The sequence below is a fragment of the Streptomyces sp. NPDC006879 genome, from assembly GCF_042869595.1.
Taxonomy (GTDB): Bacteria; Actinomycetota; Actinomycetes; order Streptomycetales; family Streptomycetaceae; genus Streptomyces.
The window spans coordinates 110,963-168,633 of the sequence record NZ_JBIAGC010000007.1 but is presented as its reverse complement, the minus strand read 5'-3'; the positions used below and the strand labels follow the sequence as shown (position 1 = coordinate 168,633).

Here is a 57,671-nt window from a genome sequence, read left to right as displayed (position 1 = left end):
GGCCCGACGGTAGGCCCGGGGAGTGGCAAGGAGGCCGGTCCCCGTTCGGTGTTCATCACGGGGGGATAGACCGGCCGGACCACGGAAACTCATCGACGCACGGGGCGCCGGGAGATCATGCGATGCGGTCGAGGACGATCGGGGCGGCCTTGAAGTCCGTACCGGCGGGTGCGATGTCCCAGGCCCCGTCCAGGGCCTCCATGGCGTAGCCGAACTTCTCGGGGGTGTCGGTGTGCAGGGTCATCAGGGGCTGTCCGGCGGTGACGCTCTCACCGGGCTTGGCGTGCAGCTCGACGCCCGCGCCGAACTGCACCGGGTCCTCCTTGCGGGCCCGCCCGGCGCCCAGGCGCCACGCCGCGACGCCGACGCCGTAGGCGTCCAGCCGGGTCAGCACGCCCGATTCCGTGGCGGTGATCACGTGCTCCTCCCGGGCGACCGGGAGGGTCGCGTCCGGGTCGCCGCCCTGGGCAGCGATCATGCGGCGCCAGACGTCCATCGCGGAGCCGTCGGCCAGCGCCTTGGCCGGGTCGGCGTCCCGTACTCCGGCCGCTTCGAGCATTTCGCGGGCCAGGGCGATGGTCAGCTCCACCACGTCGGCGGGACCGCCTCCGGCCAGCACCTCCACGGACTCGCGGACCTCAAGGGCGTTGCCGGCGGTCAGTCCGAGCGGGGTGGACATGTCGGTGAGCAGGGCGACGGTCTTGACCCCGTGGTCGGTGCCCAGGCCCACCATGGTGGAGGCGAGCTCCCGGGCGTCCTCGATGTTCTTCATGAAGGCCCCGGAGCCGACCTTGACGTCCAGGACCAGTGAGCCGGTGCCCTCAGCGATCTTCTTCGACATGATCGAGGAGGCGATGAGCGGAATGGCCTCGACGGTGCCGGTCACGTCGCGCAGCGCGTAGAGCTTCTTGTCGGCGGGTGCCAGTCCGTCGCCGGCCGCGCAGATGACCGCGCCGGTGGTGTCGAGGACGTTCAGCATCTCCTCGTTGGACAACAGGGCACGCCAGCCGGGAACGGACTCCAGCTTGTCCAGGGTGCCGCCGGTGTGGCCCAGGCCGCGGCCGGAGAGCTGCGGCACGGCGGCACCGCAAGCGGCGACCAGCGGGGCGAGCGGCAGGGTGATCTTGTCTCCGACGCCGCCGGTGGAGTGCTTGTCGGCAGTGGGTCGCGACAGCGAGGAGAAGTCCATGCGCTCGCCCGAGGCGATCATCGCGGCGGTCCAGCGGGCGATCTCGGCACGGTTCATGCCGTTGAGCAGGATCGCCATGGCGAGGGCGGACATCTGCTCGTCGGCCACCACACCACGGGTGTAGGCGTCGATGACCCAGTCGATCTGTTCGGGGCTCAGCTCACCGCGGTCGCGCTTGGTGCGGATGACGGAGATGACGTCCATCTGAACTTCCTTCCGGCGGTGCCGTATGTCGTGCGTGTGCGCGACTCTACGCGCATAGAGAGAGTGAAGGGGGACGGCCCCTCCACACCACTGGGGTGCACAGGGGCCGTCCTTCGACTATCTGAGGTGGTCCGGCCCGAAGGCCTGCGGGAGCATCGCCGAGAGCGGCAGGATTCCCTCGGGGGTCTCCAGCAACAGGTCCGGCCCGCCGAACTCGAAGAGCAACTGCCGACAACGACCGCACGGGACCAGGGGAGCGCCCCGGCCGTCCACGCAGACGAAGTGGGTCAGCCGTCCACCGCCGGTGAGCTGGAGCTGGGAGACCAGGCCGCACTCGGCGCACAGCCCCAGTCCGTAGCTCGCGTTCTCCACGTTGCAACCGGTGACGGTGCGCCCGTCGTCCACTCGCGCCGCCACGCCGACCGGGAAGCCGGAGTACGGGGCGTAGGCACGGGACATCGCGTCCCGGGCCGCGACCCGCAGGGCCTCCCAGTCGACCACCGGCGCGGTGTCGGCCGTCGTCACTTGCCCTGGCCCTTGCGGTAGCGCATACCGTCCGCCTTGGGCATGCGTAGCCGCTGCGCGGAGAGCGCGAGGACCAGCAGGGTGACCACGTACGGAGTGGCGGAGACGAACTCGATCGAGACCGACTCGGTGGCCAGGTACCAGACCAGCGCCACCACGGCCAGGACTGCACTGGCGGAAGCCTGGAGCCAGGACTTCTTGTAGGCCTTCCACAGCGCCAGAGCGATGAGCAGGATGACGAGCAGCAAGAGCAGCGCGTGCACGGACTTGCCGCCGTTGCGGAGCTGGAGCGCGTCGGTGAAGCCGAACAGGCCGGCGCCGAGGGCGGTACCGCCCGGACGCCAGTTACCGAAGATCATCGCAGCGAGACCGATGTAGCCGCGCCCGCCGGTCTGGCCCTCGTTGTAGATGTGCGAGGTCACCAGGGACAGGAAGGCACCGCCGAGACCGGCCAGACCACCGGAGACGAGTACCGCGACGTACTTGTAGTAGTACACGTTGACGCCGAGGGACTCGGCGGCGATCGGGTTCTCGCCACAGGAACGCAGGCGCAGTCCGAAGGAGGTCTTCCAGAGCACCAGGAAGGTGGCGACGAAGAGCAGCGCGGCGACGACCGTCAGGTAGGACAGGTTGGTGACCAGCCCGCCGAAGATGCCCGCCAGGTCGGAAACGAGGAACCAGTGGTGCTTCTCGATGTCGATCAGCCAGTCCGAGAGTCCGGGGATGGTGATCGTGTCGATGGACTCGGCAGGCGGGGACTGCTTGGGGCTTCCGCCCTTGGCCGCGGCCTCGCCGGAGTTGAACCACAGCTTGGCGAAGTAGGTGGTGGCACCCAGCGCCAGGATGTTGATCGCGATACCGGAGATGATGTGGTCGACACCGAAGCTGACGGTGGCGATGGCGTGCAGCAGGCCGCCGAACATGCCGCCGAGGACACCGGCGAGGACACCGATCCACGGATTGGTCTGCCAGCCGGCCCAGGCACCGAAGAAGGTGCCGAGGATCATCATGCCTTCGAGACCGATGTTGACCACGCCGGCCCGCTCCGCCCACAGACCGCCGAGACCGGCCATGCCGATGGGAACGGCGAAGGAGAGCGCAGCCGCGATCTGGCCGGATCCGGTGAGGTCCTGCGCACCGGTCAGTGCGCGCACCGCGGAGAGTGCGACGATGCCGCCCGCGATGATCAGCAGGACGATGGGGAGGGAGAGCCGCTTGCGGCCGCCCTTGCCGCCGGCCACCTTGGGGGCTGCGGGCGGCGGAGTGGAAGTCGCCGTGGCGCTCACTGCGACACCTCCTGCTTCGATTCACGGGCCTGGGCGGCGAGCTTCTCGCCAACCTGCCGCTGCTGGCGCTTGAGACCGAAGCGGCGGACCACTTCGTACGCGATCACGACACACAGGACGATGACGCCCTGGATGATGCCGACGATCTCCTTGTCGTAGCCCTCGAATTCGAGCTTGCCGGAGCCGCGCTCCAGGAAGGCCCACAGCAGCGCGCCGAGCGCGATGCCGACGGGGTGGTTGCGGCCGAGCAGCGCGATGGCGATGCCCGTGAAGCCGATGCCGACGGGGAAGTCGCCGCCGTACTCGAAGGAGTCGTTGAGCAGGGTCGGCATTCCGATGAGGCCGGCCATGGCGCCGGAGATCAGCATCGAGGTGACGACCATGCGCTTGACGTTCACACCACTGGCCTCGGCTGCGGTGCCGGACTGGCCGACGGTGCGCAGGTCGAAGCCGAAGCGGGTGCGGGAGAGGGTGAACCAGAACCACACACCGGCGAGCGCCGCGACCACGACGAAGCCCCAGACGGGCTCCGGGGTCGTCGGGAACTCGAAGAAGTGGGCGGACTCCGGCAGCGGGGTGGTGGACACCTTGGTGCCGGCGGCATCGAGGTGTCCGAGGCGGCCGGGCTGGAGCAGGTAGCCGATGATCGCGGTCGCGATCATGTTCAGCATGATCGTCGAGACGACCTCGCTGACGCCGCGGGTGACCTTGAGGACACCGGCGATGCCGGCCCACATGGCGCCCACGAGCATCGAGGCGATGATGATCATGGGAATCTGCAGGAAGGCCGGGAGCGTCAGCGCACCACCGAGCGCGGCGGCGAAGAACGCCCCGAGCCGGTACTGACCGTCCACGCCGATGTTGAACAAGTTCATCCGGAAGCCGACGGCCACCGCGAGACCCGCGAGGTAGTAGGTCGTTCCCTTGTTCAGGATGTAGACCTGGCTGTCCGACTTCATGCCGTACTCGAACATGATGCCGAAGGCGCTGAAGGGCTCCTTGCCGGTGGCGAGCAGCACCAGGGCGGTCACCACGAAGGCGGCGACGATCGCGAGCAGTGGGGCCGCGATCCCCAGGAACACCTTCTCCTTGTCGATCTTCTTCATCGGTCCTCTCCCCCGTCCTGGGGGTGGTCGAGGTGGCCGGAGGCAGCGCCGGTCATGGCGGAGCCCAGCTCCTCTGGGGTGATGGCGGCGGGGTCGGCATCGGCGACCAGCCGGCCTCGGTACATGACCCGCAGGGAGTCGGACAGGCCGATCAGCTCGTCCAGGTCCGCGGAGATCAGCAGCACGGCCAGGCCCTCGCGGCGGGCGGAGCGGATCTGGTCCCAGATCTGTGCCTGCGCGCCGACATCCACACCGCGGGTGGGGTGGGCGGCGATCAGCAGCCGGGGCTTGTGGCTCATTTCGCGACCGACGATCAGCTTCTGCTGGTTACCGCCGGACAGGGAGCCCGCGGTGACCTCGATGCCGGGGGTGCGCACGTCGTACTCACGAACGATGCGCTCGGTGTCCCGCCGGGCGGACTTGATGTCCAGCAGCTGCCCCCGGGAGTTGGGCCGTTCGGTGACGTGGCCGAGGATACGGTTCTCCCACAGCGGGGCCTCCAGTAGCAGGCCGTGCCGGTGTCGGTCCTCGGGGATGACGCCCATGCCGTCCTCACGGCGCTTGCGCGTGGGGGCCTTGGAGATGTCCTCGTCGCCGAGCTTGACCACACCGGCGTCGAGGTGGCGCATGCCCATGATGGCTTCGACCAACTCCGACTGACCGTTGCCCTCAACACCGGCGATGCCCAGCACCTCGCCCTTGTGGATGGTGAAGCCCACGCCGTCGAGCACGGCACGGACCACTCCGTCCGGGTCGGTGGCGGTCAGCGTCAGGCCCTCGACGGTCAGCATCGGGACGTCGGTCACCGTCGACTCGCGGGTCTCCGGGGAGGGCAGCTCGCTACCGACCATCAGCTCGGCGAGCTGCTTGGCGGTGGTGGTGCGCGGGTCGGCGGTGCCCACGGTGGTACCACGGCGGATGACGGTGATGTCATCGGCGACGGAGAGCACCTCGCCCAGCTTGTGCGAGATGAAGATGACCGTCAGGCCCTCGGCCTTGAGTTCGCGCAGGTTGTCGAAGAGCGCGTCGACCTCCTGCGGGACGAGCACGGCGGTCGGCTCGTCGAGGATCAGCGTGCGGGCACCGCGGAAGAGGACCTTGAGGATCTCCACGCGCTGGCGGTCGGCCACCCCGAGGTCCTCCACGAGGACGTCGGGGCGGATGTTCAGACCGTAGGCGTCGGAGATCTCCTTGATCTTGGCGCGAGCCGCGTCTCCGATGCCGTAGAGCTTCTCTGCGCCGAGGACGACGTTTTCGAGCACCGTGAGGTAGTCGGCCAGCATGAAGTGCTGGTGCACCATGCCGATCCCGCGCGCGATGGCGTCCGCGGGGCTGTGGAAGGAGACCTGTTCGCCGTCGATGGCGATGGTGCCCTCGTCCGGCTTCTGCATGCCGTAGAGGATCTTCATCAGGGTCGACTTGCCGGCGCCGTTCTCACCCATGAGGGCGTGCACGGTGCCGCGGCGCACATTGATGTCGATGTCGTGGTTGGCCACGACACCGGGAAATCGCTTGGTGATGCCCCGGAGCTCTACGGCGTGGGGACTGCTGGACGCGTTGATGACGCACTCTCCTAAGCAGGAGCGGAGGAGCGGAGGCAGACTCGCGAAGGGGTTGGTCGCGAAAAATACCGCCTACGGGCGCACGCTACGCGCGTAGCGCCGGCAACAAGTTGAACTTCCGGAGGCGGTACGAGAATCGGGGCCCGGTGTGGCGGCCTGAGCCGCTCCACCGGGCCCCGCTTCGGCAGTCGATCAGCCGTTGGTCGGCGTGGTGTTCACCTTGATGGTGCCGTCCACGATCTTCTGCTTGGCCTCTTCGAGCTGGGCCTGGATGTCCTTGAGGTGGTCACCCGTGGTGGTCAGGCTGACGCCGTCCTTGGCCAGCGAGTACTGCTGCTCACCGGTCAGCGGCTCGCCGTCCTTGACGGACTTGACCAGGTCGTAGACACCGCCGTCGACGTTCTTGACGACCGAGGTCAGGATCGAGGAGGCGTACTTCGACAGGGCCGGGTCCTTGGCCTGGTCGGAGTCGACACCGATGGCCCAGGCGCCGTTCTTGGCCGAGACGGCCTCGATCGCGCCGGCACCCGAGCCGCCCGCGGCGGCGAAGATGACGTCGGTGTTCTTGTCGAGCATGCCCTTGGCGGCGGCCTTGCCCTTGTCCGGGGAGCCGAAGCCGGAGAAGTCCGTACCCGTGGTCAGGTACTGGATCTGCACCTCGGCCTTCGGGTTGGTGTCCTTGGCGCCCTGCTGGAAACCAGCGGCGAACTTCTTGATCAGCGGGATGTCCACGCCGCCGATGAAGCCGACCTTGCCGGTCTTGGACTTCAGGGCCGCGGCCTTGCCCGCCAGGTAGGAGCCCTGCTCCTCGGTGAAGACGATCGAGTCGACGTTCTTCTCCTCGGAGATGGAGTCGACCAGGCCGAACGTCGTCTTCGGGAACTTCTTCGCGACCGCGTCGATGGCGTCCTTGTAGGCGAAGCCGACACCGATGACGGGGTTGTAGCCGCTCTCGGCCAGCGCGGCGAGACGGGTCTCGCGGTCGGCCGGGGTCTCACCGGTCTTGGCGGTGAGCTCCTTGGTCTCGGCACCGAACTCGGCCTTGGCCTTGTCGAGGCCGCGAGCCGCGGAGTCATTGAACGAGTTGTCGCCACGGCCACCTACGTCGTAGGCCATGCCGATCTTCAGCGTGCCGTCCGAGCTGCTGGACTCGGTGGACGACTCACCACACGCGGTGGCGGTGAAAGCAAGGGCCGCGGTGGCGATGCACGCGGCGCTGAGCTTGGTTACCCGGCGCAAGGGGAGGCTCCTTCAACCTGACCGAAGCGCCACTACCGGCGCTGGTTTCGCCGCGATCGTAACGCGCGTAGATGTCAGTTAAGAGCCCGTTCAGGAGTCGTTATCGGATCGACGCGTACTACACATCCCCCCGGGGGTAACCCGGGGGGATCGCCGAGGACCGTCCGAAAACCACTCGGAAAGCGGCCTGAAACGGTCTGGAACGAACCCAGAACGGTCCAACTGGACCGCTGGGCGGGGCCGCCAGGGCGCGCGCCCTGGCGGAGGTACCCCCCTCAACGCCTTGACCCCAGCCTTCGAAGAGGCCGCCTTCAGGGGGCGCGCCGTCAGCCGTCACGCCGCTAAACCGCCTCCGGTCCCCTCCCGTCCAGCAGCGCCGCCGCGGTGAACAGCTCCACACCCACTTCGATGGCGCGCTCGTCCACATCGAAATCGCCTCGGTGCAGATCCCGCTTGATCGGGTCACCGGGGGTGCGCACGCCGAGGCGGGCCATGGCCCCGGGCACGTGCTCCAGGTACCAGGAGAAGTCCTCGCCGCCCAGGCTCTGCTCGGTGTCCTCCACCGCATGGGCGCCTCGGCGGGCCCCCATGGCGTCACGCAGCAGCTCGGTCATCACCGGGTCATTGACCACCGGCGGCACCCCGCGCACGTAGGTGATCTCGGACTTGGCCCCGTGCAAGGTCGCCACCTCGTCGATCGCCGCGTGCACCTGGTCCGGCGCCTCGTGCCAGGCGGCGAGTTCCAGACAGCGGACCGTGCCGGCGAGCTCCGCCTCCATGGGGATCACGTTCGGCGCGTGGCCGGACTCGATCCGCCCCCAGGTCAGCGAGAGCCCGGAGCGCGCGTCCATACGGCGGCTGAGCAGCGCGGGCACCTCCGTGACCACCTTGGCGGCGGCGGTGACCAGGTCGGTGGTCAGGTGCGGGCGGGCGGTGTGCCCCCCGGCGCCGCTGAGGGTCACCTCCAGCCGATCGCAGGCCGAGGTGATCGGACCGGGCCGGACACCGATCCGACCCACGTCGACCCTGGGGTCGCAGTGCACGGCGAGGATCCGCCCCACGCCGTCGAGGACGCCCGCGGCCACCGCGTCGGTGGCGCCCCCGGGCAGCACCTCCTCGGCGGGCTGGAAGAGCAGGCGCACGGGCCGGGGGAGCAGCCCCCGGCGTTCAAGGTCCGCGAGCACCAGGCCGGCGCCCAGCACCACCGCCGTGTGGACGTCGTGGCCGCAGGCGTGCGCCCGGTCGGGCACGGTGGAGCGGTAAGGGGAGAGGGACTTGGCATCGGGGATCGGCAGGGCGTCGATGTCCGCACGGAAGGCCAGCATCGGCCGTCGGCCATCCCACTCGCCGATATCGCAGATCAGACCGGTACCCGTGGGCAGCTGGCGAGGCCGTAGCCCGGCTTTCTCCAGTCTGGCCTTGATCGCGGAGGTGGTGCGGAACTCCTGGTGGCCCAGCTCGGGATGCATGTGCAAGTCCCGGCGGAACGCGATGAGTTCAGCTCGCAGGCTCTCCGGAAGCCTGCCCTGGAGAGCAGGTTCCACCGGTTCCCCGGGATGGTCAGCATGGGACTCGCGGGACATCAATCGGTTCACCCGTTGAAGGGTATGCGCACCGGTGGGTCAACTGGCTGGCGATCTCAAAAAGTTCAGCCCGTTAGGGGAAGAAAATCTGACCTCCTGGCGCATGCCCGCCCATCGCGATGGGTAAACTCCATCGCTCATCCGGCGGCGATGGCGAGTCGGCGCACATCCCGAGCCGTGTCGGTGACACCGGCCAGAAAGCTCTGGGCCCGCGGAGAAGCCGAACCGGTCAGCCACCGCGGATCGATGTCGCAGACCGCGACCGTCACGCCCGTGCCCTGGAGCGCGTACGGCAGGGTGTGCACGACGGTGGACGGGAAACTGACGATCGTCCGGCCTACCGGCCCGCGCCGGGCGATCAGTTCCAGCGGCAGGTCCGGGCGGACGATCTCCAGGCCGGTCACCTCACTCAGCCTGCGCAGCTTCTCCGCGCTCTCCCGACGGTGCGCGAAGTACCGGGTGGCGCCGTGGGCGCGGCACAGGCGCACCACCGCGTCCTGGTAGCGGTCGGCGTCCACCACTCCGGTCTCCACCAAGGACGTACCGACCAGGTCAGTGCCCTTGGTCAGTCGAGGCGGCCCGAATCGCGCCCGGGTCCAGCCGAAGTCGTTGACCCGCAGGGTCATGCCGGGCAGCGCGGCGACGGGCATCGAGGTGAACACCTCCACACGCCCCTCCCCGCGGGGGGTCAGACGGCGCCGGGCGTTCCCGGAAACCGGCGCGAACAACAGTTCCCGAGCCCGCCCCAGGCCGCCGGCCGCGCTGCGGTGCCAGCGCCGCAGCCGCTCACCGCGGCCGAGCTGCGCGATGAACTCCATGGTGGCCGTGCCGTCGTCCACCACCACCAGGTCCTTCGCGCCGGCGCGGAGCAGCAGCAGCTGTACGAACCGCGAGAAGGGGTCCCCTATGACGATTCGCCGGGCGCGCCGGACCTGTCCGAGGAGGGAGGCCAGGGCCTTCAGCGGGGCGAGGGAGCCGCCCCGCGCCTCCCGCCAGCACACGGTGAACCCCTCGTCCCGGGCGATCGCGGCCACCCGGCGCAGCTGACCACGGGACATCGGGTCGGTGGGCGGCAGGATCACGATGCTCAGCCCACCGAACGGTACGGGGTCGCTCCCCTCGTCGCCGGGACCGCGCCCCGCAGGTGGCTGGCCCGGCACTCCGTCCAGCAGCACCTCGGCGGGGCCGGCGGTGTCCGGCCGGATCCCTTGGGCGTGCGCCCACTCCAGAACGTTCAGCAACTGGACGGGGCTCTCGACGAAAGCCAGGGTGGAGGCAGGAGAGGTCACCACGTACTCCTCGTCGTGGGCGGCGATGCGCCGGGGCCGGCGGGCCGGGCGGCCGTCGCCGGGAAAGGTGGCGTCCAAGAAGTCGGGCCGGCCGCTGCCGGGGCCCGAGGGGTGCCGAAGGCGGCCCTGACGGGCGGGCACGCTTCGGGGGTGACGGGGTCGGACTCCCGCCGCGCCCCCGAGGCGTCCCGCCGTCGAGGCCGCTACGCGGGCCGGCCCGCGTAGCTGGTGGGCTCAGACCGCGGCGGCCGGCTCGGGCTGGGTCTCGGCGATGACACCCGGGACCCGGCGCAGCTTCTTCATGGGGCCGAGCTCGCTCTCGTACACCTTCTTGACGCCGTCTCCGAGGGCGGTCTCGATGGTGCGGATGTCACGGACCAGCCGCTGTAGGCCACCCGGCTCCACGGACGCGGCCTGGTCGGAGCCCCACATGGCGCGGTCGAGGGTGATGTGGCGCTCGACGAAGGCGGCACCGAGCGCGACGGCGGCCAAGGTGGTCTGCAGGCCGGTCTCGTGGCCGCTGTAGCCGATCGGGACGTTCGGGAACTCGTCCTGCAGGGTGTTGATCACCCTGAGGTTGAGCTCCTCCGCCCGGGCCGGGTAGGTGGAGGTCGCGTGGCAGAGCAGGATGTTGTCACTGCCCAGCACCTCCACCGCGTGCCGGATCTGCCTGGGGGTCGACATGCCGGTGGACAGGATGACCGTCTTGCCGGTGGCCCGCAGGGCGCGCAGCAACTCGTCGTCGGTGAGCGAGGCCGAGGCGACCTTGTGGGCCGGCACGTCGAACTTCTCCAGGAAGGCGACGGCCTCGGTGTCCCACGGAGAGGCGAACCAGTCGATGCCGCGCTCGGTGCAGTGCTCGTCGATGGCGCGGTACTCGTCCTCGCCGAACTCCACACGGTGGCGGTAGTCGATGTACGTCATCCGGCCCCAGGGGGTGTCCCGCTCGATGCCCCACTGGTCACGCGGGGTGCAGATCTCCGGGGTGCGCTTTTGGAACTTGACCGCGTCGCAGCCGGCCTCGGCGGCGGCGTCGATGAGCGCGAAGGCATTCTGCAGGTCGCCGTTGTGGTTGATGCCGATCTCGCCGACGACGTAGACGGGCTGGCCGGGGCCGGCCGTGCGGGCGCCGAGGGTGCGAAGGCGGGGGGACGTCGGGGTGGCAGTCATGGCAGGAGAGGTCCTTCGATGGGTGTCTGGGGCGGTGGTGCGGTGGGCCGTCAAATCGGCGGTGTCGGGGTGTTCCGGGGCCGCGGTGAGCTCGGTCGGGTCGGTGGTCTGTGCGCTCGGGGTGGCCGGGGACGGGAGGGCTTCCTGCCGGGCGCCGGCGTCGGCCGGCGGGGGGTCCAGCAGGGGCGCAAGGGCGCGGGCCCGGGCCAGGTCGTGCGGGTCGTCGATCTCCAGCACCCGGGCCGGATCGGTCGGGACGGGCACGGTGCGGCCGAAGAAGCGGTGTCGGACGGACCGGAAGCCGGCCGCCTCCATGGCGTAGGCGGCGCCGGTCTCCAGCAGGTCCTGCGGACGGTCCTGGCGGCGCGGCCGGACCGCCTTGTCGTGGTTGACGCCGAGACCAGCGCCGGTGTCGTCGGCACGCCAGAGGAAGCCGTGGAAGGGGGCCACGGTCATCGCGGAGTCGGCGCCCTGTTCGATCACGGCGGCGGCCACGCCACGGACGTCTTCGGAGGTCAGGAACGGGCTGGTGCACTGGACCAGCAGCACCACGTCCACGGTGGTCGCGTGCAGCGCCTCGAAGGCGTCCATGGCGTGCAGCACAGCTGATTCGCTGCTCGCCCGGTCGCCCGCGATGACCGCGGGCCGCGGGATGACCTCTGCGCCCGCGTCCCGGGCCGCGGAGGCGATCGCCGCACTGTCGGTGGAGACGACGACGTCCGTGACGAGCTCGGCGCCCAGGCAGGCCCGGACCGCACGGGAGACCAGGGGGATGCCGCGGACGGCAGCGAGGTTCTTGGCAGGGACGCCCTTGGAGCCACCCCGGGCCGGAATGACCGCGAGGACCCGTCCGTTGGTGTGTTCGGTGCTGTTCACAGCTCTCCCATCCGGCGGATGACCGGAGCCACCCGCTGTACGCCGTGCCGGTAGGCGCCTCGGGCCGCATCACGCAGGGCGGAGCGCACCGCCCTGCGGACCCGGGAGGTGTCCTGCGCCGGCGCGGCGCCGGGCAGCGCGGTGCCGTCCGGGCCGAGGTGGTGGCGGGCGAGGAGGCCGGGGAGGTAGCCGGGCGCGGTGGTGAGGGTGTAGTAGGGGGCGGGCGGGGGCAGTTCACGCCGTGACACGAGGTCTTTGAGGCGGTCCCGGGCGGTGTCGAAGGCCCGCTCGTAGGGTCCTTCGGAGGCGACTCCCTGGCGGGCCAGCCAGTCGGCGTCGGGCTCGGGCAGCAGTCCCGCGTCGAGTTGGTCCCAGGAGGCAAGGCAGCCGGAGCCGAGGAAGTGGTGGTTGCCGAGTGCCTCGCGAACGCCGAGGTCAGTGAGGACCGCGGTGGGGATGCCCCGGTGCAGGGACTCCAGGGCGGCCGTGGAGCTGACCGTGACCAACAGATCGGTGCGGTCCAGGACTTCGCCCATGTTCCCGTACACCAGGCGGAGGTTCACAGGGAGTTGGCCCGGGAGCTTCTCGGCGAGCCGCTGGTACGGCTGCTCTTCCAGGTGTGTGGTGTGCTCTCCGGGCTTGCTGCGCAGTTTGACGAGCACTTCGCGGTCCGGGTGCCGGCGGGCGTGGGCGGCTGCCCGCCCCAGCAGGTAGAGCCGGTCGGCCCGGGTTTGCGGTACCGAGGGTTGGACGGCGAAGACGACGGTGTGGGCACTGGTGGTGCGCCGGCCGTAGGGGGCTCCCCCGAGGAAGGGCAGTGCGGTCTCGGTGACGCTGCTCGCGTCGGCACCGACTCCCTCGTAGACGGCACGGAAGCGGTCCGCGTCGTGGCGGGAGTTGGCGAGGACGAGGTCGGCGCCGTGGCGCAGCAGGAGGCCGTCGGCGAGCTTCTCGTAGACGACCCCGACGTAACCGGTGACGAGTACCGGGCGGTGCGCGGGCTCGGGCCACAGGGTGCGGGCGCCGTGTAGGACCGCCTGCACCGCCCCTCCGACGAGGGCGAGGATCACGGCGTCGTAGTGCTCGTTCCTCAGCTCCTCAAGGAACTGCGCAGAGGTCACCTCGGTCAACCGGTCGGCCCGGACGCCCACTTCCCTGAGCTGGCGCACGGTGGGCGTGGCCCGTCCGCGCAACAGGAAGCCCGTGAGGTGGGAGTCGGGGGCGAGGCGGTGCGCGGTGAGTGCGCCCCATTTCCATCGCGTATCGGAATCTGCGAGTACGGCGACTCGCATCTGCCCGTTGGTACTTGCTGGCACGGTGCGAAGGTAGGCGGCAATTCCGCTGATCGGCCCAACGGATACACAACAGGGGGTTAACAGCCCGCCGACGTCACGCAAATGCGGTCCCAGGAAAGCCTGGTTAACAGTCCCGCCATTCTTCGTTCACCTGGAATCCGCATATGGGCCATGGTGAATGGAGCGAAACGACCTAGTGTCACGGACGTGGTCAAGCTCTCCGTGGTCGTGCCGTTCTACAACGTGCAGACATATGCCCCAGATGCCCTGAGAAGTCTGCGAGCCAATGCGCGGCCGGACTTCGAGTTCATCCTCGTCGACGACTGCTCGTCGGACGGCACCCCGGAGCTGTTGGAACGGGCCGCGGGCGAACTGCCGGGCGCCCGGTTGCTCAGGCACCCGCAGAACGAGGGGCTCGCCACCGCTCGCAACACCGGCATCGACGCCGCCAGCGGCGAGTACCTCACCTTCATGGACGGCGACGACTGGCTGGAGCCGGGCCACCTGGAGCGGGTGCTGGCCGCCATCGAGGCGCTGGGCTGCGATTTCGTCCGCACCGACCACGTCCAGTGCACGGGTCGGGCCCGCCAGGTCCAGCGCTCCCCGCACGGACTCCAGAACGTGGTGTCCTGCCCGAGGTCCGCGATCCTGCCGGCGGACCGGTCGACCTCGGTCGACTATCCGTTCGCCTGGGCCGGCATGTATCACCGTCGGCTCGTCGACCGGGGGCTGCTGCACTTCACGCACGGGCTCCGCACGGCCGAGGACCGGCCGTGGATCTGGCGGTTGCACCGCGAAGCGGAATCCTTCGCGGCGGTGGGGTTGCCCGGCATCTTCTACCGCCGGGGCGTGGCCAATTCACTGACCCAGATCGGCGATGTGCGGCAGCTTGACTTCATCCGCGCATTCGACGAAGTGATCGAGGAAACCGCACAGGACAAGGATGCGGATCTACTCCTTCCGAAAGCAGTCCGCACATATTGCGCCATCATCGCGCACCATGCGGGTTCCATTGAAAGGTTCGAACCGGCCGTGGCCAGAAAACTCCGCGCCATGAGCACCGCCGCCCTCAAGCGCATGCCGCAGCGGGTACTGGACGAGGCTCTGGGCTCGATGGACATCGAGCGCGCCACCCTGCTGCGACGGCTGCGCCGCCGCCCTGCCCCGACCGGGGTGAGCTCCTGATGTCCAGCCCCGCACCACGCACCACGCAGATCTTCCTGGCCTCCACCCTCTACGGCGCCGCCACCCTCGCCGCGGCGATCGACGCGGGCTGTTTCACCACCGCGCACCGCCGGGTGTTGCTCGTCAGCAACAACGCGGCGGTGCCCGAGACCACCCCCGGGCTGACCCAGATGCGCGGGTTCGCCCGGCTGCGCGAGCGCTTCGACGACGTACTGGACTGGAACCGCACCATCTCCCCCTTCCACCCGAGCGGCTGGGAGCCGCGGCTGGCCGACGCAGCGCTGTGGGAGCGCCAGCTACGTCAGCTGTGGGGGCTCGGCGACGACCGGGTGGAGCTGATCGTGGAATCCCTCCAGGTCAGCCCCGCCCTGTCGGTGGTGCAGTTGTTCCACGGGGCACCCGTGGAGGTCTACGCGGACGGGCTGATGAGTTACGGGCCGACCCGCAACAAGCTGGACCCGCTGGTCGGCACCCGGGTACGAAGGCTCCTCCACCTGGACCTCGTGCCGGGCCTGGAGCCACTGCTGCTCAGCGAGTTCAAGGTGCCCTCCGCAGTGATCGCGACCGCGGCCTTCACCAGGGTGCTCGCCGAACTGGCCCAGGACGAAGAGGATGTCGAGGGACCCCAGGGTTCGGCGATGATCCTCGGGCAGTACCTCTCCGCCCTGGACCTGATCAGCCCACAGGAAGAAGAGGAACTCCATGTGGCCATGGTGCGCGGCGCGCACGCCCTCGGCCACCGCGACCTGGTCTTCAAGCCCCATCCCAGCGCCCCCGCCCGCTGGTCCCACCTGGTGGAGGCGGAAGCGGAACGGCTCGGTGCCAAGCTGGTCGTCGTGGACACCCCGGTCCTCGCCGAAGTCCTCTACCAGCGCCTGCGCCCCGAACTCGTGGTCGGCTGCTTCTCCACCGGGCTGCTCACCGCCGCGACGCTGTACGAGATCCCCGTGGCCCGGACCGGCACGGAGCCCCTGCTGGACCGGATCACGCCCTACCAGAACAGCAACCGAATCCCACTGACCATCGTCGACTCCCTCCTGCCCGACCTCGACGACCAGTGCGCCGTCACCAACTGGACCCCGCCCGGAGAAGAACGCGTACGGGAGCTCGCCGGTCTGGTCACCGCGGTCGGCTTCGCCATGCAGTCCCAGATCCTGGCCGGACACCGCGGGGATGCCGAAGCCTGGCTGACCCGGCATCTGAACGCCGACACCCTGCGGTACTTCAAGCGGCGCCGGCTGACCGCCCTCGGGCTGCCCGGCGGACTGCCCAGCCAGCTGTCGTTCATCCCGCGCAGCCCAGCGGTGCGCCGGGTAGCCCGCCGGGTGCGGCGCCTCAAGCGGGCCGCCCGCGGATGACGGCGACCACTTCGGCGGACCGGGTGGAGCAGGCGCCACCACGTCAGGCACCACAGCCCACGGGCACCGCGCGCGGGCGCCTACGGGCCCTGGACGGGCTGCGACTGCTCGCCGCCCTGATGGTCGCGGGCTACCACTACGGCGGGCGTGGAGGCGAGGTCGCGGCGTCCTGGGGCACCTCGCCCAGAGCGCAGTTCCCGACCGTTTCCCCGTGGCTGGCCTACGGCTGCCTGGGCGTCCAGATCTTCTTCGTGATCAGCGGCTTCGTCATATGCATGAGCTCCTGGGGCCGCCCCTTGCGCTCCTTCTTCACCTCCCGGGTCGCCCGCCTCTACCCCGCCTACTGGGCGGCGCTCTTGCTGGTGACCGCGGTGTTCGCGCTGCCCTGGGTGGCGTACCGCACGGTCCCGCTCTCGGACCTGCTGGTGAACTTCACGATGCTCCAACAGCCCGCGGGCGCCGATCGGGTGCTCGGGGTGTGCTGGACGCTCTGGGCGGAACTGCGCTTCTACGCGCTCTTCGCGCTGTTCGTCGTGCTGCCTGGCGGGGGACGCAGGCGCATCCTGTTGTTCTGCGCGGTCTGGACGCTGGCCGCGCTGTTCGCCGGGGCGGCGGACAGCGAGTTGGCCGAACTCGTGCTGATGCCGCAGTACGCGCCCTTCTTCGTCGGCGGCATCGGGCTCTACCTGGTGTACCGCGACCGCCGGGACGTACTGGGCTGGGCGGTCGCGGTCACCGGCTGGCTGATCGGGCAGCAGCGAGCCGTGGCGGGCCTGTGGCACGCGCCGGACCCGCGCTTCTTCTCGTACCGCAGCGAATGGGTCATCGTCGCGGTGGTCACGGCGGGCTTCGTCGCGGTGGCTCTGATCGCGGTGGGCCGGCTCGCCTGGGCGCGCTGGGGCTGGCTGACCGTGGCGGGTGCCCTGACCTACCCGTTCTACCTGGTGCACGAGCACCTCGGCTGGGTCGCCATCGACCTGTTGCACCAGCGTCTCGGGATCTCCTCGGCGCTGACCTTCGGGGGGACCCTTGCGCTCATGCTGGGTCTGGCCTGGCTGCTGCACCGGTGGGTGGAGCGGCCACTGACGCCGGTGCTGCGCCGGGCCCTCACACGCTGCTGAGCGAGAGCTTCGCGGCGAAACCGAGGTCGAAGGCCATGACGCCGACATGCTCGCTGCGGCCAAGACCCGCCGCGCGGACGGTAAGTCCTAGGGTGCGATCGCCGAGGCTCTGGGAGTCGGGCAGGCCACCGTTTGCCGTCACCTCTCCGAGGAGAGCGCAGCAGCGCCCGGACCGTGCCCCCCGTGCCCTCCCTAAGCCTGGGGTCAGCGGGGGGCGTGTCAGGCCCGGTGGCACCCCCACTCCACCCCGGGAGTCAGCGGGCCGACGATGGCGACGTCTCCGAGTCTCCGCGCGTCAAGGTGGTGCGTGGCATACCCGAAGACCACGCCGAACATGGCGAATACGCTGCTCCTGGAGGCTCATGCGGGCGACAGGGCCGCAGTGTCGTCAAGGTGAGACACGTCAGCCCCTAAGCGCTTGCCAGAGACAGCTTCGCGGCGAACCCCAGGAAGAGCACCCCGGCTGCCGAGGTGGCCCCCGCGCTGAGCCTCCGTCGGCGACGGAACGCAGCAGCCAGACGAGACCCGCCGAGGATGAGCACAGTCAGGTACAACGCGCTTGCCAGCTGGAGCAGTACTCCCAGCGTCACGAACCCCACGATCGGGTTGGACTCTGACACGAACTGCACGAAGAAGGACATGAGGAACAGGATCGCCTTGGGGTTGAAGAGGCTGACCACGAAGGCGCGCCGGTAGGGGCGCTCCAGGGCGGCGCTGGTGAGCCCCCCGTCCTCCTCGCCGCCGGCCACCTCGGCGATCCGCTCCCGCCGGGTCCGCCACATCGCAAGGGCCGCCCGGAGCATTCCGACGGCCAGCCACGTCAGGTAGCCGGCACCGGCGAGTTTGACGATGCCGAAGAGCAGCGGGCTGGCCTGGAGCAGGGAGGCGGCTCCGGCCGCCGCGAGGAGCATGAGCACGGTGTCCCCGCACCAGACCCCGGCCGCCGCCGTGTAGCCGGCCCGCACCCCTCGGCGGGCCGCGACGGAGAGCACGTAGAGCGAATTGGGGCCCGGCAGCAGAATGATCAGCACGAGGCCGGCGATGTAGGTCGGAAGGTCGGTGACACCCAGCATGTCGGTGAGTGTGGCACACACCCGGCACCCACCCGCCAGTGCTCTGCGACCCGTGGACGGGCGGACTGCGGACGCTCAGAACGACTCGACGGGGACATGGGTGCCCCAGACCTCCCGCAGGGCCTGGCAGACCTCGCCGAGGGTGGCGCGGGCCCGCAGGGCGTCCTTCATCGGGTACAGCACGTTGCCGGTTCCCCGGGCCACCTCCTGGAGGGTCGCCAGGGCGCTGTCGACGGCTCGCTGGTCACGTCGGGCGCGCAGCGCGGCGAGGCGGGCCGCCTGCTGCGCCTCGATCTCGGGATCCACCCGCAGCGGCTCGTAGGGCTCCTCCACGTCCAGGGTGAACCGGTTGACACCGACCACGACGCGCTCCCCGCTGTCGGTCTCCTGGGCGATGCGGTAGGCGGAGCGTTCGATCTCGGCTTTCTGGAAACCGTGCTCGATGGCCGCCTCGGCGCCACCGAGATCCTCGATGCGGCCCATCAGCTCCGCGACGGCCGCTTCCAGGTCGTCGGTCAACCGCTCCACGGCGTAGGAGCCGGCGAAGGGATCCACGGTCGCGGTGATGTCCGTCTCATGGGCCAGGACCTGCTGGGTGCGCAGGGCCAGCCGGGCGGACTTGTCGGTGGGCAGGGCGATGGCCTCGTCGAAGGAGTTGGTGTGCAGGGACTGGGTGCCTCCGAGGATGGCTGCCAAGCCCTGGAGCGCGACCCGGACCAGGTTCACCTCCGGTTGTTGGGCTGTCAGTTGGACGCCCGCCGTCTGGGTGTGGAAGCGCAGCATCTGCGACTTGGGGTTGCGGGCGCCGAACTCCTCGCGCATGACCCGGGCCCAGATGCGACGTGCGGCGCGGAACTTGGCGACCTCCTCCAGGAGCGTGGTCCGCGCGACGAAGAAGAAGGACAGCCGGGGGGCGAACTCGTCGACCGCCATGCCCGCCCGAACCGCGGTGCGGACGTACTCGATGCCGTTGGCGAGGGTGAAGGCGATTTCCTGGGCGGGCGTGGCCCCCGCCTCCGCCATGTGGTAGCCGGAGATGGAAATGGTGTTCCACCTCGGGAGTTCCGCCTGGCAGTAGCGGAAGATGTCCGCGACCAGCCGCAGGGAGGGCCGCGGCGGGAAGATGTACGTCCCGCGGGCGACGTACTCCTTGAGTACGTCGTTCTGGATGGTTCCGGTGAGTTGGTGCCCCGACACCCCGTTGTCCTCGCCGACCAGTTGGTAGAGCAGCAGCAGGAGGGCGGCCGGGGCGTTGATCGTCATCGAGGTGGAGACCCGGTCCAGCGGGATGCCCTCGAAGAGGACCCGCATGTCCTCCAGTGAGTCGATGGCCACTCCCACCTTGCCGACCTCGCCGTGGGCGAGGGGGGCGTCGGAGTCGTGACCCATCTGGGTCGGCAGGTCGAAGGCCACGGAGAGCCCGGTGGTGCCGTGGGCGATCAGCTGTCGGTAGCGGGCGTTGGACTCCGCGGCGGTGCCGAAGCCGGCGTACTGACGCATCGTCCAGGGGCGGCCCGTGTACATCGACGGGTAGACCCCTCGGGTGAACGGATAGGCGCCGGGCTCTCCCAGCCGATCGGTCGGGTCCCAGCCCACCAGCGCCTCGGGGCCGTAGAGCGGTTCGACGGGAAGGCCGCTCTCGGTGGTTCGCCCGCTGTCCGACTCGCGCGCCATCAACTGTGCCTCCATACAAGGGTGAGCTGCCTGCTGGTAGGACCGTCCCCGCCCCGTCACATCCTGGCGCAAGCAGGTAACGATCCGCGTACGACGCAACCGTGGCTCACCGGTGTGCATCCCTTGGCATACCTACACACCACGGGAACCGGGGGGTCACCATGCACCGAACCTCAGTCGTCGCCAGAAGTCTGCTCGCCGCCACGACCGCGGTGCTCCTGACCGCCGGCTGCTCGCCCCGACAGGGCGCTCCGGCTGCCTCGGGGACCGCCGCCGACCACGCCGGGAAACCCGTGAGCGACGCCCGGCCCACCCCGCCTGCCGAGTCCGCGCCGGCCGCCCCTGCAGCCGGTCCCGGGCCCTCCAGGACCGCCGCCGCGACTGCGACTGCGGTGTCCCCGTCAAATTCGCCGGCCGCTTCACCTGCGCCCTCCACGAAGAGCAGCGATGACGCCAAACCCGCCGAGCGCCCCCTGATGGCGCGGGGTGCGGAGACCGAGCAGGTACGGGAACTCCAGGCGCGGCTGCGCCAGGTCGGGCACTTCGAGCGCAGCCCCACCGGTTTCTACGGGGCGATCACCAGCCGGGCGGTGGCCTCCTTCCAGAGCAAGCGGGAGCTGGCCCCGACCGGCACCGTGGACGGACGGACCTGGCGCGCGCTGGTGGCGATGACCCACCGGCCGACCGTGAACGAGCTCCGACCGGCGACCACCAACGAGCTCGACGCTCCGGACCCGCGCTGCATGACGGGGCGAGTGCTGTGCGTCAGCAAGGAGAGCCGGACGCTGGCCTGGATGATCGACGGCACGGTGGTGGCGGCGATGGACGTCCGGTTCGGCTCGGAGAACACCCCTACCCGGGAGGGCGTCTTCCAGGTCGGCTGGAAGCGCGAGAGCTGGACCTCGACGATCTACCACACGTCGATGCCGTACTCGATGTTCTTCAGCGGCGGCCAGGCCGTGCACTACTCCGCTGACTTCGCCGCCCGCGGCTATGCCGGCGCCTCGCACGGCTGCGTGAACGTCCGGGACCTCGGGAAGTTGAAGTCCGTCTTCGCCCAGGTCCGGGTGGGTGACCGGGTCGTCGTGCACTGGTGACGGGCCCGATGGGCCGGCAAGAACGGGTTTAAGGGGCGCGGGCGGGACCGGGGGAACGTGTCCCGCCCGCGCCTGTTGCGCAGAGCCCCGGGGTACGGGGGGAACCCCGGCTCATGCGCCGCCGATGACCAGTCGGCTCATTCTGTACAGCGTCGGCGGCTCCAAAAGTGTCACACCCCCGCCGCCAGGATTGTTTCTGCGCGGGCTCAGGCCGCGCGGGCCGGCACGAAGACCGGCTGCTGGTACGCCGTGGAACCGGGTGCCGGAATCAGTGCCGCAGGGGCACCAGTGCTGCCCCTGGTGCTGCTCTGCTCGCTGGAAGAGCGCTTCCCGCCGGCACCGGAGCGGGTAGCTCCGGAGGTGTCTGAGCTGCTGGAACCCTCGCGCGCACCGCCCGGCGCAGGGGTGCCTTCGAGCGCGTCACCGGCGGCGCCGGAACCGCCGGAGTCCGCTCCACCGCGGGTCGAGTCGGCACTCGGCTTGGCTTCCTCGCCGAGGACCTTGGCACAGAAGCGGTCCACTCGGGTCTGTCCGCCGGACAGCCGGTCCAGCTTCTTGCGGTGCTCCGCGTCCAGTCGACCGCCGAGATAGTCACGGCATGTTTCGGCCATCCATCGCCGGCTTTCCTTGCCCGACTCGTCGCCCCGCCCAGATGCGTCCTTGCCGGTCCCGGTACCGGTGCCGTCCTGGTCTCGGGGTTCCTTTTCGGCCTCCCGCTCCGTACGCAACAACCTCGTGGAGTCCTCCGCGTCCTCCGGCTCGGTGTCCGCCGCGCCCGGACGGTTGCCCTCGCCCGCGGAGTGGCTCGGATCCTCCTTCGGGGACCAAAAGCCCCCACCGGAACGCCGGCCGTTGCCACGGGCCACGGAGCCGCTCGACTGCGGCAACGGGGAGGCGGCGACCGAACCGGTTGGGACGGGTCCCGCGGAGTCCGGCGCCGAGTGCAGCAGCGCTCCGGTGCCGGCGGCAACGGCCACCCCACCCACGGCCACCGCGGCCAACGCCGCGGCCAGGCCCAGTTGGAAGGGGCGACGGCGCTGCCCGTGGCCCCCGATGTCGGGCGTGCCGTCCGGACTCGCAGCGAGACGTACCGTTGCGGGTTCCGTCGGCGAAGCGTGTCGGGCGGCCCGGAACGCGGCCAGCGCGGCCTCTTCACCACGGAGTTCGCCGGGCAGCTCACCGGGCTGCCGGTCGTGGACTGGTCTGGGCACCGGGGTGAGGTCATGGAGCGCGCGGGCGAGTCTGCCGGCCTCGGTGCGGACACGGTGGTCTTCGACGTGGCTGACGGATTCCCCGCGGAGCAAGCGCTCCGCCGCTTCCTTGTCAAGCCAGTTATAGCGCTCGTCGGCCATCACATGTCCTTCTGCGTCCGCCAACGCGATTGCGTCACACGGGTACGCGTCACGGTGCCCCGCCGTGGTCCCGGTTGTGCCGGTACACGGTCCAGGGACGCCGATTGAGCTGGTTCCACTTGCGGGCTGCCCGCGACACCCTCCACGGAGTCCCCGTCGACGGTTCCCGCCGGCGCTGTCGGGGCGGGGACCTCCCCTGTCACCGTCGCGGACACCGTGGGCTGCCCGACCGCGGCGGCCTCGCCCCCGGCCCCGACCCCGACCCCGTCCTCTTGCGGGCCGATCAGTTCGGCCAGCCGCTTCAGCCCGCGGTGCGCGGCGGTGCGCACCGCACCCGGCCGCTTGCCGAGCGTCTGGGCCGCGCTCTTGGCGTCGAGCCCGACGACCACGCGCAGCACCACGGCCTCGGCCTGGTCCTGGGGAAGTTGCGCGATCAGCGCCATGGTCCGTCCGGTGGCGAGGGATTCCATCGCCTCGCCCGCGGTGTCGCAGTCGGCGGCCCGACCGGTCAGTTCGCTCTCGTCGCCACCGACGGCCGGACGCCGACCGCGCATGCGTATGTGGTCCAGCGCCCGGTTCCGGGCTATTCGGGCGGCCCAGCCGCGGAAACGGTCGGCATCGCCGCTGAAGCCACCGAGGTCACGGGCGATCTGCAACCACGCCTCGGAGGTGACGTCCTCGGCATCGCACTCGCCGACCAGCGTGCGGACGTACGCCAGTAGCCGCGGGTGCACGGCACGATACGCAGTCCGGAACGCTTCCTCGTCACCAGCCTGCGCCGCGAGCACCGCGGTGGTCAGCTCCGCGTCGTCCCCCAGCACCGTCCCCAACCGTTTCACTGTCCTATGCGAGAGCCACCGTTGCGCCCGCCTCGTCCTGGTCGTCGCCGGCGCACTGCTCTACGCAAATCAGCACGTTACGGCCTTCATGTATGTCCCGTCCACGGGTTGTACAACGAGCAACCATCCGTACGCGAAGCGAGGTGTGACACAAACCGCACTCCTGGCGCTGACAGGAGTACGGGCTTGTCGCACGAGCCCGCAACGGACGGCGGTCGGGGCCTCTCCTGTGGGGGGTGGCGGCTCTGACCGCCCTCCGGAGCGAGCCGCACCTCGGCGGTCCACGACGCCACGCCGCCCCCCCTCTTCCCGTACGGGTGAAACACCTTCCTGGCGCCAGCCGCCAGCATCCCGCAACGGCAGCACGGGGCGCGCCCGGAGCGCCAGAGCAGTTCCGGCCGTCCCCACACACTCCTCCAGGGCGGGATCGAGCCAACGGCGGGGCCACTCGGGACACGACCGCTCCCATGGCCCTCGACGACCAGAACGGGCCGGTCACCTCGTCGCCGTGCGCCGTGACGGTTCGAAAGCACCCCGAGGCGACAGCCTGCGATAGCCCGTCCGTGCCTGTTTGATTGCCTGTTTGATCACACCGGCGGACCCGGCGCAAACGAACCGACAACTCGTCGCTACCATGGCCGGGGCCGGTGGACCGTACCCGGCCGGGCCCGACCGACAACGAAGCCGGCAGGCCCCCGCCCCGCTTCCGGAGGGTTTTTCCGTGCCGGCTGGAACGTTGTACCGCGGCCGGGAAGGAATGTGGTCATGGGTGGCTCATCGAGTCACCGGTGTCCTGATTTTCTTCTTCCTGTTCGTACACGTCCTCGACACCGCTCTCGTCCGCGTCTCCCCTGAGGCGTACGACGATGTCGTGGCTACCTACAAGACCCCGATCGTCGCGCTGTTGGAGTACGGCCTCGTCGCCGCCATCCTCTTCCACGCGCTCAACGGTCTCCGTGTCATCGCAGTGGACTTCTGGTCCAAGGGACCGCGTCTGCAGAAGCAGATGCTCTGGACCGTCGTCGGCATCTGGGTGGTGCTGATGGCCGGTGCCCTGTACCCGGTCCTCGGCCACGCAGCTGCTGAAGTATTCGGGAAGTGACGCAGATGGCGACTGACACCTCTTCCGCAATCTCCGACGTCGAGGGCGGCGAGTCCGTCAGCCTCTTCGACGTGGACCACCCGGCCCCGCTCATCGAGGCCCCGCGCAAGCGCACCAGCAAGACCCCGCGCTCGACCCGCGGCAACTTCGAGATGGCCGCATGGCTCTTCATGCGCCTGTCCGGCGTGCTGCTCGTCGTCCTGGTCGTCGTCCACCTGCTGATCCAGCTGGTGCTCGACGGCGGCGTGCAGAAGGTCGGCTTCGCCTTCGTCGCCGGCCGCTGGGCCTCGCCCTTCTGGCAGGTCTGGGACCTGCTGATGCTGTGGCTGGCCATGCTGCACGGCGCGAACGGTCTGCGTACCGTCATCAACGACTACGCGGAGCGCGCGGGCACGCGGCTGTGGCTGAAGGGCCTGCTGTACGCCGCCACGGTGTTCACCATCCTTCTGGGCACGCTGGTGATCTTCACCTTCGACCCGAACATCCGCTAGGCACGGGGCTGAGGCAAAGACTCATGAAGATCCACAAGTACGACACCGTCATCGTCGGCGCCGGTGGCGCGGGCATGCGCGCCGCCATCGAGGCGACCAAGCGCAGCCGCACCGCCGTGCTGACGAAGCTGTACCCCACCCGCTCCCACACGGGCGCCGCGCAGGGCGGCATGGCCGCCGCGCTGGCCAACGTGGAGGAGGACAACTGGGAGTGGCACACCTTCGACACGGTCAAGGGTGGTGACTACCTGGTCGACCAGGACGCCGCCGAGATCCTGGCGAAGGAGGCCATCGACGCAGTCCTCGACCTGGAGAAGATGGGGCTGCCGTTCAACCGGACCCCGGACGGCACCATCGACCAGCGCCGCTTCGGCGGCCACTCGCGCAACCACGGCGAGGCCCCGGTGCGCCGGTCCTGCTACGCCGCGGACCGCACCGGTCACATGATCCTCCAGACGCTGTACCAGAACTGCGTCAAGGAGGGCGTGGAGTTCTTCAACGAGTTCTACGTACTCGACCAGCTGATCACCGAGGTCGACGGCGTCAAGCACTCGGCGGGCGTGGTCGCCTACGAGCTGGCCACCGGCGAGATCCACATCTTCCAGGCGAAGTCGGTCATCTACGCCTCCGGCGGCACCGGCAAGTTCTTCAAGGTCACCTCCAACGCGCACACCCTGACCGGTGACGGCCAAGCGGCCTGCTACCGACGCGGCCTGCCGTTGGAGGACATGGAGTTCTTCCAGTTCCACCCGACGGGTATCTGGCGCATGGGCATCCTGCTGACGGAGGGCGCCCGTGGTGAGGGCGGCATCCTCCGCAACAAGGACGGCGAGCGCTTCATGGAGAAGTACGCGCCGGTCATGAAGGACCTCGCCTCCCGCGACGTCGTCTCGCGCTCCATCTACACGGAGATCCGCGAAGGCCGGGGCTGTGGACCGGAGGGCGACCACGTCTACCTCGACCTCACCCACCTGCCGCCGGAGCAGCTGGACGCCAAGCTGCCGGACATCACCGAGTTCGCGCGCACCTACCTCGGCATCGAGCCCTACACGGACCCGATCCCGATCCAGCCCACCGCGCACTACGCGATGGGCGGCATCCCGACCAACGTCGAGGGTGAGGTCCTCTCGGACAACACCACCGTCGTGCCGGGCCTGTTCGCGGCCGGCGAGGTCGCCTGCGTCTCGGTGCACGGCGCCAACCGCCTGGGGACCAACTCGCTGCTGGACATCAACGTCTTCGGCAAGCGTTCCGGCATCGCCGCGGCGAAGTACGCGACCGAGGCCGAGTTCGTGGAGCTGCCCGAGAACCCGGCGCAGCTCGTCGTCGACCAGGTCGAGGCGCTGCGCTCCTCCACCGGCAACGAGCGGGTGGCGACGCTCCGCAAGGAGCTGCAGGAGACCATGGACGCCAACGTGATGGTGTTCCGCACGGAGCAGACCATCAAGACGGCGGTCGAGAAGATCGCGGAGCTGCGCGAGCGGTACCGCAACGTGTCGATCCAGGACAAGGGCAAGCGGTTCAACACCGACCTGCTGGAGGCCATCGAGCTGGGCAACCTGCTCGACCTGGCCGAGGTCATGGCCGTCTCCGCGCTCGCCCGCAAGGAGTCCCGCGGCGGTCACTACCGCGAGGACTACCCGAACCGCGACGACGTCAACTTCATGCGCCACACCATGGCGTACCGCGAGGTCGGCGACGACGGCACGGACACCGTCCGTCTCGACTACAAGCCGGTCGTCCAGACCCGCTACCAGCCGATGGAGCGTAAGTACTGATGGCTACCCCGACCCTGGACAAGGTCGAGGCGGAATCCGCCGCCTCGCCGTACATCACGGTCACCTTCCGGATCCGCCGCTTCAACCCCGAGGTCTCCGACGAGGCCCAGTGGCAGGACTTCCAGATCGAGATCGACCCGAAGGAGCGCGTGCTCGACGGTCTCCACAAGATCAAGTGGGAACTGGACGGCTCGCTCACCTTCCGCCGCTCCTGCGCACACGGCATCTGCGGCTCCGACGCGATGCGGATCAACGGCAAGAACAGGCTCGCCTGCAAGACGTTGATCAAGGACATCAACCCGGAGAAGCCCATCACGGTCGAGGCCATCAAGGGCCTGACGGTCCAGAAGGACCTGGTCGTGGACATGGAACCGTTCTTCCAGGCGTACCGCGACGTCATGCCGTTCCTGGTGACGACGGGCAACGAGCCCACCCGTGAGCGCCGGCAGTCCGCTGAGGACCGCGAGCGCTTCGACGACACCACCAAGTGCATCCTGTGCGCCGCGTGCACCTCCTCGTGCCCGGTGTTCTGGAACGACGGCCAGTACTTCGGCCCGGCGGCGATCGTCAACGCGCACCGCTTCATCTTCGACTCGCGTGACGAGGCGGGCGAGCAGCGTCTGGAGATCCTGAACGACAAGGACGGCGTGTGGCGTTGCCGCACCACGTTCAACTGCACGGACGCCTGCCCGCGTGGCATCGAGGTCACCAAGGCGATCCAGGAGGTCAAGCGCGCGCTGATCACGCGTCGCTTCTGATCTTCGGGCGCAGCCCCGACGAGGCCCCGTCCGCCGGTTCCGACCGGCGGGCGGGGTTCTTCGCGTGCCGTCGCCGCTCCACCTGACGGTCAGCATCGGCCTCACCATCTGGGTGGCCCGTACCCTCAGCCACAACGGCCACATCTTCATCGCCGATGTGCTCCACGGCGACGAAAGGCTCACAGACGCCGTCAACCACCTCCTCGGCGGTGGCGGCTTCTACCTGGTCAACCTCGGCTTCGTCGCCCTCTACCCCCGCGGAACGGACACCTGCGGCGACGGGTGCGCGGTGCCCGGATAGGCTCGGGCACCGTGACAGAAGCGAAAGGTGAGGCGAAGGCCCCCAAGAGCGAGCAGACCCGCACTCTCATCCTCGAAACCGCGCTCCGGCTCTTCCAGGAGCGCGGTTACGACAAGACGACCATGCGGGCCATCGCCAAGGAGGCCGGCGTCTCCGTCGGAAACGCCTACTACTACTTCGCCTCGAAGGAACACCTCGTCCAGGGCTTCTACGACCGGATCGGCGCCGAGCACCGGGCCGCCGTGCGCCCCCTCCTGGACAGCGAGAGCGACCTACAGACCCGGCTCACCGGAGTGCTGACCTGCTGGCTGGACATCGCTGCCCCCTACCATGAGTTCGCGGCCCAGTTCTTCAAGAACGCGGCGGACCCACAGAGCCCGCTCAGCCCCTTCTCCGCCGAGTCCGAACCGGCCCGCAAGGCGGCCATCGCCATCCACCAGGAAGTGCTGGCGGGGGCGAAGACCAAAGTGCCGGAAGAACTACGCGACGTCCTGCCAGAGTTGATGTGGCTCTCCCAGATGGGCCTGGTCCTCTACTGGGTCTTCGACCGTACCGAGAACAGCGAGCGGACCCGCCGGCTGGCCCAACGCGGCGCACAGCTGACCGCCCGAGGCATCGTGCTCGCCCGCTTCCGGGTGCTGCGCCCGCTGGTGCGCGAAGTACACGAGTTGTTCGCCGACTTCCTGCCCGGCATGGCGCAGACGGCCACCGCCCGCAAGTGACGGCGCCCCGGTGACCTACCCGGCGCCACCGTCGACGGGGACCACTCAGGCCTGCTTGGACGCCAACTCCACCACGGTGATGTCCGAGGGCGCGCCCACCCGCACCGGCGGGCCCCAGGAACCGGCGCCCCGGGTGACGTACAGCTGGGTGTCCCCGTAGCGGTCCAGTCCCGCGACGGTGGGGTTGGCGAGCTCGGCCAGGTAGTTGCCCGGCCACAGTTGACCGCCATGGGTGTGGCCGGACAGTTGGAGGTCCACCCCGTACTTCACCGCGTCGTGGACGACCACCGGCTGGTGGGCCATCAGGACGCTGGCGCGGGAGGTGTCCCGGTCGCCCAGGGCACGGGCGAAGTCCGGCCCCTGGCCCTCCGACTCGCCGGCGAGGTCGTTGACGCACGCCAGGTCGAAGCCGGGCAGCTCCACCCGGTCGTTCTCCAGTGGCCTCAGCCCCAGCTCGCGGACGTGGTCCACCCACTGCTGCGCCCCCGAGAAGTACTCGTGGTTGCCGGTGACGAAGTAAGTGCCGAGCCGGGAACGGATGTGGGCCAAGGGCTCCGCCGCCGGACCGAGGTCGCCGACGTCCCCGTCGACCAGGTCTCCCACCACGGTCACCAGATCGGCCTGGACCGAGTTGATCCGGTCGGTGATCCGCTGGGCGTGGGCCCGCCCCAGAACGGGGCTGAGGTGGATATCGCTGACCACCGCGATCCGCAACCCGTGCGCCGACCGCGGGAGCTTGGCCAACGGAACAGTGATCCGCTTGATCCGCGGTCCGCTGAGCACCCCGTAGGTGCCGTAGCCGACCGTTGCGGTGGCGGCGAACAGCGCGGCGGCCCCCACGGTACGGGCGACGAACAGACGCCGCGGGAGGTCCCGCGACTCGCCCTCGACGGCCTCCCCCAGGCCCGGCCCGGCGCCGTCCACGGGCTCCTGCGGCCCCGCTGCCGGTCCGGCAGCCGGCCGCTCACCCGCCGGTACCCCCACCAGCTCCGCCGCCGGGGCGGCGGCAGCCGCCCGCCGTCCGTCACGGCGCTCCAGCAAACGACGGAGCAACGGCCGCGCCGCCTCCCCCACGAGCAGGGCCAGGGTGAGGTAGAGCAAAGTGGCCATCCACATGTACCCGGGCCAGGCGAGGACCCGCTGGAGCCAGAAGGGCACCCCGGCCCGTAGCCCCACCAGCGATCCGACCATCACCACCGGCAGCGTCCAGGCCGCGGCCGTACCCAGCCGCCGGGCCCGACTCCCCGGCGTCGTGGTGTCGCGCACCAGCCGCACCCACAGGTAGCGGTGCACACCGGCCACGACCGCGAGCACCGACACGGCCACCAGGGCGAAGAGCAGCACCTTCACAGCACACCGCCCGGGGCCCGTGATCCGCGACGCAGGGCGAGCAGCCCACGCAACCCGATCGCCCCGACGCCCGTCCCCAGAAGAAAGGACGTGATGGCGAGCAGCAGGTGCACCCAGAAGTAGCCCGTGGGGTCACCGGCTCCGTCGAAGGCCAGGCCACTGGAGTCCTTCCACAGGTTCTTGACGAAAGAGACCCAGATGAACCAGCTCCAGACCCCGAAGGCGAGGAGGAACCAGGAGGCTGAACGGCTCAGTTTCATAGGGCCAGTATCGACTCCGTCCCCAGGACGGCCCCCTCGGGGTGGGCTGACCCGGCGGCTTTTGAACAAGGGTGGACCACCCGGGTCGGCACCTTCCAGCGGGCCATGTACGGTCACGTCCGTGTCTGCCAAAAAGACCGCCGTTACGGTCCTCACCGCCGCTGCCCTGCTGCTGCCCGCCGCGCTGGCCACCACCCCGGCCTTCGCTGACCCGACTCCGGGACCGGACACGGGCGGCAGCACCACCGGGAACACGTCGGGGAAAGCGGACGCCAAACAGCCGGGCAAGAACCCCGCACCGCCAGCGGCGATGTCCACCGTGGGGGGCACGCGCCTGGGCAAGCCGGGCACCCAGGTGCAGCTCGGCCCCGGCGCTCCGGCGCTGCCCAAGGAACTCAGCGGCCGGTCCTGGATCGTGGCGGACGCCGAATCGGGAGAGGTGTTCGCGGCGCACAACGCGCACTGGCGACTGCCGCCCGCCTCCACCTTGAAGATGCTCTTCGCGGACACCGTGCTGCCCCGCTTGCCCAAGGACGAGAAGCACACCGTCGCCCCCTCCGAACTCGCCCCGGTCGGCCCCGGCAGCAGCCTGGTGGGCGTCAAGGAGAACCTCAGCTACAGCGTGCACGACCTGTGGCTGGGCGTCTTCCTGCGCTCCGGCAACGACGCGGTGCACGTGCTGGCCGCGATGAACGGCGGCGTCCCCAAGACCGTCCAGGACATGCAGGAGCACGCCGACGAACTCCAGGCCCTGGACACCCACGTCGTCTCGCCCGACGGCTACGACGCCCCCGGGCAGGTGAGTAGCGCGTACGACCTCACCCTCTTCGCCCGCTCCGGCATGCAGAAGAAGGACTTCCGGGAGTACGCGGCGACGGCCACCGCGAAGTTCCCCGGCGCGGAACTCGACGGGAAACTACGCGACAGCTTCGAGATCCAGAACACCAACCGGCTGATGACGGGTGCCTACGGGGTGACCCCCTACAAGGGCATCGCCGGCGTCAAGAACGGCACCACCAGCCTTGCGGGCTCCACGTTCACGGGAATCGCCCAGCGCGGTGACCGGGTCCTGCTGGTGACCGTCATGAACCCGTCCACCGGCGGCGGGAACCAGGTCTACGAGGAGACCGCGGCGCTCTTCGACTGGGGCTTCGCGGCTGCCGGCAAGGTGACTCCGGTCGGTGAACTGGTGCCGCCCAAGTCGGCCGACTCCACCTCGCACGGCGCGCCCGCCCGCACCCACACGGACAAGAAGCCCGGTACGGCCGGCGCCGCCGCTCAGGCCAGCGGCGGCCTGGGCACGGCCCTCGCCGTGGTCGGCGGGGTGCTGGTGGTACTGGGGGCCGGGGTCTTCCTCGTCAACCGCCTGTGGCCGAGCCGGCGCCGCCGGCCCGAAGAGACCTGAACCGCACCGCCCAGCGGCGTCCGGAGATGCCCTGCCGGGCGGTGGCCTGCCCCGGCTTGGACCGGGGGGAGTCGGCAACTGCCGGGCCCGATCCCGGGGCCGGTGTCCGCCCGCTGTCCTTCTCTTCGTCCTCCTCGGGGCTGTCGGCCACCGGGTCGGTAGCGGTCCAGGCCGCGCAGAACAGCAGCACCTTGGCCATGAAGTTGATCCACAACAGCAGGGCGATGGGCACCCCGAACGCCCCGTACATGCTCTTGGCCGCCACGCCCCGCATATAGCCGCCGAGCAGCAGTTTGAGCAGCTCGAAGCCGACGGCCCCGATGAGCGCCGCGGTCAGCAGTCGGCGGCGGGGCGGGTGGACCCCGGGCAGCAGTGTCAGCACGTACATCAGCAGCAGGAAGCCGGCCAGCACGCTCACCGCGAGCGCCGCGCCGCGCAGCAGCACTCCGCCGGCGCCGTGCGAGGGGATGCCCAGCCAGTCGGCGGTCTTGCCCACGGCGCTCTGCCCGAAGACGGAGGCGGCGGCGGAGACCAGCCCGGCCCCGCCGAGCCCGAAGAGCACCAGGGCGTCCTTGCCCTTACGGACGATCGGGTTCCCCTCGTCGTCCTGGTCCTTGTCCCAGACCGCCCGCAGGCAGTCCCGCATGGAACCGATCCAGCCAATTCCGGCGAACAGCAAGACGGCGCCGGCGACCAACCCGACCGTACCCGCGTTGTCGACGAGGCCGCCGATGTCGAGTTGTTCGGAGATCCCCGGCACCTGCTCGGCCAGTTGCTCCTCCATCCGGTCCAACTGGCTCGGGGACAGCAGGGCCGCACCGATCGCAGCGGCAACGGTGATCAAAGGGAAGACGGCGATGAAGCTGATGAAGGTGACAGCCGCGGCCAAGCGGGACCACTTGACCCGGTCGAGCCGCTCGTACGAACGCCACGCGTGGGTGCGCATGAGCCAGGCCACGAAGGAGCCGACCACCGGGAGCTTTGCGAGCCAATCCATGGGCTCACCGTACGGCCGGGCCCGCCGTCAGTCAGGCCTTCAGGAGCTCAGCGTCGGCGCGTCGAAATGACCGAGCTGGGCGGGCACCGCGGCGGGACCGGAACCGAACCGGTAGTCGCGCAGCTTGCGCCACACCCCGTCCGAACCCTGCTCGTAGAGCGCGAAACCCTCCGAGAGCCAGGCCGCGGAGAACTCCGCCAGTTCGTCGAAGGCCCGGTCCATCGCCTCCTCGGCGATCCCGTGGGCCACCGTCACATGCGGGTGGTACGGGAACGCCAGCTCGCGCTGGAGCGGCCCGTGCGGGTCCCGGATCTGCTGCTGGAGCACACCGCACGCGCCACCACCCTCGACGACCTGCACGAAGACCACCGGCGAGAGGGGACGGAAGGTCCCGGTGCCGGCCAGCCGCATCGCGAAGGGCCGACCGTTGGCGGCCACCTGGGTCAGGTGCGCCTCGATCCGCGGCAGGCACCCCTGCTCGGCCACCGTCGGGGGCACCAGGGTCACATGGGTCGGAATACCGTGCGCCGCGGCGTCCCCGAAGCCGGCGCGGGCCTCCTGGAGCAGGCGGCCGTAAGGCTCCGGGACCGCGATCGAAACGCCGAGCGTTACGGTCCCCACGTGTTCTCCTCAGTCGTGTGCGCTGATGTGCTCGCGTGCAGGTGGCGCGGGTCGGGGTCGGGGGTGGTGCTGCCGCCCAGTGTGAGGGCAGCACCCCCCTTCCGGCCAGAGCCCTATGCCGGGGCGAGAGTCACAGATCGTTCTCGACCCACCGGGTGCGGACGGCGGACGGTCCCCCACCCGGCCCCCCACCCAACCCGCTCAGTGTTTGGCGGGCAGCAGGCCGAGCCGGTCGTAGGCCTGGGCCAGCGTCTCCGCGGCGACAGCGCGGGCCTTCTCGGCACCCTTGGCCAAGATGGAGTCCAGCGTCTCGGGGTCGTCGAGGAATTCCTGGGTGCGCGAGCGGAAGGGTGTGACGAAGTCCACCATCGCGCCCGCGAGGTCGGTCTTCAGCGCCCCGTACCCCTTGCCCGCGTACCCTGCCTCCAGCTCGGCGACCGCAGTTCCGGTCAACACGGAGAGGATCGTCAGCAGATTGCTGACGCCGGGCTTCTGCGCAGGGTCGAACCGGATCTCGGTGTCGGTGTCGGTGACCGCACTCTTGATCTTCTTCTCGGTCACCTTGGGTTCGTCCAGGAGGTTGATCAGACCCTTGGGAGTCGAAGAGGACTTGCTCATCTTGGCCGAGGGGTCCTGAAGGTCGTAGATCTTCGCGACTTCCTTGACGATGTGCGGCGCCGGCACCGTGAACGTGTCGCCGAAGCGGGTGTTGAAGCGCTCGGCGAGATCACGGGTCAGCTCGATGTGCTGACGCTGGTCCTCGCCGACCGGAACGGCGTCGGCCTGGTACAGCAGGATGTCGGCGACCTGCAGGATCGGGTACGTGAAGAGGCCGACGGTGGCACGGTCCGCGCCTTGCTTGGCCGACTTGTCCTTGAACTGGGTCATCCGGCTCGCCTCGCCGAAACCCGTCAGGCAGTTCATCACCCAGCCGAGCTGCGCGTGCTCGGGTACGTGGCTCTGCACGAACAGCGTGCAGCGCTCCGGGGCCAGGCCGGCTGCGAGCAGCTGCGCGACGGACAGCCGGGTGCTGTCGCGCAGGGCTGTCGGGTCCTGGGGAACGGTGATCGCGTGCAGGTCGGCGACCATGTAGAAGGCGTCGTGGGACTCCTGCAGAGCGACGTACTGGCGGACGGCACCGAGGTAGTTCCCGAGGTGGAACGACCCCGAAGTGGGCTGGATACCGGAGAGCGCGCGAGGACGAGATGCCATGGGCCCATTCTCTCAGGTGCCCGAACCCCGCCCGTCCCGTGTCAAGGCCTCGCCACCCACCTCGTCGTACGGGCCACGCCCCGCACGAGCCGCCCACCCCTGCCCGAAAACCAACCAGCCGGTTCGTTTCGCGCGGCGTCCCCGGGCATGATCCAGCCGGCTGCCCAGCTCCCGCCGCGCAGCGGGCACGGCGGTACGAAACGGCGGCACACGCGATACGCACCATGGACGAGGAGCAGGACATGACAGCTCGACGGGGGACCCTCGCCGGGAAGACCATCATGATCACGGGAGCATCCAGCGGCATCGGCGCCGCCGCGGCACGACTGTTCGCCGCGGAGGGGGCGTCACTGGTGCTGATGGCCCGCCGCACCCACCTACTGGAGGAGCTGGCCGGCTCGATCCGGCAGACCGGCGGGCAGGTCACCGCCGTACCCGGAGACGTGACCTCACCCACGGACGTGGCCGGCGCCGTCACCGCGGCCCAGGAAACCTACGGCGCACTGCACGGGGCCTTCAACAACGCGGGCTGGACGAGCCTGCGCCAGCCACTGCACCTGATGGACGACGCGGACTACGACAAGATCATGGACGTCAACGTCCGCGGGGTGTGGAACTGCCTGCGCCACCAGATCCCGGCGATGCTGGAGACCCCCGGAGGCGGCGGCTCCATCGTCAACACCTCCAGCACGGCCGGCGTGGTCTCCCCCCGCGTCCCCCCGGCCCCCTACATCGCCGCCAAACACGCGGTGATCGGGCTGACCAAAGCCGCCGCGGAGGAGTACGGGCCGAACGGCATCCGGGTCAACGCCCTGATCGTCGGCGCCACCCGAACCGAACTGATGCAGAGCGGCTTCGACGCCTTCCCGGGCATGGAACAGGACCTCAAGGACCGCTCCATGCTGCCCCGGGTCGCAGAGCCGGTAGAGATCGCCCAGGCTGCGGCCTGGCTCTGCTCCGACGCCTCCTCCTTCGTCACCGGCGCGAGCGTGCCCGTGGACGGCGGGTTCACCTCGCTCTGAACCCCCTGGGGCTACTGAGGCTTGTGGATCTCCGCCAGCCCCCTCGCCTCCTTGTACACGCACACTTCGGGGCCCACCCTCACCGGGCGGGCCCCGAAGTCACCGCGTCAAAGTCCTGAACCACCGGACCCGTCGATCAGTTGGCCGGTCACCCACCGAGAGTCACCCGAGGCCAGGAAGGCCACCACATCGGCGATATCGGCCGGCTGCCCGATCCGACCGAAGGCCGACATCGACGCCAGCCGCGCCGCACCCTCCTCAGTGGTGCGCAGCTTGGCGTTCATGTCCGTCGCGATGAAACCGGGCGAGACCGCGTTGACGGTGATCCCACGCGGGCCAAGCTCCTTGGCCAGAGCCAGGGTCATGGTGTCCATCGCGCCCTTGCTCATCGAGTAGACGACGGACTCGGGGTAGGCCATCCGCGTCACGGCGGAGGAGATGTTCACCACCCGCCCACCCTCGCCCATCCGCCTCAGCGCCTCCTGCACGACGAGCACCAGGGACTTCACGTTCACCGCGCAGATCCGGTCGACCAACTCGGGCGTGACCTCGTCGATCCGCGCCGAACCGCTGGTAGCTGCGTTGTTGACGAGAACGTCCAGACGAGGCTCCAGACCCCGCAGACGAAGTTCCTCGTCGACCCCCCCGAACAACTCCGCCGCGTCGCCCGGCACTCCGAGCTCCGCCCGCACCGCGAAGGCCTCGCCGCCCTCGGCACGGACCTCGGCCACCACTTCCTCGGCGGCCTCCTTGCTGCTGCCGTAGTGCACACCGACCAGCGCCCCGTCCCGGCCGAGCCGCAACGCGATCCCCCGCCCGATCCCCCGGCTCCCCCCGGTGACCAACGCGACCCTGCCCGCCAGCGCCCCCATGTCCCGCTCCCCTCACGACAAACCAGGCGGCCCACACAGCTGCGCGGACCGCCTGAAGGGTACAAGTTCCGGAGCGGAGGGGGCGGCGGTGCAGGGGCGTTTCAATGTCCCGGTGATCACGTGAGTCCGCAGGCCGCGGCGGTACGAAGGGGGCAGGCCCGACCGTCACGAACGCAACGAAGCTCCGGTTGAACGGGGTGACCTTCCCAAGTCGCCCTGAACCGCCGGAGTTTCGATGTGCCGTCGGTCTGCCACCGTCTGCCTCGTGAAGTCGCCTGCTCTGGAGGGGGTGGCGGGACTCTCGCTGGTGGAGCGGCTGCGGATGCTGCCCGATCCGCGCCGACGGCGCGGTGTGCGTCACCCGTTCGTGGCGGTGCTGCTGGTTGCCGCCTCCGCGGTGCGCGGGCGCTCGCTCGTACACGGCGATCGGCCAGTGGTCCGCGACTGCTCCGCAGCGCGCCCTGGCCCGGCTGGGTGCCCGCGTGGTGGGCGTGCTGGGAGTGCGCGTCGCGCCGAGTGCCGCCACAATCCGACGGGTCATCGGCCTGGTTTGCCCCGGCGGCCTGGCCGGCCTGACCGGCGCTGATCCCGGCGGCGCGAAGTCGCTGGCCGTGGACGGCAAGACCGCCCACGGCTGCCGGCACGGCCGGACGCCCGCCGCCCACCTCCTGGCCGCGATGACCGGTGACGGCCGAACCGTCACCCAACTACGGGTTCCCGACAAGACCAACGAAATCACCTGCTTCACCGCGCTGCTGGCGCCCTACGACCTGACCGGGGTCACCGTCACAGCCGACGCCCTGCACACGCAACGCGGCCACGCGCGCTTCCTGGTGGAGGAGAAGAAGGCGCACTACCTGCTCGCGGTCAAGGCCAACCAGCCCGGTCTGCACCGACAGCTGCGGTCGCTGCCGTGGAGCGAGGTCACCGCACGACGCTACGACCGCGAGAGGGGTCACGGCCGCAAGGAGACCCGCGTGACCAGGGCCCTCACCGTCACCGGTCTCGGCCTGGACTTCCCCCACGCAGTCCAGGCCGTCCGCGTCCTGCGCCACCGCACCGACTTGAAGACCGGCAGGTGCAGCCGCCAGACCGTCTACGCGATCACGGACCTGACCTCGCACCAAGCCTCGCCCCAGCGGCTCGGTCAACTCGCCAGGTCACAGTGGACCATCGAGAACCGGCTCCACTTCGTCCGCGATACCACCTTCTGCGAGGACCACTCCAGGATCCGCACCGGCCACGGGCCCGAGAACATGGCGACCCTGCGCAACCTGACGATCAACACGCTCCGGCAGCACGGACACCGCAACATCGCCGCCAGCCTCCGCCACGCCTCCTACGACCCCGTCAACCGGCCGCTGGACCTGCTGAACATCCCCTGACCAGTCCGTCCACGCGACCAGCGAGACTTTGAAACACCCCTGCGGGGCCGGCCCAGAGGGGCTACGCATTGTTGCTTCGAGCACCCGGGTTAGATTCTCTTTTGACAGCCCTTAGGGAAGTTCCGGGGGCTCGAATCACGACCCGGACATTTCAAGCACAACTGCCCATATCCCGAAGATCAACGCGAGCACCAAGAATGCGTCTCCCAGCCAGGACCTGCTGATCTTCTTCTTGACCGGCTCAGCTTGGGTCTTTTTTCGCGACTTCCTCACCTGAGCCTTGACGCTTTCAGCAGCCCTTGCCGATGCACCCAAGAAATGATCAACGACGGACCCGCCAAAACCTCCAGCATGGATCCGCTCGCCGTACATCCCTTCGACAATCAAGGTACCGCCAGAATTAACCCCCACAGAGGAAATCGAGTCATAGGTCAAATGGTATGTGAATATCGCATTCACAACCCTCAACTCGGATCCTCCAAGGATAACTCTTGAAATCAGAATTCTCCGCATTACTGCAATCCCCACAAAGGGCGGGGCAATTGCAATCAGGAGGCCTGAATTGACATCCTCCATCAAAAGACCAAGCACAGCGAGGGTGGGCAAGAGAGGGAGGAGCGGGAGCAGCCAGGAAAGGATAGCAAACGAACGCTTACGGAGGACTGTATCCACACTCACGATTCAATCATCCCGTTTCTATTCAATCTTGAAACCGACCATTCCCGCACGCCAACCTACCGCCTCCCTAGCAAGCACTAGGCCCACTGAAGGTGACTGGAAGCGCCCCAAGGCTCGCATTCCCGGAACCGCAGAATGCCACATTAAACACAGAATTCACCGTCACGTTAGCATACGTGGACCTCACATCGATAGCCCCTTGAGGGTCATCAACAAGCACGCGAGACTTACGACCACCTCCGGGCCCTTTAACTCCAGGGACCTTGGTCCTATAGGACTTCGAGTACCTCACTATCGGCTTCTCAAAGAAAGCATTACGCCAGCTGCTCGACCCACCAGCCGCTCGACCAAACGCAGCTGCCGAAGCCCCTCCAACCGCGACCCAGGCAAGCTCCTTCGCAAGTGCTTTACCCGCCTCCTTTGAACTTCCCCCCAGCGCCACCTCACCAATGAACTTCGCGAGCGCGATACCGGCACCGACTGCCATGCACAGACCCGCAGACATGACAAGGCATGCCCCGAATCCAACAATGGATGAAACCGTCTTAATGGTGTCCCAGTTGCGGCTCACCCATGCAGTCGCCCCTGACAATGCGCTTTGCAGTCGTCCAGTAAAGGAGTTCTTCCGGCTTTGCTCCTCAGCAGCCTTACGCTCGGCTTCCCGATCCGCGTTGATGTCGGCCATGGAGCGCCCCTGGTTGCCGACGCTGGTGCTAGTGCAGCTGGGATCCTTGGAGCACTGGCGCTGGTACTTCCGCTGACGCTTCACGTAGCCCGGGGCGGTGTCCCCGCCGCGCTTGGCGGTCTCGTACTCGTAGTTCCTGCCGTAGTCGACCTCCTTGATGTCAGCGGTGCCGCCGGGACCGTACGTGCAGTTGTACTGACCGCTCCAGCATTCCATGTAGGCCTCGCCCGAGGGGTCGGCGAAGGTAGCGGCGTTGTTGTTGCCGTAGACATACGGGTTGAGCTGGCTCGGATCGTCGGTTATCAGGAGTGGGTCGACCGAGAGGAAGCGGCCGAGGGAGGAGTCGTACTCGCGGGCGCCCAGGTGGGTCAGACCCGTCGGGTCGGTGGTGCCGCCGACGAATCCGCGGCTTCCCGGCCAACTGGTGCCCGCGCTGGCGCGCTGGCTTCCGAAAGGGTACTGCTTGCGGCGCAGCACGCCTTGGCCCGCCGCCCAACCGATGGCGATCATCGCGGAACCCTGCTGGTCACCGAAGAGCAGCGTGATCTTCTTCGGGGTGCGCACCGCGACGGTCTCGCCCTCGTGCTGGTAGTAGCGGGTCCCCGTCTTGGTCCCCGATGCGGAGACGCTCAGCTCGTTGCCGTTGGGGAGGTAGGCGGTGGTGGTGCCGTCCGCGTCGTGGGCCAGGATGCGGTTGCCGCCGGAATCGTAGTCGTACGAGGTCCTCTTGCCGCTCTGGGTGACGGAGGCGAGGTTGCCCTCCGCGTCCCAGGTCAGCTTCTGGTCGCGCTCGCCGCCTTTGCGTTCGGTGGTGTTGCCGGCCGCGTCGTAGCTGAAAGTCTCCTTGGTGCCGTCTGCCGGTCCACCCGTGGTGACCATCGACCGAAGGGCGTGCGGTGCAGCCTCGGAGGTCTTGCCCGTGGTGGCGGTGCGCGTGATGGTCGGGAGGCCGGAGCTGGTTCCGTGCTCGACCAGCTTGGAGCGGTTACCCGCCAGGTCGTACGCGTACTCCTGCCAGTACGGGTCCATCCCGCCGACGTTCGAGGTGGTCGGGGAGGTGGAGCAGCTCTGGGTGGCGGACTTGGTGGTCCATGCCTGCGTCAGTCGGCGCAGCGAGTCGGTACGGAAGCACTGCCGGTCGGTTCGGGCGGCGGTGCCTTCGCCCGAGGTGCTGGAGATGCGAGTGACGTTGCCTGCGAGGTCGTAGCTGTAGGTGGTGTCCTCGACCCGGCGGAGTTCGTCCCCGTCGAGGGTGTTGCGGGTGAGGGCGCCGGTGTGCTCGTCGTAGTCCTGGGTGCGGTAGACCTTACGGCCGAAGGCTCCGTACTCGGTGCGCACGGGCTTTCCGAACACGTCCCGGTTGACCGCGCTGACGAGCACCGCGCCGCCGGCGACGGTCTTCGTCGGAAGGTTGCCCTCGCCGAGGACGGTGGTGACGTACTCGGCGGGCAGGTTGGCGATCGCGGGATGCTGGACCCATTCCTGGGTGCCGTTGTACTTGTTGTAGCCGTACTCCCAGGTGTAGGTGCCCGCCACCGACCCGGCGCCCGAGGGCAGGGTCACCGTGGAGGAGACCGGCTGGTTCCGCTCGGTGTAACCGTTGATCCTGGTGGTGTACGCCTGGCCGTTCACGTAACGGGTGTCCGTGCTGGCCAGGCCCTTGGCCACGGTGTCGTAGGTCCACTTCGCGCGCAGCGTGGAGCCCTGCTTGAGCTCGACGTTCCGTCCGAGGGCGTCGTAGACGGTGGTGAGCTTGGTGCCACGGGCGTCAGTGGCGGTCACCGGCCGGTCCGCGATGTCGTAAGTGGTGGTGCTGCGCCCCTTGTCCGGGTCGTTGGTGGCGGTCTGGCGGCCCCGGGCGTCATGCTCCCAGGTCCAGGAGATCCCGGCCGGGTCGGTCAGCTCGGCAAGGTGGCCACGCGGGTCATAGCCGTATTTCGTGGTCTGGTAGGCGCTGCGCGCCGGATCGGTGTAGGTGCGCCGCTCGGTCTTGCGGCCGAGGGCGTCGGTGATCGTGGTGATCGCGGTGCCGCCCTTGGGCGGAATCACGGTGGTGCGGTCCCCGCCGTACTGGGTGAGTGTGCGCATGGTTTCGTCGCCGTACTTGCGAGCGATCGCGGCGACTGGCCGGGCCGCCCCGTCGAACCTCGTCTCGACCGCCGCCGGAACCTTGTGGTCGACCCCGGTGTAAAGGGTCGTCGAGGGCTTGCCGTCAGCGAAGTAGGGACTGTACGTCTTCCAGGCCAGGCCCCGCGTGTCGTACTGGGTCTCGGTCACTACCCTTCCGTTGCTCACACCGATGGCCGGAGCCTGTGTCTCACGCGGTCGGAGCAGTCCGTCGTAGAAGGTGTAGGAGGTCAGGTACGAACCGTCGTGCTGGAGCTGCTTGGCCGTGACGACGTTGGGTTCGCTCTTGGATATCCGGTAGTCGTACTCGGCGGAGGGTAGCTTGGGGTAGTCCGCCTTGGGCCAGCCGGCGGCCCAGACCTTGGTGACCCGACCGAGGGCGTCGTACTGGATGTCCGCTCGGTTGCCGTTGGCGTCGAGGGCCGTGGTGGTCACGCCGCGGCGGGAATCGGTGACGGCGGTGCTGGCGTGGCCGAGCGCGTTGGTGGTGACGGTCTTCTCGGGAGCCTGACCGGTCGCCGGTGTGTAGGCGACGGTGGTCTTGGCTCCCGCGGCGTCGGTGGCGGAGGTCTGCCTGCCGTACGCGTCGTAGGTGGCCCGGCTGACCGTCTGGTAGCCGGTGCCCGCGCCGTCGTTCTCGGTGCGCAGGGTGATATCGCCCTTGGTCGGGGCGGCGCCCAGGTGGGTGGAGCCGTCGTAGTAGGAGCGTTTGGTGCCGATCAGGTCGGCGGGCAGACTCGGGGTGGTGCCACATGCCTTGGCCACAGTGCGGACCTGAGCAACGGCGTTGAGCAGGTTGGTGTCGGTGTTGCGGGCGTACGTGGTGGTGGTGCACCGCTCGTCGCCGGACTTCGCGGTGTCCCCGGTGTCGGAGCTGGTGCTCAGCATCCCGTGGGAGTCAAAGGTGCGCTCCGTCCGGGTCCGGCGGAGCTTGCCGCCGGTGACGGCGGTCCGGGTCTCGTCCTTGGCGGTCCCGACACGGTAGGCGTGGATGGCCGGGAGCTTGTCCGCGGTGCGCGCACGGGAGGCAGTGGGGGTCGAGGCCCACGGGGTGTAGCTGGTCGCGGAGATCAGATCGCCGCCGACCCCGTTGTAGGTGGCGGTTTCCCGGGGCATGCCCGCGAACGCCTCGTGGTCACTGACCTTGGCACCCTCGCCGTCGGCGACCTGCGCGCCGGCGATGCCGCGGAAGTACCGGGTCTCAGTGAGCGTCTGGGTGCCCTGCGCGGGGTCACCCGTCTTGGCCTGGACCAGTGCGTAGCCGCGGCGGTCACCCCAGGTGCGCTGGTCGGCGGGGGTGAACTCGTCGTCGCTCTTGGCCCAGTCAAGGTCGGTGTAGGTGTAGTCGGTGCGCTTGGTCAGGGCGCCGGAGGTGTTGTCCGACTCAAGGACCTGGGTGACGACATAGGAATGGAACCAGTCCAGGTACGGCTTGTAGTCCGCGGCGGGCGCGTCCGGCGGCGACCACATCACAGGGAAACAGCGCTTGCCGTTCGACGCGGGCGGGGACACGTTCGCCGCCGTGCAGCCGGGCCCGGAGTAGGTCACACCCAGAGTGGATCCAGTCTCGTTCTTGATGGCGTAGACACGGTAGCGGTTGTAGTGCGGCAACGGGTCGGGCTGCCCGTCACGGGTGGTGGCGTTCTCCACCCGGTTGGGCATCTGCGTGCCGTACATCACCACTTCGGGCAGAGTGATGGGGCTGCCGGAGGTGTGACCGGTACGCTTGATGCCCTTCAACCACATGGACGGGTCGGTTCCGTCACCGGTCAGCGGAAGGGTCTGGCGCAGTTCCCAGGAGTCGACCTTCTTGAAGCTGCTGCCGTCGAGCGCCCAGGTCGTGATGCCCGTGAGTCTCTTGCGCGTGAAGTAGGAGGGCGAGGAGTTGCCCTCGCAGGCGCTGCCCGAGGTGCAGTACTGGTCGAAGGGCACGTCGGGCCAGTACTTCGCGTTGGCTTCGGTGAACTTGGCGGAGGCACAGTCGAAGGTCGATGTCGGCAGGCAGCGCTCGGAGACCGTGAACTCCACCTTCGCTGCGGGCTCGTCGGCGTACATGCGGTCGGACCGCAGGCCGTACTCGATGCGCTTGAGGTAGCTTCCGCGGGTGTAGGCGCTCATCGTCCCCTTGAACGTGTCGGAGTCGATGTTGCGCTGGTAGTAGTTGCCTTCCTTCGCCCAGTAGTAGGCCATGGCGTTGCTGTGCGGGTCGACCACGTAGTCCAGGTTCCAGCGCCATCCCTGCTGGCACCAGGAGTCCTTGAAGGCGGTGGCGTGGCAGGGCTCCCCCGGGTGGTTGCCGTAGACCGGCACCGTCATCGTGGAGTTGGTGACTTCCTTGCCCGAGGACCAGCCGGGTAGCCGGTTGTAGCCGAAGTAGTAGCGGGTTCCGTCTGGAGCCGTCACCCGCCAGTACTCGCCGTCCGCGTCGCCGTTGCGCCGGTTGCTGCTCTTGAGCAGGTCGACGCGGGTGCCGTCGTCCTGCTTCTTGTGCCAGCTTCCGGTGGCGTCGTCCTTCACGAGTTCGCCGGCTGCTCCGCCGAGCGACAGGGTGGCGTTGTCCTTCTTCCAACATTGGTCGCCGACCTTGTGGGACGGGTTGTTGCCGTCCTTCTTGTCAGTCTCGCAGGGCACGTACCGGCGCTCGATGAAGCCGGGCGAGAGCGACCAACCGTCACCGACCCAGTTGGACTGGTTGTTGGTCGCAGCGGTTCGCCCATCCACGGCCTGGGAGGCGTATGACAGGCCCACGGTCGGTTTGAGGCCGCCGGGCACCGCCGGCGTGTCGATGTCGTAGGTCCATGAGAACCCGCCGGAGGAGCCGCCGGCGCCCCAGGAGGCCGAGGGGGAGAGTGGCGTAGCCGCGTAGTCGCCGGTGGGGCCCGAGGAGGAAGCGGTCACGGCGAACAGTGCGACGTTCGCCGTGGCCATCGTTCCGCTGGCCGAGCGGAGCATCGCAGGCGCCTGCCGGACGGGTTCTCCGGCCGCAGCCGGGGACTGCGGCACCACGTCGGTGTCGACCTCGGCCGCGAGCGTGGCCTTCTCCAGGTCGTTGCGGGTGTCGACAACCTTGCCCGGGACACAGCCGCGCTCCCCCGGCGTCGTCAGCACGCATGCCGGCATCTCGCGCAGGGTCAGGCGGGACGCCCAGTCTCCGCCGTACATGCCGGCGAACCCGGAGTAGTCGATCTTGAGGTCGAGGCGGCCCTTGCCGGGACGGTCGCCGTGCCCTTGCACGGCCATGAGCACGCCGTCGATCCCGGCGGCCTTGGCCGCCCGGCGGTCGAGGACCTGGACCTGGACCTGGGCCTGGTCAGTGGTGGCGCCGCGTCCTCTGGGGTGCTTGCCCTTCGGGACCGTGACCGAGAGGGGCAGGGAGCCTGCTTTGGCGACCCGTGTCCGCTTACCCGCGGGCGTGACGTCGGCGACTACGGACCCGCCCTGGGGCCAGTGCGACTTGGTGTCGGGCCGCCAATTCCGTTTGGCGGTCTCATCGGCTTTTTCGAGTGCCTTCGGGCTCACTCGTGCAGAGGGGACGGGCTCCGGTCGGGTGAGCTTTCTGAGTTCCAGTTCGGCCGCGGCGGCGATGGGGCCACCCAGCAGCCCGGCTATCAGATAGCCGGCCAGGGACAGTGCGATGACGCGAAAACGCCAACCGATACCTGCCACTGGACGGCGGAAAGCCCGAGGCCCCGCTCCAGACACGTTTCCCCCACAGGAATTGCATAAGAATTTATTTCGCGCACCCTAACACCCCGGTCTTCAGTGTTTGCAGAAGGGGGGTTTACTCCCGGAGATGCCCGGCCTCAGAAAGTACACGAAAACGACAGGAGAATCCTCCATATCGGTATATATGGCCCTTAATCCACCGAAGAGGGTAGACCTTGATTGCATTGACGAAGGTAAATTGCCGCACCGCGCATCGCTCACACGGCGAGAATTCCGGGCCGATAAGCTGCACCGCAGGCAACATGATGAATTGGGGGGGATCAACCATGGGGGATCCACAAAGAAGACCCGCTCAGGGGCGCCGGGTCCGAATAGGAACGGCAGTGGCCGCGATCGTGGCCCTCACGGCGCCGGTCGCCGTCGCCGCGCCGCCCACGAACCCGGAGGAAAAATCCGAAATCGTAAGCGCCGCAAACCAGCTCAGCAAGACTGAGTCCGCAGCCGTCGCCCAGGCGGAGGAATCTGGAATTCCGGTTGAAGTGTTGTCCCAACGCACGGAAAAATCACAGGTGTTCGCGCACCCTTCCGGCTCGTTTACCCGCGACACGTACGTCGTGCCGCAGTGGGTCCGGAAGGACAACAAGCTGGTCGACATCGATCCCACACTAACGACCGACGGGGGCCGTCTGGTCACGAAGGCGACCGAGGTTGGTCTGAGCTTCTCCGGAGGCGGTCGCGGTCCACTGGTGACCATCGCCCGGGATGGTCGGAGCGTGTCCTGGTCCTGGCCGGACCAGCTGCCCAAACCCAGGGTCGAGGGGAACGAGGTCACGTACCCGGATGTGCTGCCCGGCGTGGACCTGCGGATGCGTGCGGGCGCCAGCGGATTCGGTCAGCTCCTGGTCGTCAAGAGCGCCGAGGCGGCGGCCAACCCGACGTTGAAGAACATCGTCTTCGACTTCGAAGCCAAGGGCCTGAAGGTCTCGACGGACGAGCACGGCAACATGCGGGCCGTGAACCCCGCCGACCAGGAGGTGTTCACCGCCTCTCCGCCCCGGATGTGGGACAGCTCCGCTTCGAAGGGTCCTGCGTCGACCGAGACGCAGACCAAGCCCACGGCCCGCTTCGCGGCCTTCGCCGCGAACAAAGCTGAGCCTGCAGCGTCCGCGGAGGACGAGTTCGAGGGGGGTGACGGAGCCCGTGAGGCCGAGATGGATGTCGAGGTCTCCGAAGACAGCCTGGTCCTCACCCCGGACCAGGACATCCTCACGGGACCAAAGACCACCTACCCGGTCTACCTCGACCCGTCGGTAGCCGGTTCACGCGAGGCCTGGACCATCGCCTACAAGAAGTACCCGAACAGCAGTTACTACAACGGCAAGAGCTGGCACAACTCCGATGGCTCCGTCGGAACCTCCCTGGCCCGCATCGGCTACGAGAACATGACCAACGGCACCGGGCGCTCGTTCTTCCGGATGGACACGGACAAGCTCTGGAGCACCAACAAGGTCATCTCCAAGTCGACCTTCCGCATCAAGAACAGCTGGTCCTGGTCGTGCAACGGCCGCACCTCCGAGGTGTGGCTGACTTCGAAGATCAGCTCATCCACCACGTGGAACAACCAGCCCACCTGGCACCGCAAGCTTGCCCAGTCCGGCAGCAGCAAGGGCTACAACTCCTCGTGCCCGGCAGGGAACCTTGCCTATGACGTCACCTCCGCTACCAAGGAGGCGGCGGCGGGCAAGTGGCATGACATCACCCTCGGCATGAGGGCGTCCAACGAGAGCGACGTCTACGGCTGGAAGAAGTTCGACATCAAGTCGGCCGTTCTGACCACCGACTACAACACCGTGCCCAACGTGCCGAAGGGCATGTACACCTCCCCGGGCAGTGGAGACGACTGCGGTGTGGCCAAGCCGTACGGCCTGATCGGCAACAGTGACGTCACCCTCGCGGCCAGGGTCTACGACCGGGACGGCGGCACCGTCAAAGCCCACTTCATCCTCTGGCCCTCCGTCCAGGGAGGCGTCGGGAACACCGTGGATGTCAAGGTCTCCGCGACCTCCGGCACGGTCGCCAAACACAGGATCAGCCGTTCTACCTTGAAGGGCCTGCTGTCCAAGGTCGGGGTGCAGGGCGCGGGCGAGTTCACGTGGCGGGTGAGCACAGAGGACGGCAGCCTGACCAGCCCGTGGACCGAGCGCTGTCACTTCGTGTATGACGCGACGCGGCCCAGCAACCCGCCGGGGGTCAGTTCCGAGCAGTTCCCCGACGGGAGCGACGGCTGGCCGGTGATCACCGGAAGGGCACGGAGCAAGGGCGACTTCAAGTTCACCAGCGGCGGCGTGTCCGACGTCGCCAAGTACGAGTACTGGACGGACTGGGAGAGCGGTCGACGCACCAAATCGCCCAGTAGCGCGGGAGGTTCCGTGACCGTCTCGCTCACCCCCACCAGTGCCGGTCCCGGCAAGGTCTATGTGAAGAGTTACGACAAGGCGGGGAACTCCTCCGACACCGCCGTCTACCTCTTCTACGCCAACGGCCTGAAGGCCAAGGACAAGCCGGGTGACATCAACGGCGACGGCAACGCCGACCTGTGGGCGGTAGACAAAGACGGGACCCTGCGCCGCTTCTACGGAGCCGGGGACGGCACGCTAACCGAGGCGACCTCCAAGGCTAGCGACTACAAGTTCGGCGGCGTGCCGATCACGCACCGCGACGACTGGAACAACGACGGGTACACCGACCTGGTGGCCCTGCGACACGACTCCGGGTCGAACGAGGAGCGGCTATGGATGTACCCCAACAGCGGCTGGGGATACGCCTGCACGAACTGCTCGCAAATGGACCGTGAGGAACTGACGGTCCGCAAGCAAGCCAACAACCACTGGAAGAACGGGGTCAAGCAGATCCTCGCCGTGGGAGATGTGGACGGCCCGCTCGACGTAGATGGCGACGGGGCCTTCGACACCGAAGGCTATCCCGACCTCCTGGTCAACGACGGCACCTACATCTGGCTCTACTACGGCGACGAGGACTACTACCTCGACGGTCGTGAGCCGGTGCTGCTCGCGGGCCCCGACGACCCCATCTCCTCCGGCAGCTCCCGGATCAAGGACGTGACCCTGGGCGCCCCCGGCGACTGGAACGGGGACGGGGACGCCGACCTGTTGGTGCGCTACGACCGCACCGATATCGGCGGCGCCATCTGGGTGTTCGACGGCTCCCGGGACCCCGTGGACGGAGGCCTTGACATCAGCCTGGACCACCGCACCAAGGTGGGCCCGGACGACTGGAACGTCGACGAGGTCCCGCAGTTCGTGGCGGCACCCGACGCCAACAACAACGGCCGCTTCGATCTGTGGCTGACCACGAAGGGATCGGGGCGGATCCGATTCTCCGCGGACTACACCAGGAGCGGTGAGACAAGGCGGACCACGGCCTCCGACGCCTTCGCCGGGTTCGAGACGATCGGCTGACCTCCAGGTGCTCCCATACCCGCCGGGCGGCCGGCACTCCTCGGGTGTCGGCCGGCCGCCCGGCGGGCTTCCGCGGTGCGGGCGGATGGCAGAGGTCAGGACAGCGGCAGGCCCGGGGCGGGGTGGGCGGCCATCTGGGCGCGGACTTCGGCGCGGACGATACCCAGGGCCTGCTCGTCGGCGGTACGGGCCGCCCGCACGGCACGGTCGATCCACTCGGCGACCTGCGGCATGTGGCCGGGAGTGAGACCGCGGGAGGTCAGCGACGGAGTACCGATGCGGATGCCAGAAGGATCGAAGGGCCTACGCGGGTCGAAGGGCACCGTGTTGTAGTTCACCACGAGGCCGGCGCGGTCCAGGGCCTTGGCGGCGACCTTGCCGGGCAGGCCCTGCGCGGTGAGGTCGACCAGCAGCAGATGGTTGTCCGTGCCTCCGGAGACCAGATCGAAGTCACGCTCCAGCAGGGCCTCGGCGAGGGCCTTGGCGTTGGCGACGACGGCGTGCGCGTAACTGCGGAAGGACGGCTGCGCCGCTTCATGCAGGGCTACCGCGATGCCGGCGGTGGTGTGGTTGTGCGGGCCGCCCTGGAGTCCGGGGAAGACCGCCTTGTCGACGGCCTTGGCGTGCTCCTGGCGGCACATCAGCATGGCGCCGCGCGGTCCCCGCAGGGTCTTGTGGGTCGTGGTGGTGACGACGTCCACGTGCGGCACGGGCGAGGGGTGTGCGCCGCCGGCGACCAGGCCGGCGATGTGGGCGATGTCCGCCACCAGGACCGATCCGGCCTCCCGCGCGATCTGCGAGAAGGCCGCGAAGTCGATGGTGCGGGGCAGCGCCGTCCCCCCGCAGAAGATCAACTTGGGTCGCTCCTTGAGGGCGAGATCACGTACCTCGTCATAGTCGATCAGCCCGGTGTCGGCCCGGACGCCGTACTGCACGCCACGGAACCAGCTACCGGTGGCCGACACTCCCCAGCCGTGTGTGAGGTGCCCGCCCATCGGCAGCGCCATGCCCATCACGGTGTCCCCGGGTTGGGCGAAGGCCAGGTAGACCGCGAGGTTCGCGGGTGAGCCCGAGTAGGGCTGGACGTTGACGTGGTCGGCGCCGAAGACCGCGCGGGCGCGTTCCACCGCCAGGGTCTCCACCTGGTCGATGATCTGCTGGCCCTCGTAGTAGCGGCGACCGGGATAGCCCTCGCTGTACTTGTTCTGCAGGACGGTGCCGGTGGCCTCCAGCACGGCGGCCGAGACGTAGTTCTCGCTGGGTATCAGCCGCAGGGTCTCGGACTGGAGCCCTTCCTCGGCTGCCACGAGGGTCGCGAGCTGCGGGTCGGCGGCGAGTAGGGCGGGATGGCGCGCGGTCATGGCGGGTGGCCTCCGGGGTCGATGTGGGTTCGTCCCCGCGGTGGCCCAGGCGAGCGGCTCTCTCCTGCGGTGCTGCGCGCGCGGCTCCCCCGGAGTTCGTTCTCCGTACGCCAGTCGCCGTGCGTACGCACACCCTAAGGGCTGTCCCGTAATTCCCGGTGGATCAGCGCACGGCGTCAGATGCGGTGCATCGCAAGGCGGAGGGGCGTCCCCATACTGGGCGTATTCGGGCGTTCCGGCAACGCAGCGAGGTGCCGTAGCTGTCGCCGTGCGCCCGCCGGGGATTACGGGACAGCCCTTAGCGAACCGCTCAGTTCGGCGCGTCGCCGTCTTATGTTTCCTACGCCCCTGGGCGAGCGACGATAGAAAGAGGCACCATCCTCGCCAGCCCCATGCGGGAACCCACGCCGCAAGACGAACGGAGACCCCGTGTCGACCACAGCCGATGCCACCACCCCAGGAGCCCCTTCGGCCACCGGGGCCACGATCAGCTCCGCCGAGGCACACAGCGCGCACAACTACCACCCGCTGCCGGTGGTCGTCGCCACGGCGGACGGCGCCTGGATGACGGACGTCGAGGGGCGTCGTTTCCTCGACCTGCTCGCCGGCTACTCGGCGCTCAACTTCGGCCACAACAACCGTCGGTTGATCGAGGCGGCCAAGGCCCAGCTGGACCGGGTCACCCTGACCTCGCGGGCCTTCCACCACGACCGGTTCGCTGATTTCTGCACCCAGCTCGCCGAGTTGTGCGACAAGGACATGGTGCTGCCGATGAACACCGGCGCGGAGGCGGTCGAAACGGCCGTGAAGACCGCCCGCAAATGGGGCTACGAGGTCAAGGGCGTACCCGACGGCCATGCCAAGATCGTGGTTGCGGCGAACAACTTCCACGGCCGCACCACAACGATCGTGAGCTTCTCCACGGACCACGAGGCGAGGGCCCACTACGGTCCGTACACGCCCGGCTTCGAGATCGTCCCGTACGGTGACCTGACCGCGATGGAAGCGGCGGTCACAGAGAACACCGTGGCGGTGCTGATCGAGCCGATCCAGGGGGAGGCGGGCGTACTGGTGCCGCCGCCCGGGTACCTGTCCGGGCTGCGGGAGCTGACACGGCAGCGGAACGTCCTGTTCATCGCTGATGAGATCCAGTCCGGTCTCGGTCGGACCGGTCGGACCTTCGCACTGGAGCACGAGGGCGTGGTGCCCGACATGTATGTGCTGGGCAAGGCGCTGGGCGGAGGCGTCGTCCCGGTCTCGGCGGTCGTGGCGAACCAGGACGTGTTGGGTGTGTTCCGCCCCGGCGAGCACGGTTCGACCTTCGGCGGGAACCCGCTGGCCTGCGCGGTGGGCCTGGAGGTGCTGGCGCTGTTGCGCACCGGTGAGTACCAGGCGCGGGCCGCCGAACTCGGCGAGCACCTGCACCGGGAGCTCCACCTGCTGGCCGGCCGCGGCTCGGTGACCGCGGTGCGCGGGCGCGGTCTGTGGGCCGGGGTGGACATCGCCCCCGGGCACGGAACGGGGCGTGAGGTCTCCGAACGGTTGATGGAAAGGGGGGTGCTGGTGAAGGACACCCATGGGCAGACGATCCGGATCGCCCCGCCGTTGGTGATCTCCAAGGAGGACCTCGACTGGGGGCTGGACCAACTGCGCTCGGCGCTAGCGGACTGAGTTCTGTCCGGCCGCGGGGCGGGGCGGGGCGGGAGCTTCCTCTCCTCGCCCCGCCCGGTGCTGCCCTGCGGCGCGGTCAGCGGATGATGTGCGGAAGGAACCGGGCGTACTCGTCGGTGATCAGTCCGGTGGACTCACGGATGCCGAGCCCGGCGGCTTCCTCCTCCACCACCCAGGCCCCGAGGACGACCCGGTTGCCGTCGAAGTCCGGTAGCGGGGCGAGCTCCTGGTAGACCTGAGGCTCCGGCGGCGCGGTCGCGACCGTACCGTCGCAGGTCGGGTCCGCCCGGTGGACGATCACGCCGGCACCCTCGCGCCCGAGCAGCGGCTTGGAGACGTAGCCGGTGGTGGTGGCCAACTCGCGCGGGCCGTCCAGATAGGCGGGCAGCAGGTTCGGGTGGCCGGGGAAGAGCTCCCACAAGATCGCCAGTAGCGCCTTGTTGGACAGCAGCATCTTCCAGGCCGGCTCGATCCAGCAGGTGCTGCCGGAACCGCCGCCGTTGTCCAGGGTGTCCAGCACGTGCGGGCCGAAGCGGTCGGTGGCCAGCCACTCCCACGGGTAGAGCTTGAAGCAGCTGCGCACGAAGCGGAAGCGGTCGTCCACGAACCGCCCGGCGAGATGGTCCCAGCCGATCTGCTCCACCGAGAGCGCCTCGGTCTGCAACCCCGCCTGGATCGCGGTTTCCCGAAGGTAGGCGACGGTCATCAGGTCCTCGCCCAGTTCGTCGCCCTCGGAGTGGACGAAGTGGACGGGCCCGGGCGGAAGTAGTTCAGCCTGGCGGCGCCAGGCGTCGACGAGCCGCTCGTGCAGGGAATTCCACTGGTCGGCGCCGGGGAAGCACTCCTCCATCCAGAACCACTGCGGGCTTGCGGCCTCCACCAGGGAAGTCGGGGTGTCGGCGTTGTATTCCAGGAGCTTCGCCGGCTCCCGGCCGTCGTAGCGCAGGTCGAAGCGTCCGTACAGGGAGGGCAGTTCGGCTCGGCGGCGCCAGGACTCGGCGACGCGCTTGACCAGTCGCGGGTCGGACAGGCCGAGGTCGGCGAAGCGGTCCTGCTCCACGATGTGGGCGGCAGCCGCCAGGCACATCGCGTGGAGGTCCTCCACCACGTCTTCCAGCGCCTCGATCTCGGGCAGTGTGAAGGAGTAGTAGGCGCTCTCGTCCCAGTAGGGGCGGAACTCACCGCCGGGCATCCTGGTGAGCGGGTAGATCAGGCCCTGCTCTTCGACCGTCTGCTGCCAACCGGGGCGGGGGGTGCGGGTGTGCCGTTGCATCTACGTGGTCCTACTCAGCCGCCACCGGAGCGGGTGGCACCGAAGCCCCCGCGGTCGACCGCCGACTTGTTGAAGCTGCCGCCGGACGGTTTCCCCTTCTTGCTGGAGCCGCCGTAGTAGTACGCGCCGCTCCCGTTGTCCCGGCAGTCGGAGTCCTTCAGCTGTTCGCTGGTCTTGGGGTCCGCGCAGCGCTTGTCGGGGTCCGATCCGCAGCCGACCAGCGCGGCGGCCAACAGGCCCACCCCACCGAGTATCACGCCGCCGGAGCGCATTCTGCGTCTGGCGTCGTCGCCACCCGCACTGTCGTGGTGCATGAGGTCCTCCCCTGCCGGTTCCCGGCAAGGGTAGAGGGCGGTGGTCCGGGGAGGGAATCCGGCCATCACCTCGGCGCCGCATCCTCTCTGGACTACGAATGCTTCATGCCATCTGGGCTGTTTTATGCATGATTTCGAGGGTCCCGACCTGGCAGAGGCCGACACGCTCGGGTGCGCCACGGAACCCACCCGGTCCGTCCGGTACCTCCCGGGGGTCAGGGCGCGTAGGAGCCGGTGAGAGCGGCGTCGAGGACCTGGCGCTGGCGGGGCCAGTCCTCCTGGGGTCCGGCGACGTGCAGGGCGTAGGTCTGGAGGTCCGAGGTGACGAACACCCGGAAGATGCCGCGCCGCCGACCGCCGGATTCCGGGTAGTCGTACGCGTACACGAGCTCGGCGGCCCCACTGGCACCGGACACGTGGCCGAGCCGGGTCTCCTCGTAGTGGGGCCGCAGCGGGCGCAGCACCCGGGAAGCCTCCTGGGCGTAGCTGAGCGGGGTGCGAGTGGTCCCGGTGGACCGGTGGATGACCACCAGGAAGGAAAGCCGGTCGGAGGATTCGAAGATGGCGCTGTCAGTGTCCTCCCGCCGCGTCCAGGTGCGGGGCACGGCAAGGGTGACGCCGCTCTTCGGGCCGGCGTCGATCCGGAACCCGAAGGGCGGGGAAGGCGGTTGTGGTGCGGAGGACGAGGGGGCGCCCGTGGGCGGGGGTGGTGTGGAGGAAGGTGAGGGGAGCGGCACTGTGGCGCTGCTCCCGGGTCCTCGGCGGGCGTTCTCGGGGTCCTCATCGCCGTCCGACCGCACGTACCAGACGACCACCACCAGCACGCCGACCACTGCCGCTGACCAGAGGGCGGCACGGCGGGGACGACGGCCCTGCGGGGCCCTGGCCGGCGGCGGCCCCAGGTCGCGGTTCCCCGCTTCCTGCCCGGGCACCGCCGGCTCATCGGCGAACTCCCAACGCTGTAACGTCGGGTTCCACACGGCTTCAGGCGGGAGCACCGGTCAGCTCCCCCACAGCGCGGCCACCGCGGTCGCCACGGCCGTGCCCGAGGCCAGCAGTTCCACCACCGGCGCGGCCGACACCAGGGCTCCGCGGAGCCGGGCCAGTCGGCTCCGGGAAACCGTGTCCGAGACCTCGATCTCCCCCTCGACCTCGACCAGTTCGGCGTCGAGGTGCGCCACTGCCACGGCATCTCGTGCGGTCAGCCGGGAGAGGTCGGCGCGCAGTTCCCGGACCGCCGCGGACAGCCGGTCCACTTCCGGAGCGCGCGCTCCACCGTCGGCGCTGGCTACGGTGACCGTGTTGTGGTCACCGATCGCGAAGGCGCTGCCGGTCACGGCGCCCACGGACACCGCCGGCGCGGGTCGCGGGCCCGGTCCGGGGGTGCCGGAGCCCGGTTCCCTCCGGTCGCTCTGTTCCCTTTCAGGACCTGCCACGTTTGGCCTCCTTCTCCTTGGAAGGTTTCTTGTGGGGCGGGTTGATGTTGTTGCCGTCACCGACGCCGAAGGCGCTGTCGGTGACGGAGTGGATGTAGACCGCGCCTTCGGCGAGGTTCACGGTCTTGCGCTCGAACTCGGCCGTCTGCCAACCCGCTTCGTACAGCGACAGCCGCACCCCGCTGGCCACCCGGTCCTGGATCGTCTTCAGGTAGCGGTCGATGTCCATGGTCTGGAACAGCGAGGAGTCCCCCTCGCTGCCCAGCTCCCGTACGGCCGCCTCGGGACCGGTGGGACGAGCACCCTTGTTGCCGGCGGTCAGCTCCTGCCACAGGATCGTCCAGCTGCGGGCGAAGGCCAGGAGGGCGAAGCCGAGGGAGCGCGGCCCGTGGGCGATCGCCCAGGCGACCTTGCCGACCGTACTGTTGCGCAGGTGTCGCTGGGCCATGTCGTCCGCCTCCTGGAACAGCTCCCGCACGGGCAGCAGTACGTGCGGGGCGACCTCCAGCATCAGCACACCGCCCTGGGTGTGGACGCGTACGAAGACGGTGACCACCACGTCCTCGTCCCAGCCCCCGACCCTGATCCGCAGGAAGTGGCGCCGCTTCTCGCCACCCTCCTCGATGGCTTCCGCGCGGTGCCGGGCGAAGTCCTCGGGGGTGTGGGGGGCGTCGTCGCGGTCACGTAGTCCGGCCGCGGGGAGGAAGACGCACTCGTCGACGACCAGTTCCCGCAGCCGGTCCAGGACCGCCGCCGCCGCCTGCGGGTCACGGCGGGGAGAGGGCACCCGAAGGGCTTCGACCAGCGGGACCACCCGCCGCAGGATCTCGGCGTTGTCCACGGGGTCGGGTTTGCGGGTGCCGATGTCGTCGCGGGGCTGAAGTTCGACCGCCAGGTGCCAGGGCCGGAAGGCGGCACCGGCTCCGAGGAACGGGCGGGTGGTGGCGTACAGGACCACGGGGGAGGACTGCTCGGTGCGGATGCGGTCCTGCGCCAGCAGGAAACGCGGGCTGTTGAACGTCTCAGCGGGGTCCTGGGCCAGCTCGTGGTACTTCTCTCGGGAGAGTTCGCCGGACATGGTCCGGGCGAACTGTCCGCGTTGCAGTCCGGCGAGGAGACCGAGCAGGCCGAGGAAGCCGATCGTGGCGTAGGGGGAACGAAAGGCGCCCTCCGTGTCCCCGTAGATGCGCCAGAGCCAGTCCCCGGTGAGGAGGGCCTGCTGGATGTCGATCAATCCGCCGATGCTCCACACCAGTTGGAAGAAGGCGTTGTCGGCTCGCTCGGGGTGGCCCTGCACGAAGGCCACGATCAGCAGGTCCAGCAGGGTGAGGGTCATCAGCGTCCACGCATAGATCCTGATGACCAGGATCACGGGGCGGGGCAGCGCCGGGCCGGTCTTGCGGGCACGGGACAGTCCGGAGGCGATGCTCAACAACAGGCAGGGCAGCAGCAGCCGCAGCACGATCACGCCCCCGCTGAGCAGCCCGGCCAGCAACCACGCCGCCAACACGCCGATGGACCAGCCCACTTCTATACGTCTGGCGCGCAGCGCGTGGGCCAGGACCCGGGCTGCGTCGATGCCGTAGCTGGGTGCGGCGAAGCGCTCCTCGTGGATGTACAGGTGGTCGATGACCTGGTCGCGGAAGCGCCGGTCGAGGTAACTGCCGGCGCACAGGAGCCGGCCGGCCTCGCTTGCCTTCGGGTCGGTCGGGGGCTTCCCGTACAGCTGGGGGGTGGGGGGCCTGCTGGGCTGCGGGGGCACGGCGGCCGGCTGGTTCATCAGCGCAACGTAGGGCCTGTTGTGGGCAGGCGGATAGCTGCAAACACGCCAAAACGCCCCGGAGAGGTTTACCGGGGCGTTTTGATGACAAGCCGTACAGGATCTGGCGTAGCGCCTCTGGTAGGCCAATTTGGATGCAAGGGATCCGGCCGAACAGGGCGGGCGCCTCACCCCGCGGTGGGTCAGATCAGGCCGAGCTCACGGACCGCGTCGCGCTCCTCGGCGAGCTCCTGGACGGAGGCGTCGATGCGGCTCCGGGAGAACTCGTTGATGTCCAGGCCCTGGACGATCTCGTACTTGCCGTCCTTGCAGGTGACGGGGAAGGAGGAGATCAGACCCTCCGGGACGCCGTAGGAACCGTCCGAGGGGATGCCCATGGAGGTCCAGTCGCCCTCGGCGGTGCCGTTGACCCAGGTGTGGACGTGGTCGATGGCCGCGTTCGCCGCCGAGGCGGCGGAGGAAGCGCCACGCGCCTCGATGATCGCGGCGCCGCGCTTGGCCACGGTCGGGATGAAGCTGTCGGCCAGCCAGGCCTCGTCGGAGACGACCTCGGCGGCGTTCTTGCCCGCGATCTCCGCGTGGAAGATGTCCGGGTACTGGGTGGCCGAGTGGTTGCCCCAGATGGTCAGGCGCTTGATGTCGGAGACGGCGGCGCCGGTCTTGGCGGCCAGCTGCGAGATCGCGCGGTTGTGGTCCAGGCGAGTCATCGCGGTGAAGCGCTCGGCCGGTACGTCCGGGGCCGCGGCTTGGGCGATCAGGGCGTTGGTGTTGGCCGGGTTGCCGACCACCAGGACCTTGATGTCGTCCGCGGCGTTGTCGTTGATGGCCTTGCCCTGCGGCTTGAAGATGCCGCCGTTGGCGGAGAGCAGGTCACCGCGCTCCATGCCCTTGGTGCGGGGACGGGCGCCCACCAGGAGGGCCACGTTGGCGCCGTCGAAGCCGACGTTCGGGTCGTCGGTGATCTCGATGCCTCGCAGCAGCGGGAAGGCACAGTCGTCGAGCTCCATCGCGGTGCCCTCAGCGGCCTTCAGGCCCTGCGGGATCTCCAGGAGGCGGAGCTTGACCGGAACGTCCGCGCCGAGCAGGTGGCCGGACGCGATGCGGAAGAGCAGCGCGTAGCCGATCTGACCGGCGGCGCCGGTGACGGTGACATTCACGGGAGTGCGGGTCATGGCGATCTCCGTTAGACAGCTGGCGGTGGGGCGTCCTTGCCCCATGTGCTGGTAGGACGCCGCTTCCGGTGAATCTTGATGTGAAGAGACATCCGCCGTCAGGCTATCGGACCCGGGGAACCGCGCACCCACAGCCCCACCCCGGTGTGGTCCGCCGCACACCGCTCAGCGGACCGTGAACCGTACGGCGTCCTCAAGGAAGGGGATGTCCAGCCACGGTCGGGGCTGCGAAACGAGTGCGAGCAGCACGATCGCGGAGCCCAACAGCCCGTAGGTGACCATGTCGGTGAAGCGGGACCGGACGGCGAGCATGCCCACCGAGGGCAGCAGACGCCTCATCACCGCCGCCAGCAACAAGGCGGAGCCTATGGCCAGGCAGCCGATCCGTACGTGCCCCAGGGCGGTTGCCAGCAGCCCGGCCGCGGTGGCGGCCAGCACCACGAGCATCGGCCACTGGCGGGCCGGCGCGGGTGCGTCGCGTGGCGCGGCGCGCCCGCCGCCCTCGGGCCGCGCCGTGTCGCGGGTGATCGAGGGGAAGCGGCGGGAACGCCTGCGGCCGTCAGCCGACATCGCTCACCGACCGCTCGGCCGCCTCGACGACGTTGACCAGGAGCTGGGCCCGCGTCATGGGGCCCACGCCGCCCGGGTTCGGGGAGATCCAGGCGGCCACCTCGGCCACCTCCGGGTCCACGTCTCCGACGATCTTGCCTTCTCCGTCGCGGCTGACACC

Annotated in this window: 46 protein-coding genes and 3 pseudogenes (2 of these 49 running past the window's edge); 15 read left to right on the top strand and 34 right to left on the bottom strand. The window is 69.1% G+C overall.

The window, feature by feature from the left end; translation table 11 throughout:
* From ACFYMC_RS08500 to ACFYMC_RS08445, 12 genes and pseudogenes are all read right to left on the bottom strand, one after another.
* Positions 1-56 (bottom strand): annotated as a pseudogene (locus ACFYMC_RS08500) (hypothetical protein); its annotated part reaches 154 nt to the left of the window's first position; the annotation flags it as partial.
* Between the two features lie 59 nt (positions 57-115).
* On the bottom strand, positions 116-1,393 hold the full coding sequence (locus tag ACFYMC_RS08495) for a thymidine phosphorylase (protein WP_388520755.1): 1,278 nt from the start codon (positions 1,391-1,393) through the stop codon (positions 116-118).
* Between the two features lie 117 nt (positions 1,394-1,510).
* Positions 1,511-1,918 (bottom strand): cytidine deaminase, encoded by a 408-nt coding sequence (locus ACFYMC_RS08490; RefSeq protein ID WP_388520753.1) that lies wholly within the window; start codon positions 1,916-1,918, stop codon positions 1,511-1,513.
* A complete protein-coding gene (locus ACFYMC_RS08485; protein ID WP_388520750.1) occupies positions 1,915-3,204 on the bottom strand; it encodes an ABC transporter permease in 1,290 nt (429 codons plus the stop codon). The genes ACFYMC_RS08490 and ACFYMC_RS08485 overlap by 4 nt, the downstream gene beginning before the upstream one ends.
* Positions 3,201-4,310, bottom strand: coding sequence for an ABC transporter permease (locus ACFYMC_RS08480; protein ID WP_388520747.1), 1,110 nt, complete (start codon positions 4,308-4,310; stop codon positions 3,201-3,203). Before ACFYMC_RS08480 ends, ACFYMC_RS08485 begins: the two co-directional genes overlap by 4 nt.
* Positions 4,307-5,872, bottom strand: a complete 1,566-nt coding sequence (locus ACFYMC_RS08475) for an ABC transporter ATP-binding protein (protein ID WP_388520899.1) — start codon at positions 5,870-5,872, stop codon at positions 4,307-4,309. The genes ACFYMC_RS08480 and ACFYMC_RS08475 overlap by 4 nt, the downstream gene beginning before the upstream one ends.
* 192 nt (positions 5,873-6,064) lie before the next feature.
* Positions 6,065-7,111, bottom strand: a complete 1,047-nt coding sequence (locus ACFYMC_RS08470) for a BMP family protein (RefSeq protein WP_388520744.1) — start codon at positions 7,109-7,111, stop codon at positions 6,065-6,067.
* 341 nt (positions 7,112-7,452) lie between these two features.
* The gene (locus tag ACFYMC_RS08465) at positions 7,453-8,694 is read right to left on the bottom strand and encodes a M20 family metallopeptidase (RefSeq protein ID WP_388520896.1); all 1,242 of its coding nucleotides are present in this window, start codon (positions 8,692-8,694) and stop codon (positions 7,453-7,455) included.
* A gap of 137 nt (positions 8,695-8,831) precedes the next feature.
* On the bottom strand, positions 8,832-10,124 hold the full coding sequence (locus ACFYMC_RS08460; protein ID WP_388520741.1) for a hypothetical protein: 1,293 nt from the start codon (positions 10,122-10,124) through the stop codon (positions 8,832-8,834).
* A 93-nt stretch (positions 10,125-10,217) separates the two neighbouring features.
* Complete coding sequence (locus tag ACFYMC_RS08455) at positions 10,218-11,153, bottom strand: N-acetylneuraminate synthase family protein (protein WP_388520893.1); 936 nt, start codon at positions 11,151-11,153, stop codon at positions 10,218-10,220.
* 453 nt (positions 11,154-11,606) lie between these two features.
* A pseudogene (locus ACFYMC_RS08450) lies at positions 11,607-12,029 on the bottom strand (cytidylyltransferase domain-containing protein); the annotation flags it as partial.
* Positions 12,026-13,321 carry a DUF6716 putative glycosyltransferase gene (locus ACFYMC_RS08445; protein WP_388520890.1) on the bottom strand — a complete coding sequence of 432 codons (1,296 nt, stop codon included), beginning with the start codon at positions 13,319-13,321 and terminating at the stop codon, positions 12,026-12,028. The gene ACFYMC_RS08445 and the pseudogene ACFYMC_RS08450, both read right to left, overlap by 4 nt.
* A gap of 210 nt (positions 13,322-13,531) precedes the next feature.
* On the opposite strand from ACFYMC_RS08445, the gene ACFYMC_RS08440 reads away from it, so the two are divergent.
* Genes ACFYMC_RS08440 through ACFYMC_RS08430 form a run of 3 tightly spaced genes read left to right on the top strand, consistent with a single transcriptional unit; the run spans position 13,532 to position 16,988 of the window.
* Entirely contained in the window at positions 13,532-14,509 is a 978-nt protein-coding gene (locus tag ACFYMC_RS08440; RefSeq protein WP_388520738.1) for a glycosyltransferase family 2 protein, read from the top strand.
* Positions 14,509-15,867, top strand: a complete 1,359-nt coding sequence (locus ACFYMC_RS08435) for a polysialyltransferase family glycosyltransferase (RefSeq protein ID WP_388520735.1) — start codon at positions 14,509-14,511, stop codon at positions 15,865-15,867. Before ACFYMC_RS08440 ends, ACFYMC_RS08435 begins: the two co-directional genes overlap by 1 nt.
* On the top strand, positions 15,864-16,988 hold the full coding sequence (locus tag ACFYMC_RS08430) for an acyltransferase family protein (protein ID WP_388520732.1): 1,125 nt from the start codon (positions 15,864-15,866) through the stop codon (positions 16,986-16,988). The genes ACFYMC_RS08435 and ACFYMC_RS08430 overlap by 4 nt, the downstream gene beginning before the upstream one ends.
* Here the strand turns inward: ACFYMC_RS08430 and ACFYMC_RS08425 are convergent.
* From ACFYMC_RS08425 to ACFYMC_RS08415, 3 genes are all read right to left on the bottom strand, one after another.
* Positions 16,975-17,130, bottom strand: coding sequence for a hypothetical protein (locus ACFYMC_RS08425; RefSeq protein WP_388520729.1), 156 nt, complete (start codon positions 17,128-17,130; stop codon positions 16,975-16,977). The two genes, ACFYMC_RS08430 and ACFYMC_RS08425, sit on opposite strands and share 14 nt — an antisense overlap.
* A gap of 268 nt (positions 17,131-17,398) precedes the next feature.
* Positions 17,399-18,061: a leucine efflux protein LeuE gene (gene leuE, locus ACFYMC_RS08420; RefSeq protein ID WP_388520726.1), complete on the bottom strand. Its 663-nt coding sequence runs from the start codon at positions 18,059-18,061 to the stop codon at positions 17,399-17,401.
* 75 nt (positions 18,062-18,136) lie between these two features.
* The gene (locus tag ACFYMC_RS08415) at positions 18,137-19,735 is read right to left on the bottom strand and encodes a methylmalonyl-CoA mutase (RefSeq protein WP_388520723.1); all 1,599 of its coding nucleotides are present in this window, start codon (positions 19,733-19,735) and stop codon (positions 18,137-18,139) included.
* 161 nt (positions 19,736-19,896) lie between these two features.
* Between ACFYMC_RS08415 and ACFYMC_RS08410 the strand changes: the two genes are divergently transcribed.
* A complete protein-coding gene (locus tag ACFYMC_RS08410) occupies positions 19,897-20,832 on the top strand; it encodes a L,D-transpeptidase family protein (RefSeq protein WP_388520720.1) in 936 nt (311 codons plus the stop codon).
* Between the two features lie 206 nt (positions 20,833-21,038).
* Here ACFYMC_RS08410 and ACFYMC_RS08405 read toward each other — a convergent pair whose 3' ends face one another.
* The gene (locus ACFYMC_RS08405) at positions 21,039-22,184 is read right to left on the bottom strand and encodes a hypothetical protein (RefSeq protein WP_388520717.1); all 1,146 of its coding nucleotides are present in this window, start codon (positions 22,182-22,184) and stop codon (positions 21,039-21,041) included.
* Positions 22,184-23,005, bottom strand: a complete 822-nt coding sequence (locus ACFYMC_RS08400; protein WP_388520887.1) for an RNA polymerase sigma factor — start codon at positions 23,003-23,005, stop codon at positions 22,184-22,186. Before ACFYMC_RS08400 ends, ACFYMC_RS08405 begins: the two co-directional genes overlap by 1 nt.
* Positions 23,006-23,744: 739 nt before the next feature.
* Here ACFYMC_RS08400 and sdhC point away from each other — a divergent pair.
* From sdhC to ACFYMC_RS08370, 6 genes and pseudogenes are all read left to right on the top strand, one after another.
* Positions 23,745-24,125: a succinate dehydrogenase, cytochrome b556 subunit gene (gene sdhC, locus ACFYMC_RS08395; RefSeq protein WP_388520714.1), complete on the top strand. Its 381-nt coding sequence runs from the start codon at positions 23,745-23,747 to the stop codon at positions 24,123-24,125.
* Positions 24,126-24,130: 5 nt separating this feature from the next.
* Positions 24,131-24,616 carry a succinate dehydrogenase hydrophobic membrane anchor subunit gene (locus tag ACFYMC_RS08390; protein WP_388520712.1) on the top strand — a complete coding sequence of 162 codons (486 nt, stop codon included), beginning with the start codon at positions 24,131-24,133 and terminating at the stop codon, positions 24,614-24,616.
* Between the two features lie 23 nt (positions 24,617-24,639).
* Positions 24,640-26,394 (top strand): succinate dehydrogenase flavoprotein subunit, encoded by a 1,755-nt coding sequence (gene sdhA / locus ACFYMC_RS08385; protein WP_388520709.1) that lies wholly within the window; start codon positions 24,640-24,642, stop codon positions 26,392-26,394.
* Positions 26,394-27,152 carry a succinate dehydrogenase iron-sulfur subunit gene (locus tag ACFYMC_RS08380; protein WP_388520706.1) on the top strand — a complete coding sequence of 253 codons (759 nt, stop codon included), beginning with the start codon at positions 26,394-26,396 and terminating at the stop codon, positions 27,150-27,152. The genes sdhA and ACFYMC_RS08380 overlap by 1 nt, the downstream gene beginning before the upstream one ends.
* Before the next feature lie 64 nt (positions 27,153-27,216).
* Positions 27,217-27,432, top strand: a pseudogene (locus ACFYMC_RS08375) (hypothetical protein); the annotation flags it as partial.
* Positions 27,433-27,464: 32 nt separating this feature from the next.
* Positions 27,465-28,175 carry a TetR/AcrR family transcriptional regulator gene (locus ACFYMC_RS08370; protein ID WP_388520703.1) on the top strand — a complete coding sequence of 237 codons (711 nt, stop codon included), beginning with the start codon at positions 27,465-27,467 and terminating at the stop codon, positions 28,173-28,175.
* A 45-nt stretch (positions 28,176-28,220) separates the two neighbouring features.
* Here the strand turns inward: ACFYMC_RS08370 and ACFYMC_RS08365 are convergent, their stop codons facing one another.
* Positions 28,221-29,525 (bottom strand): metallophosphoesterase, encoded by a 1,305-nt coding sequence (locus ACFYMC_RS08365; RefSeq protein ID WP_388520700.1) that lies wholly within the window; start codon positions 29,523-29,525, stop codon positions 28,221-28,223.
* A complete protein-coding gene (locus ACFYMC_RS08360; protein WP_388520697.1) occupies positions 29,522-29,785 on the bottom strand; it encodes an SCO4848 family membrane protein in 264 nt (87 codons plus the stop codon). Before ACFYMC_RS08360 ends, ACFYMC_RS08365 begins: the two co-directional genes overlap by 4 nt.
* A 121-nt stretch (positions 29,786-29,906) precedes the next feature.
* On the opposite strand from ACFYMC_RS08360, the gene ACFYMC_RS08355 reads away from it, so the two are divergent.
* A complete protein-coding gene (locus ACFYMC_RS08355; protein WP_388520694.1) occupies positions 29,907-31,190 on the top strand; it encodes a D-alanyl-D-alanine carboxypeptidase family protein in 1,284 nt (427 codons plus the stop codon).
* Here the strand turns inward: ACFYMC_RS08355 and ACFYMC_RS08350 are convergent.
* From ACFYMC_RS08350 to trpS, 3 genes are all read right to left on the bottom strand, one after another.
* Positions 31,144-32,187, bottom strand: coding sequence for a YihY/virulence factor BrkB family protein (locus tag ACFYMC_RS08350; protein ID WP_388520691.1), 1,044 nt, complete (start codon positions 32,185-32,187; stop codon positions 31,144-31,146). The two genes, ACFYMC_RS08355 and ACFYMC_RS08350, sit on opposite strands and share 47 nt — an antisense overlap.
* Before the next feature lie 39 nt (positions 32,188-32,226).
* Positions 32,227-32,808, bottom strand: coding sequence for a 2'-5' RNA ligase family protein (locus tag ACFYMC_RS08345; RefSeq protein ID WP_388520688.1), 582 nt, complete (start codon positions 32,806-32,808; stop codon positions 32,227-32,229).
* A 201-nt stretch (positions 32,809-33,009) separates the two neighbouring features.
* Positions 33,010-34,020, bottom strand: a complete 1,011-nt coding sequence (trpS, locus tag ACFYMC_RS08340) for a tryptophan--tRNA ligase (RefSeq protein ID WP_388520685.1) — start codon at positions 34,018-34,020, stop codon at positions 33,010-33,012.
* A 242-nt stretch (positions 34,021-34,262) separates the two neighbouring features.
* Between trpS and ACFYMC_RS08335 the strand changes: the two genes are divergently transcribed.
* Positions 34,263-35,042 carry an SDR family NAD(P)-dependent oxidoreductase gene (locus ACFYMC_RS08335; RefSeq protein WP_388520683.1) on the top strand — a complete coding sequence of 260 codons (780 nt, stop codon included), beginning with the start codon at positions 34,263-34,265 and terminating at the stop codon, positions 35,040-35,042.
* Positions 35,043-35,149: 107 nt separating this feature from the next.
* Here the strand turns inward: ACFYMC_RS08335 and ACFYMC_RS08330 are convergent, their stop codons facing one another.
* Positions 35,150-35,914 (bottom strand): SDR family oxidoreductase, encoded by a 765-nt coding sequence (locus ACFYMC_RS08330; RefSeq protein WP_388520680.1) that lies wholly within the window; start codon positions 35,912-35,914, stop codon positions 35,150-35,152.
* A 383-nt stretch (positions 35,915-36,297) separates the two neighbouring features.
* On the opposite strand from ACFYMC_RS08330, the gene ACFYMC_RS08325 reads away from it, so the two are divergent.
* Positions 36,298-37,299, top strand: coding sequence for an ISAs1 family transposase (locus ACFYMC_RS08325; protein ID WP_388520677.1), 1,002 nt, complete (start codon positions 36,298-36,300; stop codon positions 37,297-37,299).
* A gap of 135 nt (positions 37,300-37,434) precedes the next feature.
* Here ACFYMC_RS08325 and ACFYMC_RS08320 read toward each other — a convergent pair whose 3' ends face one another.
* Together ACFYMC_RS08320 and ACFYMC_RS08315 are read right to left on the bottom strand one after the other, a co-directional pair.
* The gene (locus ACFYMC_RS08320; RefSeq protein WP_388520675.1) at positions 37,435-37,977 is read right to left on the bottom strand and encodes a hypothetical protein; all 543 of its coding nucleotides are present in this window, start codon (positions 37,975-37,977) and stop codon (positions 37,435-37,437) included.
* 67 nt (positions 37,978-38,044) lie between these two features.
* On the bottom strand, positions 38,045-44,455 hold the full coding sequence (locus tag ACFYMC_RS08315; protein ID WP_388520672.1) for an RHS repeat domain-containing protein: 6,411 nt from the start codon (positions 44,453-44,455) through the stop codon (positions 38,045-38,047).
* A gap of 569 nt (positions 44,456-45,024) precedes the next feature.
* Here ACFYMC_RS08315 and ACFYMC_RS08310 point away from each other — a divergent pair.
* A complete protein-coding gene (locus ACFYMC_RS08310; RefSeq protein WP_388520669.1) occupies positions 45,025-47,934 on the top strand; it encodes an FG-GAP-like repeat-containing protein in 2,910 nt (969 codons plus the stop codon).
* Positions 47,935-48,029: 95 nt separating this feature from the next.
* Here the strand turns inward: ACFYMC_RS08310 and glyA are convergent, their stop codons facing one another.
* Positions 48,030-49,295 carry a serine hydroxymethyltransferase gene (glyA, locus tag ACFYMC_RS08305; RefSeq protein ID WP_388520666.1) on the bottom strand — a complete coding sequence of 422 codons (1,266 nt, stop codon included), beginning with the start codon at positions 49,293-49,295 and terminating at the stop codon, positions 48,030-48,032.
* A 429-nt stretch (positions 49,296-49,724) separates the two neighbouring features.
* On the opposite strand from glyA, the gene rocD reads away from it, so the two are divergent.
* The gene (gene rocD, locus ACFYMC_RS08300; protein ID WP_388520663.1) at positions 49,725-50,966 is read left to right on the top strand and encodes an ornithine--oxo-acid transaminase; all 1,242 of its coding nucleotides are present in this window, start codon (positions 49,725-49,727) and stop codon (positions 50,964-50,966) included.
* 76 nt (positions 50,967-51,042) lie between these two features.
* On the opposite strand, the gene ACFYMC_RS08295 is transcribed toward rocD, so the two are convergent.
* The 8 genes from ACFYMC_RS08295 to ACFYMC_RS08260 form a co-directional block, all read right to left on the bottom strand.
* Positions 51,043-52,239 (bottom strand): glutathionylspermidine synthase family protein, encoded by a 1,197-nt coding sequence (locus ACFYMC_RS08295; RefSeq protein ID WP_388520661.1) that lies wholly within the window; start codon positions 52,237-52,239, stop codon positions 51,043-51,045.
* Between the two features lie 14 nt (positions 52,240-52,253).
* Positions 52,254-52,553 carry a hypothetical protein gene (locus tag ACFYMC_RS08290; RefSeq protein ID WP_388520658.1) on the bottom strand — a complete coding sequence of 100 codons (300 nt, stop codon included), beginning with the start codon at positions 52,551-52,553 and terminating at the stop codon, positions 52,254-52,256.
* A gap of 215 nt (positions 52,554-52,768) precedes the next feature.
* The gene (locus tag ACFYMC_RS08285) at positions 52,769-53,551 is read right to left on the bottom strand and encodes a hypothetical protein (RefSeq protein WP_388520655.1); all 783 of its coding nucleotides are present in this window, start codon (positions 53,549-53,551) and stop codon (positions 52,769-52,771) included.
* A gap of 3 nt (positions 53,552-53,554) precedes the next feature.
* On the bottom strand, positions 53,555-53,989 hold the full coding sequence (locus ACFYMC_RS08280) for a hypothetical protein (protein ID WP_388520652.1): 435 nt from the start codon (positions 53,987-53,989) through the stop codon (positions 53,555-53,557).
* Positions 53,976-55,769, bottom strand: coding sequence for a hypothetical protein (locus ACFYMC_RS08275; protein ID WP_388520649.1), 1,794 nt, complete (start codon positions 55,767-55,769; stop codon positions 53,976-53,978). Before ACFYMC_RS08275 ends, ACFYMC_RS08280 begins: the two co-directional genes overlap by 14 nt.
* A 182-nt stretch (positions 55,770-55,951) precedes the next feature.
* A complete protein-coding gene (locus ACFYMC_RS08270; protein WP_388520647.1) occupies positions 55,952-56,941 on the bottom strand; it encodes a malate dehydrogenase in 990 nt (329 codons plus the stop codon).
* A 165-nt stretch (positions 56,942-57,106) separates the two neighbouring features.
* A complete protein-coding gene (locus tag ACFYMC_RS08265; RefSeq protein WP_388520644.1) occupies positions 57,107-57,511 on the bottom strand; it encodes a DUF3017 domain-containing protein in 405 nt (134 codons plus the stop codon).
* Positions 57,501-57,671, bottom strand: the final stretch of a protein-coding gene (locus tag ACFYMC_RS08260; protein ID WP_388520641.1) for a bifunctional methylenetetrahydrofolate dehydrogenase/methenyltetrahydrofolate cyclohydrolase. It continues 693 nt past the right edge of the window; the window shows 171 of its 864 coding nt (coding positions 694-864); the start codon falls outside the window, past its right edge — the gene reads right to left on this strand; the stop codon is at positions 57,501-57,503. The genes ACFYMC_RS08265 and ACFYMC_RS08260 overlap by 11 nt, the downstream gene beginning before the upstream one ends.

Coding starts and splice junctions, on each gene's coding strand:
- ACFYMC_RS08495 (WP_388520755.1), bottom strand. CDS start 1,393: ATGGACGTCATCTCCGTCATCCGCACCAAGCGCGACCGCGGTGAGCTG.
- ACFYMC_RS08480 (WP_388520747.1), bottom strand. CDS start 4,310: ATGAAGAAGATCGACAAGGAGAAGGTGTTCCTGGGGATCGCGGCCCCA.
- ACFYMC_RS08465 (WP_388520896.1), bottom strand. CDS start 8,694: ATGTCCCGCGAGTCCCATGCTGACCATCCCGGGGAACCGGTGGAACCT.
- ACFYMC_RS08455 (WP_388520893.1), bottom strand. CDS start 11,153: ATGACTGCCACCCCGACGTCCCCCCGCCTTCGCACCCTCGGCGCCCGC.
- ACFYMC_RS08445 (WP_388520890.1), bottom strand. CDS start 13,321: ATGCGAGTCGCCGTACTCGCAGATTCCGATACGCGATGGAAATGGGGC.
- ACFYMC_RS08435 (WP_388520735.1), top strand. CDS start 14,509: ATGTCCAGCCCCGCACCACGCACCACGCAGATCTTCCTGGCCTCCACC.
- ACFYMC_RS08430 (WP_388520732.1), top strand. CDS start 15,864: ATGACGGCGACCACTTCGGCGGACCGGGTGGAGCAGGCGCCACCACGT.
- leuE (WP_388520726.1), bottom strand. CDS start 18,061: ATGCTGGGTGTCACCGACCTTCCGACCTACATCGCCGGCCTCGTGCTG.
- ACFYMC_RS08415 (WP_388520723.1), bottom strand. CDS start 19,735: ATGGCGCGCGAGTCGGACAGCGGGCGAACCACCGAGAGCGGCCTTCCC.
- ACFYMC_RS08410 (WP_388520720.1), top strand. CDS start 19,897: ATGCACCGAACCTCAGTCGTCGCCAGAAGTCTGCTCGCCGCCACGACC.
- ACFYMC_RS08405 (WP_388520717.1), bottom strand. CDS start 22,184: ATGGCCGACGAGCGCTATAACTGGCTTGACAAGGAAGCGGCGGAGCGC.
- ACFYMC_RS08390 (WP_388520712.1), top strand. CDS start 24,131: ATGGCGACTGACACCTCTTCCGCAATCTCCGACGTCGAGGGCGGCGAG.
- sdhA (WP_388520709.1), top strand. CDS start 24,640: ATGAAGATCCACAAGTACGACACCGTCATCGTCGGCGCCGGTGGCGCG.
- ACFYMC_RS08380 (WP_388520706.1), top strand. CDS start 26,394: ATGGCTACCCCGACCCTGGACAAGGTCGAGGCGGAATCCGCCGCCTCG.
- ACFYMC_RS08360 (WP_388520697.1), bottom strand. CDS start 29,785: ATGAAACTGAGCCGTTCAGCCTCCTGGTTCCTCCTCGCCTTCGGGGTC.
- ACFYMC_RS08350 (WP_388520691.1), bottom strand. CDS start 32,187: ATGGATTGGCTCGCAAAGCTCCCGGTGGTCGGCTCCTTCGTGGCCTGG.
- trpS (WP_388520685.1), bottom strand. CDS start 34,020: ATGGCATCTCGTCCTCGCGCGCTCTCCGGTATCCAGCCCACTTCGGGG.
- ACFYMC_RS08335 (WP_388520683.1), top strand. CDS start 34,263: ATGACAGCTCGACGGGGGACCCTCGCCGGGAAGACCATCATGATCACG.
- ACFYMC_RS08330 (WP_388520680.1), bottom strand. CDS start 35,914: ATGGGGGCGCTGGCGGGCAGGGTCGCGTTGGTCACCGGGGGGAGCCGG.
- glyA (WP_388520666.1), bottom strand. CDS start 49,295: ATGACCGCGCGCCATCCCGCCCTACTCGCCGCCGACCCGCAGCTCGCG.
- ACFYMC_RS08295 (WP_388520661.1), bottom strand. CDS start 52,239: ATGCAACGGCACACCCGCACCCCCCGCCCCGGTTGGCAGCAGACGGTC.
- ACFYMC_RS08290 (WP_388520658.1), bottom strand. CDS start 52,553: ATGCACCACGACAGTGCGGGTGGCGACGACGCCAGACGCAGAATGCGC.
- ACFYMC_RS08275 (WP_388520649.1), bottom strand. CDS start 55,769: ATGAACCAGCCGGCCGCCGTGCCCCCGCAGCCCAGCAGGCCCCCCACC.
- ACFYMC_RS08270 (WP_388520647.1), bottom strand. CDS start 56,941: ATGACCCGCACTCCCGTGAATGTCACCGTCACCGGCGCCGCCGGTCAG.
- ACFYMC_RS08265 (WP_388520644.1), bottom strand. CDS start 57,511: ATGTCGGCTGACGGCCGCAGGCGTTCCCGCCGCTTCCCCTCGATCACC.